Raw genomic sequence first — 57671 nt, 5'->3', positions numbered from 1 at the left:
CGCCAAAATACCAATGAAAACGCTAGTCACAAGAGAGACATTTAAAAGATATAACAAACGAACAGCTGCAAGCGCTGTACTGTGGGCCTCTGAACGCGCAACAGAGTCAGACACACAAAAGGTGCGACAACAAATAGGAAAACTCGTGCAACCAGCACTCGAGCGATTGAGCGAGTTTCTAAATGACGAAATTATGGAATTAACAAGTGATGACGACGTGGAGAAGGCCAGAGATTTGATCCCTGTGAGCGCCTTGGTTCATAAAGCAGCGAAAAATCCCGTCGATGACTATACGTTTGGAGTGATAAGAAAGGCAAGACTGGTGATGGGTAAATACTACAACGAAAAGGACTCACCGAAGGACCTGCTAATAACAGCCACGGCGCTGAAACCCACAAGAGCCGCGTTAATCGCGAAAGAATGTGGGCTTAGAGTGTTTAGCTCGAAAAAAGCAGAAGACGACCACGTACCAATTCCAAAAGCGGCAGCAGCGAGCGGTGCATTCCCAGGGGTTTTCTCTCCAGTGTGGATAGACCACGTGCCCTACATCGATGGTGGAGTGATGAATAATGACCCTTCAGATGAAGTATTGAAGGTTACGACGGGTACAGTAACCTCGCTTAGACTAAATCGTATAAAAAAGCTAAAGAATAGGACAAACGCAGCCATAGGTATAGCAACGCGCCACTTAAAACATAAAGCATTGCGTTCGACCGAAGGGAGGTATACCCTCAGTAAAAAACTAATGAAAAAAACACATAAAAACAAAATAAGATCGACAAAGGCACAAAAGGAGAGGTTAATAGAGATGGACGTACAACCGCAAAAAATAGATACCCTATGGATGGATCCTGAAGATAACGAAGCGAAACAGGCAGATGTGTCAGTAATGAACAAAATGCGTAGATATCAACAAACTATAGTGGAACGCAAACTATGACCGACCGTGACTGATTAAGGCAATGGTTTGGTTGAAGAGGGCTATAGGATTAAAGCGCGGCAAACAAAATGAAAAAGGGAACGAAAATAGAAAAGTCGTGAAATACGTCAAGGCAAAAGAGAAATGGAACGTGGGGGAAAACGAAGAAACGACGTGTCTATACGAACAAACTCCGCTGGATTCTCAATTAATTAAAAGGAACGGAGTAACCAGAAAATGTGAGAGTGCAAAAGGGTTATATAGGTGAGGGATGTGGTAAATGAAGTGGATGAAAGGAAAGGAAGGGGGGGAAACAGACAATAGGAATAATAGGCTGAGATGAAAAGACCTGAAATAAAAACTTTGAAAACGCTGATATAAAATGAAAAAAATAGACGGAAATAGCAGATGACTTAACATGGAAACAAGAGGGATAATAATACTTGAGGAGGCTGGTAAAACCATCCCTCGTGAGGAAAAAACGCATAAGATAATGTTAAGTCTTTAAAGTGCATCCTTCAGATAGTTAATTTACATCCGATGGTAGGTTCTCGATTTTATAGATAAAGGTTGCACCTAATGCGGATAAAAATCCGAGTAATCCACCTAATACGATATGAAATGCCTGAGTTGCTGTGGCTAACCGTGCTTGATGGTTCGCTACCTCTTCTTTAATCATTGAACGAAATAACACCAGAGTTTCCTGATTTTGGGCGTTGGCTAATAATGATTGTTGGCTTTGCAATAAAACATCCGTTGGGCGATGAATAAATGCAAAATAACCAGTCGAAAAAAATAAAAATAGGTAAACGAGTAATAAAAAATACGTGAGAATTGATCGCTTGTTTTTAAAAGGTTTTGCCTGATAATTTGCTATGCAATGTGCGTGAGACGCCCGTGATTCAGTTGAGTGGTTTGGTTCATCGTGATTATTATTACGGGTATCCGACATAATGTTGCTCCCTAAAAAAATGTGATCAAACAGACATAGACTAAATGGTGAAAGTGATTTTTGGCCACAAAACTCCCGAAACTAAAAAACAGGATGACCTACGCGTGAGATTATGAACATGATCCAACTGTAAATGCCCTTAAATGCTTCACCACATGCCAAAAGACGTCTAAATAATACAATGTAAACGATAACATTCTAATAATCCAAATGGATGAATAGTGAGTGTGACTTCGAAAACTATCGAGTTTAACCCAAAATAAAAAAGAAACATGGCAAAAGCAACGAAAATGATGGTGAATGAACGTACGTAAAGATAAGGAAGTGCATAGAAAAAACCACTTAAAGGTTTGTTATACCTGCTAGATTATAAAGACATACAAAACAAAGAAAGACGACCTATGATTAATGCAGCTATAACCCTATTAGCCGATCAATTAAACAGTTTTTTACGAAGAAAAAATAGTTTGCATAATGACTTGGTCGTTGTTTCTAATTTATATGACATGGAAAAAGAAAAGCAGGATGTTATTAAAAATAAGCTGGTGGTGAACTTAGTGAATATTCAACGGATTACCACACCGCAGTTACAGGCACAGGGAATTCATCAAGGCAATAGTGTTGTAGAGCATGAGCCTCCTTTATTTCTCAACCTGTATTTATTATTTGCGGCCCATTTTGATTGTAAAAACTACAGTGAATCGTTGGCAACGTTATCCGATACACTCGGTTTTTTCCAACGCAAACCTACTTTTGATCATTATAATTCGCCTTGCCTTGATGCAGGCATTGAAAAATTAGCGATGCGAATAGAAAATTTAACATTACATGAGTTAAGTAATTTGTGGAGTATGATGGGAAGTAAATATTGCCCATCACTACTGTATCAGGTGCAACTGATAACCTACTATGCCGATGATATAAAAACGACGCACTCTGCGATAGCAAGCCCCACGACAGAAGAGCATCATTAATGGATCAACTATCATGAGTTATGAACCACTACTACAAATAAGCTTAAAAGGAGAATATTTCGCAGATAATAGTGTGCCTGATCCAACTTTTAAATTAACCAAGGATTCACAGAAGTTTATACAGAATGCGGGTTTAATCTGTAAGCCTATGAGCAGTGGTATCAATGTACTATACGATACGGTTCGATTTGCTAACTATGTAAAGAGCAACACGATAATAAATACTCAAAAAAACAATTACCTAGAGTGGAAGGTTGATCTAAAAACTGATTTAGTCTATAGGGTTATAGACTGGTGCTATCCAGCAAATAACAAGGTTTTTTATTTTGTAAGTGATTATTTTACAGAAACGGTTAAACATGCCAATGACTACAGGCTATACCCAGAAGCGAAGCATTTAATTGAAATCGACAATGTGTGTGTGCGAGAGGTCTTAACAAGCCGAGAAAAAATACAGAAACCATTATGCATTATTAAAATAAAACTAACAAATGACGTGTTGAATAATATAGTAAGAAAAAATCAAATACGTGGTGTGCAGAACTATACTATAATATTTAAAACGGCGAGCGTATACTGGAGTTATCTGTTAAATGAAACAGTATTTAAAGGGAATTATGTTATTAAAGACAAGTTTAATGAACTGGCCTTTAATGATTTAGGAAAAACGCGGTTAGCCAATGGCAAAACAGCAACGTGTTTGAGGAGTAATAGGCTTATACCTTTATACGAAAGGAGTCGCTACTGGTTTCAGTTATTAGATAGTAACCAACAGGTATTGATAAAACGTTTACCCGTAGCGTCACCTCATCAAATAGTTCAAAGTACTATTGAAAATTCAAACCAAAAAATAGCCAATATATATGTTAATTATTGAGACAAGGAGCATACAATGGCACAAATGAAGACCCCTGGTGTCTATATTCAAGAGAAAAATGCATTTGGAAATTCGATAGTCGAAGTGGCTACTGCGGTACCTGTTTTTATTGGTTACACTGAAATAGCAATGAGTAATGGGAAATCAATTCTCAATCAGCCTTGGCCAATTAGTTCACTTTCTGAATTTGAAACCTATTTTGGTGGGGCTCCCGTACCTTCGTTTGAATTTCAAGAGGTATCAGATAAAAGCGATGGCAGTTCAGCTGATACTCCTTTCGATATTTTGGGTGAACATACTTATAGTGTAAAAACTGAGTCAACAACAAAATATAAAATTGTGCAATCCTCAAATCAATATTTCTTATATTATTGCATGCAGTTATTTTTCCAAAATGGTGGTGGTAATTGTTATATTATGTCTGTTGGAGATTACAGCAGTACAATAAGTCAAACAGATTTTACAAACGCTTTTGGACCTTTAGAAAAAGAAGAAGAGCCGACCATTGTGGTGATGCCTGATGCCGTTTTATTAGATCAGGAAGATTGTTATGCTGTAGAACAGCAAGCATTGCTACATTGTGGCACAATGCAAAATCGTGTTGCTATTGTAGATATTTGGAATGGTTATCAAGATTTAAATCAACCATCAGCTACAACAAACCAAATCGATAATTTTCGAAATAGCATAGGAACAAACTTCTTAGAGTATTCAATGGCCTATTACCCTTGGCTGAATACATCTAATGTGTCTGAAGGGGCACTGTTGTACTCTTCATTATCAAGTGATTCATTGACAACCCTACAAAACTTAATAATGAATGAGTTTACACCAGTGCCTGATTCAACATCAGCGCTTGCGAAAGCGATTGCAAATCTAACAAAAACAGATGAGGAGTTAGTACCAGGTACTCCAGCAAAACCAGAAGTAAAGAAAGGTGATAAAGTTGTTACTCCTGCAACTGATGCTAAACCTGCAACCCCAGCACAAATTAATGCTGCTAAAAAACGTTTAAGCCAAACATTGTTGAGTGTCAGCACCGTTTATAAAAATGTGTTATCTGATATGGCCACTATTCTTAATACATTGCCGCCCTCTGCAGCAATGGCTGGGGTTTATACTATGGTGGATAACACGCAAGGAGTATGGAAAGCCCCTGCAAATGTGAGTTTAAATAGCGTGATAGCACCAACAGTGACTATTTCAAACCAGGAACAACAAAACTTAAATATGCCATTAGATGGTAAAGCCGTGAATGCGATTCGGGTATTTAAAGGAGAGGGCACTATGGTATGGGGTGCTCGAACGTTGGATGGCAATAGCCAAGATTGGCGCTATATTAACGTGCGTCGCACCATGATTATGCTGGAACAATCCATTAAAGATGCATGTAAAGTCTTTGTGTTTGATGCCAATGATGCTCATACCTGGTTAAGTGTTGAAACTATGATCACAGCATTTTTAACCACTATTTGGAGCCAAGGTGGTCTTGCCGGCTCTAGTGCTGCAGAGGCTTTCTCTGTCGCAGTGGGTCTTGGCAAAACAATGAATGCGGATGATATATTAAATGGCATAATGAAAGTAGTGGTATTAGTTGCGATCACGCATCCAGCTGAGTTTATTCAAATTACTTTTGAGCAGGAAATGCAAAAAGGTTGAAACCATTAGCGAGCGCCTGTTAACAAGCCCTAGCTAATCATTCGATTTGTAATCAAAAATACGTATAGGCAATTACTTGGGAGAAAAAAATGGCAGATAATGGATCCGTTGAATCAAAAACCATTTGGCCAATGCCAAAATTTCACTTTAATGTTAAATGGGGTACTAACACAATATCATTTCAAGAAGTATCAGGGCTAGATGCGGAACATCAAGTTATCGAATATCGAGCAGGAGATAGTGCAACTTACTCAACAGTAAAAATGCCGGGAATTGCCAAATACAGCAATGTCACGATGAAAAAAGGAATTTATGTTTCCGATAATAGCTTTTGGGATTGGATGGCTAAAATAAAAATGAATACGATTGAACGCATTCCTGTCGTTATTTCTTTGTTAAATGAATTACAGAAACCTACCATGGTATGGACACTAAAAAATGCATGGCCAACAAAAATAACTGCAACAGATTTAAAATCGGATGGTAATGAAGTCGCTATTGATAGTATTGAAATTGCCCATGAAGGACTCACGATCAAAAATGCATAGATTGGTAAGCTTTAAAAATACTTTATAGATTGAGCAATGAAATGATATGAGTATTTTAAACTGGTTAGAAGATGAGTTCAAACAACCCGTTAGTTTTAGCTTTAAGGTGGCTTTTGTGGGCTCGTTATTACCCGTTCCAGATACAGGGTTTCAATCTGTGACAGGTATCAGCAGTGAAATGCAAACAGAAGAGATACGTGAAGGTGGGGAAAACCGATATGTGCATCAATTGCCTAATGGTGTTAAAGCCAATCGTTTAGTATTAAAAAGGGGGGTAGCGTCTCTGGTTTCACCATTAGTCATTTGGTGTAAAGCAGTTTTTGAATCTGATTTATCAATACCTATTGTACCCATGCCTATCATGGTTTATTTATTGGATGAGCAAAAGCTACCTTCGCGGGTATGGAGTTTTTCCGGGGCATGGCCGATTAAGTGGGAGGTAGATGAATTTAACTCAACAAAAAATGAAGTAGCAATTGAGGAGATTGAATTAAATTATAATTATTCAAAAAGAGTACTATAAAATGAGTGTGAATGTAAAAAATATGATGATACATGTAACTGGTAAGTCATCAAATAAATCTTTGATTGAAGATGAAATGACGCATCACCAGCAACCCTGCTATGAAGCAATGAAGGAAGATATCATAATACAATGTAAACATATGATAAAAAAATGTTTAGAAGAACAACGAGAACGATAAATGACATTATCACTTTCTTTAAAAAAAGAAAAGTTAAAAATAATAGCCTGTAACCTGAATAACGGTGAATTAAGCAAGAGTGAAACTTCATTTGAAGTGATGATTAATCCAGATAGTATTAATCATGAGTATAAAATAAACTATACATCCAATGACTCACATAAGCGAGTACAAGGCGCTATAGCACCTGAAGTAAAGTTTGCAGGATATGAAGCAGAAGAACTAAGTTTTGATCTTGTATTGGATGGAACAGGTGTAGTAACAAAAGGTTTGAGTGCTATTTTAACGTCGGGGTTAACTTCAAAAGTAACAAAACAGCTTATGGCGTTAAAAAAAATTCTATACGAATATAATGGTAAAGAGCATACACCCAATATAGTAGAAGTGAACTGGGGCGATATCGCTTTTATTGGCCGATTATCTAAGTTGTCAGTTAATTATACCCTTTTTAAACCAAATGGTGCTCCATTAAGAGCAAAAGTAGGGTTAGCATTTTCAGGGTATATTAGTAATGATGAAGCCGAAAAATTAGCCAATAAATCTTCTCCTGATTTAACGCATATGGTGGTAGTAAAAGCAGGAGATACACTGCCATTGCTTTGTCATCAGATATATAAAAATTGTAATTATTATCCGCAAGTCGCACGTTTTAATCAATTAAAAAGCTGCACACGCTTACAACCAGGAACTTCTTTGTATTTTCCACCCATAGATAATGAGTAATTTAATGAGATACATACATGGCAAATTCACCAGAGAAAGGTTCAAGTGAGTTTTTAGCATTAGAGGTTACGAGTGCTGGCAAGGTAATTAAGGATGATATCAACATCATTTCTGTTGAGGTAACTTCTTCACTTAATGCAATACCTACAGCAAGGTTAGTGATAGCTGATGGCAATATGCCAGAAAAAAAATTCCCTGTAAGTGACCAAAATACATTTAAGCCTGGAGCAGAAATAACAATTTCAGCGGGTTATGCATCTAAAACTACGCCAATTTTTTCAGGTGTTGTGATAAAACAAAGTGTTATTATTAGTGAAGATAATTTTTCTCGATTAGTCATTGAATGTCGGGATAAAGCCATTGCAATGACAGTTGCTCGTAAAAATGATAATTATATTAAACAAAAAGACAGTGATATTATCTCTACCGTGGTGAAAGAGTACTCTGGGTTATCCGCTGATGTAACCACGACTCAAACACAGTATCCTGAATTAGTAAAATATAATTGTACAGATTGGGATTTTATTATAACAAGAGCACAATTGAATGGTTTGCTCGTATCTATTGATAAAGGAAAACTAACCGTAGCCCCTCCCAAAGTGGATGGAGATGCAGAGCTTGTCGTGTCATGGGGAACTGATTTAATTGAGTTTAATGCTGACTTAGATGCGCGTTACCAGTTCAAATCGGTTATTGCATCTAGCTGGGATATCAAAACACAGAAAATGGTAGCGCAACAAGTACCTCCACAAACATTGAATAAACAGGGGAATATAACATCGGCTGAGCTTGCCAAAGTACTAGGGCTAGCAAATTATGGTTTGCAAACATCGAGTTCATTGGAAACCCCCGAACTAAAACAATGGGCAAAAAGTCGTCAAGTACAGTCGGGCTTGGCACGTATCCGTGGGGGTATGAAGTTTCAAGGAAATGCAAAAGCAAAAGTAGGAACGCTTATTGAAGTACAAGGCGTAGGTCAGCGATTTAATGGTTCGGTATTCGTCAGTACAGTTATACATAGACTAGAGGGTGGACAATGGATCACGGAGGTAGTATTTGGACTATCGCCTCATTTTTTTTCAGAAATGCATGATTTAAAAGCGCCACCGGCATCAGGAATATTACCAGCCATAGAAGGTTTGCAAATAGGTACGGTACTAAAATTAGAGGGAGACCCTGAAAAGCAAGAACGTATTCAAGTTTCTGTACCCGTTATACAAGCGAAAACAAAAGGCGTTTGGGCGAGACTCGCCAATTATTATGCTTCATCAGGTGTTGGAAACTTTTTTATTCCAGAGGTGGGTGATGAAGTCATACTAGGATATATAAATAATGACCCAAATAATCCCATTATTTTAGGTAGTTTGTATAGTAGTAGTAAAAAACCACCTTACGACATTAAAGCTAAAAACCCGGTTAAAGGAATTGTATCAAAAAGCAAGCTTAAAATTGAATTTGATGATGAAAACAAAGTAATGACAATCATTACCCCTGGTAATAATCAGTTAGTATTGAGTGATAAAGAGAAGTCAGTTGTTATTGAGGATCAAAATAATAATAAAATTACCCTTTCATCTGATGGTATAAGTTTAAATAGCAGTAAAAATATCGAATTGAGTGCAAAAAATGCAGTAAATATAAGTGCTACTGGTAAATTATCAATTAGCACTAAAGATGATCTGACATTGTCTGGAACCAATATCAATCAAACTGCTAATATGAATTTCGTTGCTAAAGGAAATGCTTCACTTGCATTATCTGCATCTGGAGAAGCTACCTTAAAAGGCGCAATGGTGATGATTAACTAATAATCTTTTTCCATAATGAAGAAGTTGTCGATGTTCTTGACACTGATTTTCACACTTAATTAATAAAGCGCCTTGACTTTGGGTGCATTAATTATATTGGATAACGTAAGGTGAATAAATGCCTCCAGCGGCTAGAGTAGGGGATTTACATGTTTGCCCCATGGTAACAGGAGTAGTTCCTCATGTGGGAGGGCCTGTAATAGGACCTCCAACAGGCACTGTACTTATTGGTGGTGAACCTGCTGCTGTCTTAGAGTATATGTGTGAATGTACTGGTCCTCCGGATCAAATTGTAATGGGCTCTACCACAGTAATGTTAAATGGAAAACCTGCTGCTCGAATGGGCGATACGACTGCGCATGGAGGGACAATCGCTATAGGTTGCCCTACGGTGTTAATCGGTGGGTAAGATATAGAAAACTATAGGCTTGATTTCACAGTATGCACTTTGATTTTCAAAGGTAAAAAAATGAATCCAGAGTTTATTGGAACAGGATGGAAGTTTCCTCCACAGTTTAATCAATATCATAGACAAGTCGAAATGTCTTCGTCAGATGAAAATATTCAACAAAGTCTTCATATTTTGTTATCTACTAAGCCAGGTGAAAGGGTTATGCAACCATCTTATGGATGCCATTTACAGTCTTTTATTTTTGATAGCTTGGATTTGGGTATACTTACACAAGTAAAAGAATCTGTAAGAAAATCAATATTATTATTTGAACCACGAATTACTGTTGTGAATATTGAAGTGCAACCAGAACGTAGTTGGATAAATATCATGATCGATTATGTTATTAGAGCTACAAATACAAGAAGTAATAAAGTTTATCCATATTATTATAAAGAAGGGACTAATATACATGACTGAACTAAGGGCTATTCAAATAATTCACTATTTATTTGAATAAGTCTAAAGTATATAGTGATGAATAGATACAGGTAGTAGTGGAAGATGAGTCATTCTGGAACAAGCCAGCAAAATAGATTAGAACGTATCATCCAGCAATCAAATTTTCTTGTCGATGAGAGAACATTTGATGATTTATTAATGTATGGAAAACGATTAGCGTCAGGGTTACGCTATTATTCGACAGATAATAAAGTAGTAGGATCTTGGGAAGCATTATTTGAAAATAATCCTGTTGTAATAATGGCCAGTATTTCTACTTTGAACATTAAAAAACTAAAGGAGGACTTTGCGCGTCAACTGGACAGGAATGTATATCGCCAATTATTATTTGTAATCAAAAAGTATATGGAGGTTAATAGTTGGTATAGTTGCTTGTCTCAGTCAAAGGATAAATGGGCTAATGATTTTAGTGATAAAATTCATTCAGTTATAAGTAAAAGCTTAAAGGCAGAAATGCATAAGCTAGGGACTATAATAAACCACTTAATGAATAGTGGAGAAATGACCATTCAATTGACATTTGAACAATTTCATGAAGTTTGGGAAATTAATATAAGCACCGACGGTCAGGCGATATTTAATCAAAAATACAACGAATTAATCATTGATGTTCGTGAGAATAATACCCAGATTTTTCGAAGGCAGATACAACATGCATTTATTATGTTAATAAATGGTTTGGTTTTTTTAAAGCAATCAGAGATAAACTATCCTGAAAGCCTATTGCATAGTCAAGAGCATGACCCTGCATTAGGACTGTTTATGGTATTTTTGAAACTGTATTCGATTGCACAAAATGCGATTAATCAATTTACAGATAGACACCGGGAATTTTATTATAAGAAAATATTAGCAACACTACCTGAAAATGAAACAGTAGAAAGTGCGTATTTGACATTCAATCTTTTACCTGATGCCAAAGAACCAGTTTCAATACCTAAAGGGACTTATATCATTCCTGGTTATAGTCCCCCACTAAATCAAGTTAGATTTCAAACTGAAAGTAGTCTTTTAGTAACTGATGCATCCGTTACAACCATTTTAAGTTTACTACTATTGCATGATAATAAGATATCGCCACAATGTGAATTTAACTATATTACTGGGTTACAGTGTAAAAAAGTATTTGGTGAAAATAAAAATAAGAATAAATCAGAAAACCCAGTGCTTGATTTCAGTCATTTAGGTATTGCTATTGAATCAAAAGACTTGTGGTTAGCAGAAGGGGAGCGACAGCTTGTTGTTAAATTTGAATTTGATATTGATAATAGCACTAAAACAGAGTTATTAAAACAGGTTGATAAGGCAAACACAGCAAAAGAACTAACCTTGGTGTTGGGAAAGTTATTTAGTTGTTGCCTCCTAAGTACTCAAGCAATAAATAATAATAGTACTAATCACTGGCTAAGTGAATCTGAGAATGAAGAAGTAAGAAAAAAAGTAAGTTTACTACTGGATAAAGTTCAGGCAGAGTATATATGTAATTTATTCAAGCAAAGTAAAAGTCATTTTTTCAAACTTGTTAAAGATATCTTTATTATAAAGCTGAGTACAGTTAATGGTTGGCAGACAACTAAAAAATATTTAATCAGTTCATGCACTATTGCTTGTGATAACAAGCGGATTGAAGATACTAATCAATATTATGGTTTTGAGTTAACTATTGACCTTCCTTGTCAATTTCCACCCATTATTGCATGTGATATGTTAACTCATGGTGATCATTGGCAAACAGATAATCCTGTTTTACAAATATTGTGTAACCCGAATGCTTATTTTTATCCTTATTCCCTGTTTTTGGGATGTGATATTACTAGTATCACTATTGAATCTAAAGTGCGAGGGTTGACTGAGTTAAAGGCTTATAATGAACAAGGCGTAGTTGATATAAATAAACCATTCAAACTCTTTGGGATAGAAGCTAATGTTAATGCCAATTTTATTTTTGGTAATTATGAGGCAGTGAATAAATCACTAATAGAAGTATCGTTGAATATCACTTGGGATAATTTGCCTGAAGAGGGGTTTAATGCTTATTATACTGGCTACCCTTCAGATTATGGTTATAATGTGTTTAAAACCACAATTGCCAAACTATCGCAAGGTAATTGGATTGATTTGAGCTCTAAAAAAATGCCACTATTTACTTTAGTTGATACGAAGAGTACAAATCCTGAGCAATTGCAAGATCTATCTGATAAAAAAAATAATATTAATATAGCTAATAACGTTAGCTTTTCTTTAATGAATGGGAGAGTGGATAAAAAAGTTACAGGTACAACTATATTAGCCGATGATCAGGTATCGAAAGAAAAGTATGTATATAATATAAATACGTCTTCAGGGTTTTTTAAGTTAACATTAACTAATCCAGTCTATGGGTTTGGATTCAGTGAGCACCAAATAACGTTGGCAAAAGTGTTAGCCTATAATAATATGTTGCTAAGTAATGAAGTACAAAAGACGGCTACGAATATAGTTGTAGGTGATAAAGAAAAATTAAAAAAACAAGAAGTAAAAATAGGTGGTAACAAGTTTCTGCCAATGCCTAACAAGCCATTTATACCAACTGTAAGTAAAATTACATTAGATTATCAATCAAAGGAAGGCTATGATTTTATTAATAAATTTGACAATAAAAATATTGTGCTTTATCACATATATCCTTTTGGTATAAAAAAACTTAAATATGAAAACGTTCCTCAAAATACTCCAAGTGATAGATCATTCATTCCCCATTTTGAAGAAGAGGGTAGTATATATATAGGTATTACATCTAAAAATCTGAATGCACTGACTCATCTTCACCTTTATTTTAATATGTCACATTCAAATCCAACTGAATTAACTCAGTTAGCCTGGTATTACTTAGTTAATAATACCTGGAAACCCATGATAGATGATCAGATTGTCTCCGATGGAACGGGTGGGCTACAGCAGTCAGGGATTATAGTACTTGATATTCCAAAAAATATTTTATCTACATCAACCATGATGCCAAATGGTCAGTATTGGCTAAAGATATCAAGCAAAACAGGACTACCAGCTAATGGTAAACTGGTATCTGTCGTTGCGCATGCACTAATGATATCTCGTGAATATATGAGAGTAGAAATTGAAACTAACAAATCACCAATATTAAATAGTAAGCTTAAACCACAAAAGCATTATGCTGAGTGGTATTTATTAAATAGTATTACTGGCCTTGATAAAATTACTCAACAGGGTAATACATTTGGTGGTTTGCATGCAGAAAATACAAACCAATATTTTTGCCGCATTAGTGAGAGACTAAGGCATAAGAAGCGTGCTGTGACATCATGGGATTATGAGCATCTCGTATTAGAGCAATTTCCTAAAGTTCAAAAAGTAATATGTATAAATACTAATCAACTTACTCCATTGCAAAGGAATGAAGTTAATATAGAAAATACTAATACGAATGTGCTAGTGATAACTGCGTCTCAGCCTTTAAAATGTTTTCATAAATTAGCATGTAATACTCCATTGATGAGTTTTATGGAGCTTATGGCGATTCAAAATTATCTGCAGGGTTTGTCATCACCATTTGCTAAGGTTACTGTATGTAATCCACAATATATAACTGTGCAAGTCCGTTGTATGGTGTCTTTTACTAAGCATGATCAACAGGGTAAGATGACTGATGACTTGAATAATGCAATATCTGACTATATTTGTCCTTGGTCATCAGTCGGCCCTGAAAAAAAATTTGGCTGGGAAATTAATATTCAAGCAATGACTACATTTATAAATGAGTTGCCTTATATTGATGAGGTATTCAATTTAGAGTTAAATTCTGTAGTGCAAGAAGTATCTCCAATTTGTTTACTCGTGCCATCGTCGCATCATATAATAAATTTTAATAAATTATCTTGCAAAAGCGCATATGGAGTTGGTCTTGATAAAGTTGGACATGATTTTCAAATAAAGCAGAAAAATAAAGATAAGAGAGAGGATAATGGCACAACGTAATCGATTAACATTAAAAAATTATTTTCAAGATGGTGCAATTCCAACTTCACAACAGTTTGAGGATCTAATTGACTCTTCTGTAAATATAATTGAAGAGGGAATTAACTCAGTTACTGATAAAGGATTAGAAATAATCGCTCAAGAAGGGCAGTATCTCATCAGTTTTTTTTCTCAGCACTCAAGGTCCCATAAACCAAATTGGTCAATTAATTATAATGGTTCTGAACAAGATTTAAAGCTATTACGATACAGTGATGATAAGCAAATCATACCTGCACTAATGACATTTTCTTCTTCAGGATGTGTAGGGATTAATAATCCAAAACCTATTCATGATTTAGATATTGCTGGAGTTTTGAAATCGTATGGAAGAGTAGGAAGTCATATGTTGCCTCCTTCAAGTAAAGCAATAGCTGATGGTAATTGGCATACAATAACACCGACCTTGTCGGGTTGTCATGCATTTGAAGTGATGGCAGGTACAGGTCATCATGAAAAACAACAATTTGCATTAATGCATGCAATTGCAATGAATACACCTCTTGAAACTAAAGCAAAAGCAAAATTGAAATTTTTTAATACTAAAGATGGATCTACGACGCATGTAGATGGTATAAAAATGTGTCAAACAGGTAATATAAGAACTGGTATCACAATCGAGTTACAATGGGCTAACAGGGAAGAAACTGAGTATGTGCTACAAATCCGTACTAATCAAGAAATAAGTAAAAAAACTATTATTAACTACCAGTTGACACAACTGTGGTTTGATCCGGATATGAATGAGTGTTTTGAAACATCCCCGCCGCAGGATATGAAGTATGAGTGAAAAGAATACTAATATTGAAAATAAAAATAGTATTTCTCATCAAAATTTTTCAGAAGAACCAAATAGTTTTGAGAGTATCAGGCAGTTAGGCATTGACTATGCTCAAAAAATTTCTGGTAAGCTTTGGAGCGATTATAATCTAAGTGACCCAGGAGTTACACTGTTAGAACTATTATGTTATGAAATAACTGATTTGATTTATAGGGCTGAAAGTACAGTCGAAAACATCTTAACAAATGAATCTATGCATGTAGATTATCATAAACATGCATTGTTTTCACCGGACGAAGTATTCAGTGCGCGGTCGACGACTTTAGAAGATTATAAATACTTGTTGTTAGATCAAGTTAATGAGATAAATAATATTTGGATTTATTCTTCTTCAGAAAAATTAAATGTTGATAATAAGCATAATGAAGATATTAAGGGCTTATATTATATATTAGTCGAAGTGTCTGATGTTGTATTACATCGGAGTGTTTGTAGGGATGTAATGGAACAAACGATCAAAGATCGTGTGTTATCTGTTTTTAACGCTAACAGAAATATAAGTGAAGACCTTGCTAAGGTTATAGTTGTAGAAAATAATTTTTGTGAATTGTACGGAAAGATAGAAATCAAAGCGAACTGTGATGTTGACTTACTAATAGCTGACATTTATTGTATGGCTGGATGGTATATTAATAATGCTACTTTACCAATGAGTTATTTTGAAGCATATGATGAAGGTGAAAGTATAGAAGAAATTTTTACTGGCCCACTATTAGATTATGGTGTTTATCATGATTTGTCGTTAAAGAATGAACAAAGCTTGATTACAGTTTCAAAGCTATTTCATGAAATAAACCAGATGGATGGTGTTAATTCTGTTAATGAGTTAGATTTAGTCGGTGTTGATTACAACTATTTAAGCCTGTCTAAAAGGAAGGAGGGTGTTGAGTGTTTAAAGCTTAAAATACCAAAAATTTGTAAAGATATAAACATAGTATTAGTCCGTGATAATGTAAATGTTGAAGTTGGTTTTGAAAGGGTTAAAAAGTTATTTAATGAAAAATATTTCTCCAGTGAATATAAAAAAAATAATAAACAAATAGTTTCTCAATTATATGCTTTGCCATCAGGTGTATGCCAAAATATTTATCGGTTTAATTCAATAAAAAATAGTTTTCCATCTGTGTATTGTGATCTTGCAAGAAACAATAAAGAACAAAGTAAAGTATTTGCTAAACAATTTGATGCATACTTACTTCTGTTTGATCAGATTCTGGCAAATACGCATGCCAGTTTTGAGAATATAAAGACATTATTCTCAGTTGATATGCATAATAAGAATAGTTATTTTTTTTACCCGTTTGATAATCAAACTTTTCCTGGAATAAGTAGTGTATATCCGGAAAATTTTGATAAATTCTTAAAAAAAATATTAGTTGAACATGATGATTATTTTGAACGTAAAGGAAGATTGATCGACTATTTGTTATCACTTTATGGTGAAGAGATTAGTCCAGCCATATTTAGTTATTTTAATAATCTGCTCGATGAAGATGAATTAGATGAATTGATTCTTACTCATAAGATTAACTATCTTAGATCTATAATTGAGATAAGTAAAAATAGAGCAGGCGGGTTTGACTACCAAAATGAAGATATATTGAAAGGAACTGCTGGAGGATTTCAATTAAAAATCAGTTTTAACTTGGGCATGAAAATTTCCACAGCATACTCTTTGACTGAAGCGATTCATCATCAAAGTCTTGAGATCGTATTTGAGACTGATGAGCAACAACAAACTGATACTCAAACATCAATATCATTAGTAAATCAAGTAGAAAATATTCAGCGTATACCAAGACTTAAACAAAAAAATGAGGTTACTCTAACAATACTTGAAAAAGAAATTTCCAGTATTATACCTATTCAATCGAAAAAAATAACAAAATCATTGTTAGTGAATGGTATAAATATAAATTATTATGGAGTTAGTAGAGTCGTTGGCGAAAATTCATATAATCTTATATTTAGTAGGCCTGGTTATAACGAAAGCATTTTTTTAGGTAAATTCAAAAATAAAAAGAAAGCTATATTGGCTGCAAATTACTTTCGTTCTTTTCTTTTGTATTTGCATCAGGCTAGTGATGGATTACATGTTGTTGAGCATATACTTTTACGTGATATAAATGAAAAATCATCTGATGCCGATTTCTATAATTATCGTATCAGTATACTTTTTCCTAATTGGACCTTGCGTTGTCAGCAATTAGGATTTAAAGAAATTACTAGAAAAATTGTTCAAATTCATTGTCCAGTACATATTAGAGCTGATTGTTACTGGTTAAATGTCGAGCAAATGAGTTATTTTGAACAGGTATTTAAGCGCTGGTTGGTACTAAGAAGCAATAAATACGCACAAATGAAAGATCATGATAACAGAGAGTATAATCAGGTAACTTGTAAACTTGTAAAATGGCTGCAAGAACTACGTCAGAACTAGAATTTCTTGTTTGTTATTGATCTTTTAGGTGTAATATGAATAAACATCACAATATTGATGAATTTCGATTTGTTGTCGTATTCAATGGTGCCATTTTAAGTACAGAATTTGATCGTAGATTTGAAATGCATGTTGTTAAAAAAATATTACCTATAATTGATAAAGTATTTAATGAAGTAAACGATTATTTATTTGGTGAAAGTATTAGTATTGATGAATTGCAACTAAATATTAGAGAGATATATCAGGATATCAATAGTGATGGTTTTATTTCAAATGTAGCTATTATATTTGAGAAGTTATTACGGTTGAAACTGTTTAAAATGATTGAGTACAAAAAAATACACAAGTATAACAGTAATCAATCATTTATTACGGAGAAAGAAGAAGATGCGATAATAAAACTACTTGAGTATGGTTTTTACATGGGTAATGATTCTCAGTTAATGCATGCTTGGCCCAAAATTATTAGTAAATATAGGTATCTTGTTTATTTAATGATAAATAAGTTAGGCAGTAATGCGCTGGTTAGAAAACGGATTTCTTCAGGTTTTTCAAATTTCATATTTATGAATATTATACGTATTTTAGAACCTTTTGAATATAATTTTATTAATGCAGTGCTTCAAGAGTCAAAGAACCTAGAAAAAACTACCTGGCATAAACACACTGCCCATCAGTTTGATGCTAAAAATGATAATTACAGTGAAAATTTTTTTATTAAATCAAATTATAGTGTACTGCATCAGATGCGTGAGTTTACATTGGGATATTTGATTATAGAACGAGGAAGTAAATTTAATAAGAAAAACTATTTTTGCTCGGTCATTCAGCAAATGGCATCCTATAACAATATTGATGTTGAGGATTTGGCTAAAGATATGCTGTTTTTATTAAGTCAAGTAAAATTAGCAAGTCTTTATTTAAATGAAATGAAAGTAATATTAATCGAGTTACTTTCTTCCTCTATATGTGATTTTACGCATGATGATTGGTTATTTAGAATGGAATCAAATATTGCATTTGATAATAAGTCTGAGTCGTTAACAAATAAAAGTAATAATTTTTATGATATTTGTAAATCACCAAAATCTTTAGAGATATGGCTTAAAAACGCATTCAAGTTTAATAAGTTTGAAACGTTGAGGTATCTCTGGCCAATGCTGATTAAAAAATACCCTTTACTTATGAGAAATGTAATTTATACCCAAGGTCAGTTTTCGTATGTAAGAAACTGGATTGTATCTGCTTTTACATATACTATGTTAGAAGACTTGGTCAAATTATTTGATCCTAGCAATAAAAAATTTATATTACACTTTGTTTTTCTTGTAAATCAAATATGTATTACTTATGAGAATCGTACAAGTATTTATAAATATGACTGTATAGATAATAATATTAAGAGTGACGTTCCATTTTTAAACGCTACCATGCCTGATATTGGAAAAAGTAAGCAGTTACTTTTGTTAAATTTTAGTATTAATTATATACTTGTTGAAAGAGGGAGTTGTTTTAATAAAAAAAGTTATATGATAAGCATTATTAAGCAATTATCAAATCATTATAATTTAAGTTTTAGAGAAGTGTTTACCTTGGTTTTCGATGCTTTTTGTGGTAATGAATATGATAGTGATTGTTTAAAAGGAGTAGATTTAATTGCAAATCTATCTGGTGAAATCACTGCTGCTGATGATGTTGACGATATACCCAAAGATAAATTCTGTGCAAAAAATAATACTTTTAAACAAACTAAACAAACTAAACAAACTAAACAAACTAAAGAAAATAATTGGATAAATTCATTAGGTAAATCAAAGTTGATATCGAGAGACATTAGTATTTATTTGGATTGTGGATATGAGAATTTAATAAATAGTATTATCTTTGATTGTGGTGGGGTTAAGGAGGAAGTGTTTAAGAAAAATCTATCTATTTTGTTATGCAAATATCCCATGATTTTACAAAGATTCTTTCTTGAATTACGTTCAAATCATAGTTTGTTTCAAACTGTAGTGTCTTCATTAAGTTGTCAGCAGTTAAAGCTGATTATTTTTTTTTATATTCAGTTAATGCAGTCAAGTTGTTGTTTGAAAAGTGATATCCATGAACAAGTAATATTTTATATTGCTACTGTTAAGAAATTCATCAGCAATACTAAAATGTTAAAGGCTTATTATATCAAAATAATACATTATTTACTTTTTGGTAAATTTATTGACTTGGTAACTTTGAATTTACAGTTGCAGTCAGCTAATGAGAGTGTAAAAAACTGTAATGATAGCTCTCTATCTGTTGTTAGAGAGAAGATAATAGAACCTATGCATACAATGAATCAACTTCCTCAAAATAAAATTGAAAAATTACTTATTGAAAATCCTGATTTTATTAGGCGGATGTTTGAATCTGATGCTCAATCTTTAAAAAATATTATGATGCTGATTAATAATTTGCCTGAATCGGCACTTATAAAGATTTTAATCAGTCTTGAAGGTGAAATATTCAAGGAGCTGCTGCCGTGGGCTGATATATTTGCTAATGCATGTTATGGCTTCGAGAACGAATTGTTTGAAAGTGATACCAGTTTTAAAAAAATATACATGGCCTTGAAAAGAGGTAAATATACTAAATCGGTTGTTCAGTCTCTTAAGTGGCAATTTATATTCCATTATTTGGTTAAACAAGCTCCCTCTTTTGTGGTAGAAATATTTATTCGTGGTTTTATTGAGCATTTAATGAGGGTGATAAATATTAATGAGCTAGATAGTTCTGAAGTTGCAAAGTTTTATTCTCGGTTGAGTGGTTATTTTGTCTTTAATTTATTGTCAAATAATTATAAATTTACCAACAGGATTCTGCAAATAATCAAAGAGTATAGTCAGCAAAAATTAAATAATTTCTTTTTTTTAAAGTCGTCCGTGCACGTTTTTAATGATAACCCTATGACTGATAACTCAAAGAAATACATTAAACGAGAATTTGGTGAAAAATCGTATAAAGCGGCTACTTTTTTTTCTGAAGAGTTAAATGATGTTAAATTTGTTCATGATATTATTATAGAGAATGCTGGAATTGTTTTATTATCACCTTATTTACCACTGCTTTTTGAGCGTCTTGAATTGATTATTGATGGTGTGTTTGTTGATAAGTTTTCTGTTAAAAGAGCTGTACACATATTGCAGTACTTAGCTGATGCTGAGTATTTATTAAATAATAGTAGTATGATTGATAAATCATTTGAATTAAATAATATTTTGTGTGGGGTGAATCCAAAGGAATTTATAGATTTAAATATTGTTATCGATGATAACGGTAAAGATATTGCTGAGAGCCTTTTGGCTGGTATTCTTGATAATTGGGGTAGCATAGGAAATGTATCTATCGATACATTAAGAGAAATTTTTTTGCAAAGAAATGGTGTTCTAACATTTAAGGATGATACTTGGCAGCTATTAATTGACGATAAACCATATGATATGCTATTAGACTCAGTTTCTTGGAATTATAAAGCAATAAAGTACTCTTGGATGCCTCATCTGCTCAATGTTATATGGCGTACTAAATGATGAATGATGATTACGATAAATCAACAGTTTTTACGTTAGAAATCAACTGGTTTCAAAAAGTTCTAGATCAAAAAATTAAGTTGTTCTTTAATCAAGGTGCAGAAGTAGATAATATTTATGAATTATCACCACCTGATTTATCTTCGTTTTCAACTTGTTATTCTGATTTTGTTAGAGATTATAAACTATCATTTAAAGAAAGAATTATATTTATTTTGACTCTACTACCTCATGTAAACGCTACGATACTTTCAGGTCTATACTCCATGCAGTATGACTCTTGCTATACTGATTTTGGTATAGTAGATTCTCAAGAGTTTGGTAAACTAATGCCAACGTGCCAAACAGTCCTTTTTTTACTAACAGCTAGTGATCTTGAAGAACGCTTAACGTTTATTAGGTGGCTTCAAAATGATATGGTTTTATTTAAAAATGGGATTGTGCGTATAAATTCGTCTGGTGTGAGTGGTTCGTTTGCCAATGGCATAGTAACGGTTAGTAATAAATATTTAAGTAAATTAATGAGTATTTCAAGTGCTAAACTACATTATTCATCTAATTTCCCTGCTCGACTAATATCTACTTCTTTAGATTGGTATGATACGGTACTTGAATTACAAACACTAAGTGAAATTGAAAAAATTATCGCGTGGCATCAATATTCGGAAGTAATTTCACAAAATTGGAATTTAGTAAAGGCTTTAAAACCCGGATATCGTTGTTTGTTTTATGGGCCTCCAGGTACAGGTAAAACATTAACTGTACAACTCATTGGCAAAGATCTTGATCTTGAAGTATATCGTGTTGATTTATCTATGCTGGTATCAAAGTATATTGGTGAAACAGAGAAAAATCTCGCTAATTTGTTTGATATTGCTATAGATAATAATTGGCTACTCTTTTTTGATGAGGCAGATGCTTTATTTTCTGCTCGGAATGGTGGTAATTCTGCTAATGATAAACATGCAAATCAAGAGATTGCCTATTTGTTACAGCGTATTGAAGACTTTCCTGGTTTAGTCATATTAGCTACAAATTTACGAACAAATATTGATGATGCATTTTATCGAAGGTTTCAGTCTTTAGTGTACTTTCCCATGCCTAGTTATGAAATACGTTTGATGATTTGGAAAAAATATTTGAATCATAATGTGGATAAAAATATTGATATCGAAAAAATAGCAGAAGAGTATGAGTTATCAGGGGGGGCAATTATTAATGTACTCCGCTATGCTGCAATTTGTGCATGGCAAGATAGAAATGAACTTATAACTCAAAAAAATCTTGAGGTAAGTATCAGACATGAGCTGCAAAAATCTGGTAAAGTGATATTAAATTAGCTTTGAAATATTAATTAACGAACCAAAAAATATACTACTTATATAATCTATTGCTTATTTTTTGTACACGTTACCAAATTAGAGAAGGATGGCATAAAAAATACTTAATCTTTATGCCATCCTTTACCATGTTGTAAATTTTAAAATTTAGTATGCAATTGCTCTATACGCTAAGTAGACTTCACCATAATGTTTCCAGTTTCTTTTAATTGCTGTTACAGAAACATCACTGTTTTTCGTATATGCTGAGCTTAAAATGAGTAGAATGCTTAAGTCAGCTTGGTCAATATAGCATGACTCACCATTGGCAAATGAAACGGCATAATAGCCATCAGTTCCGCCAGGGAAAGCTTGAATACTAGAGACTTTTGTATCCCAAATTGGATTGTTTGAAGTGCTTTTTGCTACTTTTTCATTACATTTTACTGGAAGTTCCATTTTCCTATCCTTTCAACATTGTATTGTTAGTAACCAGAACCACAAGTCCTTGTATATCAATAAGTTACTTATTGGATACAGGTTTTGATTAAACGTCTAATGTAACTTACGCGTTTTGTCGTTTTTGACGTCAAACTAAATGTAGCACTCATAATAAATTCTGCATGAAATTGTGACTTAACTTTTGGCGTGAAGCTTTACTTTGTGGAATCTTTTTTTCCACTAGAGGCTATAAATCCAGATTTTATGTAGAACCATGTAAAAACGCGAAAACATCCTCCATGAGAGGAGTTAATAGTGGATGTAGCAGAATTTGATGTGGACCTATTGAGTAAATAATTAACAAAAATTGATTGAGCGAATATGCCTTAAATAATGACCTGGTCGCGTAATGTTTGTGCTGCTTTCTCAAGTGCTTTAATAATTTTTTCTTTATCGTAACGTTCTACAGTGGCGGTGTCTAAATACATGGAAAAACCTTGGATTTCGTGCTCAATAAAGCTTTGTCTTGCCCCCAGGTCTCGCCTAAAGTCAACAACTTGATAAATAGGCACGGGGCGACTAAAACCTTTGACTGAAATTTTTCCTTTGTCACGACACATGATGACGTCTTTGATCATAGAGTAGGTTTCGTAAGCGATTAAAATTTCATTAGGCTCTGCACTGCTTTCCAGACGGCTGGCTAAGTTAACTTCTTTACCAATTAAGGTATAGTCCATTCGTGATTCGGCACCAAAGTTACCCACTGTACAGTATCCAGTATTTATCCCCATGCGGATTTCGAGTGGTTTACGCACGCCTTGGCTGCGCCACTGTTGGCGAAGTACTTTCATGTGCTTACGCATGGCAATGGCCATTGATACAGCAGCAATTGCGTCTTTTTTAGCTCCTTGGCTTTTGGGGTCACCAAAAAATACCATCATGCTATCGCCCACAAATTTATCAATGGTGCCGCCAAAACGCAGGGCGATTTTAGACATTTCGGTGAGATAGTTATTCAATAAATCGGTGAGTGCTTCTGCTTCCATCTCCTCTGATAATTCAGTAAATCCTTTAATATCAGAAAAGAATACAGAGAGTTTTTTGCGCTGGGTTTCCAGGCGAATATCACGTTTGCCTGAGAAAATTAGATGGTGTAACTGAGGAGAGATATACTTGCGAAGGTTGTTCGCAATGATCATGTTTTTTTCTTTAAGTAGTTTAACCTCTTCTTGAGCATGACTGAATTCAACGGCGAGGGCATAAAAATAGTAGGCTACATACAATATGTAAACGCCCCCACTAATGCCACTACTGATAATTACCAGTATAGGTGGGGCAGAAGCTAGCATACTGCCACCGAATAAATAGCCCACCATGGCACTGGCTATTAAGAAGAGATTGCTGGTTGCCAATAGCCGTGTTCCAGCAAAGATCAAGGTGCTGAACTCGAGCATGATGATGAAGATGACGGTTGAGGCAACCGAAAAGCCTATCAGACCAATTAACAGGCCACAGTGGATCGCATCAATGTAGTGTAAAACACGCCTTGTGGTGAAATTATGTTTTACAACGAAATGCCTGGAGATCAGATAGCTAATATGAGGGTATATTAGCGCATAGATAAGCAACCACAGGGTATTATGCGCCAGGTGGTTGGTATAGGAAGCTGCTGCGATCATCACTGCTGCGGCTAAATAAGCCAGTATGCGAATGTTATAGTCGCGAATAGCAGGACTTTGACTCAGAGTGGTACTACTGATCCTTTTCTGCATGGTAATTAAACTGCACTTATACTGCGAGCTGACTATAAATCACTAATTGATTTGCCTGACTTGCAAAATCATTGAATCACTATGGATTCAGATTAGCTCTTAAGTTGTTCCCTGCAACACCTTTACACTAACCTAATGATGGCAAATTGTAAGTTTAAAGCAGGAATATACAAGCTGGGTAGGCAAAAACCGGAAATTTTACGGGACTTTATCATAAAGTATTAATGCTCGCTCATTTTATTTTCCTGACTGGTGAGTTTTAGGCTGACTGTTGTATAGCTGTTGCTGCTGATGTATCAGAGGGTTGTTTGGTTAATACAAGGCCAAATGGCTGAGGACAATACAGTGCTGATAAGCGGGCATTATCAATCGAATCAGGGATACACAGTAGGGTGTACTTCAGTGCGGTCTTGAGATCAATACGATGACCAATAGAAATATAAACAGGGGGTAACGGACTACACACCCGAAGGAGTGCACTGTGGTACAGGTTATCTGTCTTTAAAGGAAACCATGCCCCACGTTTTTTGCCGAGTCGCTGGCTTAACTCGCTAGGAGGTGCTGAACGGATACCAAAGGTTGGTGTGTTAGTAAGTAAACCTATATGACTGGCAATGCCAAATCGGGTGGGGGGGATTAAACCTCGTCCATCACAGATGATGAGATCTGGTGTTCTCTGCAGCTGCTGCAATGCTTTAACGATCAAGGGTGCTTTGCAGAATGAAAAGACATTAGGTGCCAGAGGGTCTGACAGCTTTTCTGAAAGTACATATTGCTCAACAATTTTCAGGTCTGGCAATGACAACAGTGAGACTTTAGCACTACCACAACCATTATGCTGGTTGTAGGCAAACTGAGCCCGAGCGATAAAACGAACAGTACGAACTTGATTGTCCGTTACTATCCATTCCCGCAGATATTTTTGAATAGCCTCCGCTTGTGGTTGTGTCACTTGCCAGGGATGGAGTTGATGTATTTTCATGCAGTGCTTGCTTAATTCACACTATCAATATTATTTATGTCACAAAACTGACTAATCCTAGCTTGAGTCTAGAAGGAATGGAAGTCGATTTAAACTAAAAAAATCGATAGACTGTCATGCAAATGAAAATAAATCTCATTTAGTGGACGTTTATTTCAGTGATGAAGCCTAATGTTATTCCCATTAGGCAAATTGCTGTTGTTCTTAAGAACCGCTATGAAGCAATGTTGATTGGAAAAACTATGGATACACTGACAGCACTACATACTCGCGTTTCTTTTCCCCGCCTGAGTGAACCTGCACCCAGTGAAGCCCAGTTAGAGGCTATCTATCAGGCAGCTTTACGTGCACCAGATCACGCAATGCTGAGACCCTGGCGCTTTTTAACCATAACAGGAGAGCAACGGAATCAGTTGGGTCTGCTTTTAGTAGAAGCAGCTAAACAAACGAACCCTCAACTAACGGATGCCGAAGAAAATAAGCTGCTACAAGCCCCCTTACGTGCTCCCTTGTTAGTGGCTGTTATTTGTTCGCCTCGATTTCATGAAAAAGTACCTGAGTTAGAGCAACTGTTGTCTACTGCGGCAGCAGTACAAAATATGTTACTTGCAGCCCATGCACTTGGCGTAGGGGCAATGTGGCGAACAGGACTGATTAGCTACCATGAGCATGTGAAACAAGGTTTAGGGTTGCGTCACACCGAAAAGCTGTTGGGCTTTATCTACATGGGACAACCACTAGGACAACCCAAGCCAATACAACCCCTTGATACCAAGGACTATTTTAAGCCTTGGTTGGGTTAGTCTCATTTAGATTGAGCAGCAGGCTTTGTTGAGTACTTATTTATAAATAGAAAGTTTGCTGCTTGATCAACAAGGATTGGCTGATAGGAAGAGGTGATGTGATTAAGTAATTACTCACCCATCAGTGACGAATATCCTCAGTTTATTTGTATATCAATAATGAACTGTCAAAATAATATACAATCCACTTGAGAAAGCCCTCATTCCCGTCTATTAGTTTTTAAATGAACCTTCTTGATTGAATCTTTATGGTTGCTGTTTGAGCGATTGCAATAATATGTTTGGTTACTGAGTCAAATGCGTTTCGTGGGGTGTTTTAGCGATCATTAGTGTGATTAGTGTCTCATGAAAAGGCTCTATTCTTTCGACGTTATCTTATGGCCTTCACAGAAATAGCAAATGTGAATTGTTAAACTTGTCGTTATTACTAGGCCTAATAATGAAGTAGTAACCTAATTACTTTCATTAATGCTTTAACTAAGTGAAGTGTGAATGAAACTGTGTGTGGATTTAGGCCTGTAATCAGTGTCTTTTTCCCTGCCTTGGCATCGACATCAATAGCATTTATCAGATGAGGTGTATGTTCAACACCCTTTAAGCAGGAAGGTTCTTTTTTGCTTATAAGGTTGCAATGTGAGCTGAGCAGTGCACGACACAAGGTTGATTTAACATCAGCGCTTTACTTCAAACGTAACAAATAAATTTGGCTCCAGTGACGGATTATTACTGGGGCTTATAAAGGATGGCATAATCAGCTAGGTATCTTTGATGGATTATCTGGGTCTGTTTAGTTACAGCGTGACTGCACTGGCTTATTTTGTACTAAGCCTGTTGTTATGCACCAGTTTACGTGGACGATCATTAGGGGGCTTGTTACTTGTTGCCACAATTACAACAACCATCTGGGCAATGTCAGTTGTTTGGGTAAACTGGCATGAACGTTGGTTTTTAGTCGATAGTTTACCCATTGAACTACTGCGTAGCTTTGTTTGGTTGTGGTTTCTCAGTAGATTATTTGCGTTTACGGAATTACAAGGTCGAAAACTGTTTCGTTATGGCAAATCGGTTGTTCTTTGTGCTGGCTTGATACTGTTCTGTTATGAGCTAAGCCCTGAGTTACAGCTTTGGAGCCGAATGCGTAGCCAGGCTGACTGGCGAATTATTGGCCATCTTGGTATATCCATTGTTGGTTTGTTCTTACTTGAGCAGCTTTATCGTAACACCCAAGTATCTAAGCGCTGGGCTGTAAAGCATATTTATCTCGGCCTGGCAGCGACCTTTGCGTTTGATTTTATCCTGTATGCTGAAGCCCTTTTATATAGCCATATTAACTTAGCCTTATGGAATGCGAGAGGGTGGCTTCTGGCCTTTGTTGTGCCGTTGATTGGTTTATCTTCGGCACGTAATCCAAACTGGGCGTTGGAAGTATTTGTTTCTCGCCGGATTATTTATAGCACTTCCGTCTTGGTTATTACTGGGCTTTATTTACTGCTCATGGCCATCGCTGGATTTTATATTCGTGACTTTGGTGGGCAATGGAGTGAAGTCACACTGGCTGTATTTATCGCACTGGCTACGGTAAGTTTGTTAGTCCTGCTTTTATCCGCACAAGTACGTTCTAAATTTAAAGTCTTAGTGAATAAGCATTTCTTTCACTTTAAATATGACTACCGTGATGAGTGGTTACGGTTAAATAATGCACTTGTCTCCAATGAACCCGCAGAACCCTTACAACAACGTTGTATTCGGGTTATGGCTGATACGGTTGATAGCCCGGCAGGTGTATTGTGGCAAAAAAACCGTAAAGGTATTTATCGAGCTGTGTTTGCTTGGAATTTACCACTTCCCGAAGACTGTTATGAAACGCTACAAGGGGAGTTAATTCCTTTCTTATTACAAAAGCGCTGGGTAATTAATAAACAAGAATATGATGACAATAAGTCACTTTATGATGGCATTGTTTTACCTGACTGGTTTACTCAGCAAAGTGCACATTGGTTAATTGTGCCACTTATTAATCATGATGACCTTTATGGCTTTATTGTACTTTGCCAACCTCGGGCCCCTCGAACGGTTAACTGGGAAGATCATGATCTACTGAAGATGATTGGTTATCAATTAACCAATTATTTGGCTTTGGTAGATGCCAGTGAAGAGTTGGCTAGTGCACGACAGTTTGAGGCTTATAACCGGCTCTCGGCTTTTATAGTGCATGATTTGAAGAACCTTGTAGCACAACTGTCGTTAATTGTGACAAATGCAGATAAACACAAACGTAATCCTGAGTTTATTGATGATGCTATAGATACATTATCGAATGCGGTAGCCAAAATGAACCGTTTGTTGGAGCAATTACGCAAAGGCAAGGTGTCAGGTTCTGCAAAAGCGTTGGTTGATCTTAATGACCTTGCGGCAGCAGCTGTTAAACAGCAGTCTAAAAATCAACCCGCTATTACGCTTGAGCCTGCTAGTCAACCGCTTAAGACTGTTATTGATGGAGAAAAAATGGTCTCAGTATTGGGACATTTATTACAGAATGCGCAAGATGCTACAGAAAATACAGGGTGGATTAAGTTGCGACTGACGCAAGATCAACATGAAGCAGTCATTTCGATTGCAGATAATGGCTGTGGTATGGACCAGGCATTTATTCGAGATCGTCTTTTCAAGCCATTTGATACCACAAAGGGCAATGCAGGAATGGGTATTGGGGTATTTGATAGTAAAGCTTTTATTGAAGGTCTAAATGGTTCAATGAGTGTTACCAGTGTACCAGGAGAGGGTACAGAATTTACGTTGCGGCTACCCCTTCACCTTGATCAACGGGAAGTAGGTACAAAAAATATGGAGGATGAGCAAGCATGTCAGGTTTGAAAAAAACCTTACTTATTGTGGAAGATGACCCCGGCCTTCAGAAACAACTTAAATGGTGTTTTGAACAGTATGAAACCATTATTTGTGGTGATCGAAATGAAGCAATAAAGCATTTACGTAGAGCAGAGCCACAAGTGATCACAGTGGATTTGGGATTGCCTCCTGATCCTGCAAATGCCAGTGAAGGTTTAAAAACGGTTGAGGAAATTTTAGCCTTATCACCCACAACGAAGGTGATTGTTGTTACCGGTAATGATGATCGGGAAAATGCCATTAAATCCATTGCTCTAGGGGCTTATGACTTTTATCAAAAACCAATAGATACTGATGTATTGGGAATGATCATTGAGCGTGCTTTTCATCTACATGAGCTAGAAACTGAAAATCGTATTTTGGCAGCACGTGAAGGGCATGAAGCACTACAAGGTATTATTGCTTGTAGTCAAAGTATGCAAAAAATTGTTCGCAGTATTGAAAAAATTGCGCCAACAGATGTCACAGTGTTATTACTGGGAGAAAGTGGGACAGGTAAAGAGGTTTTAGCCAGAGCGCTGCATAATATGAGCGAGCGAAAGGATAAGCCTTTTGTGGCGGTTAACTGTGCAGCGATCCCCGAAAACTTACTCGAAAGTGAACTGTTTGGCTATGAAAAAGGTGCATTTACCGGCGCAGTTAAACAAACTAAAGGTAAAATAGAGTATGCCGTTGGTGGTACATTCTTTTTAGATGAAGTCGGTGATTTACCGATGGCCTTGCAAGCAAAGTTGCTTCGTTTTTTACAGGAACGGGTGATTGAGCGCGTGGGGGGCAGAGAGGAAATACCTGTTGATGTTCGCGTGATTTGTGCGACTCACCAGGATTTACCCATACTGATTGAAGAAGGGCGTTTTAGAGAAGACTTATACTATCGTATTAGTGAAATAACTCTGAAAATTCCACCGTTACGCGAGCGTGAAGGGGATGCCATTATCCTTGCGCGAATGTTATTGCAAAAATATTGTGAACAGCACAAGCGTAATTTGAAAGGGTTCACGAATGACGCACTTGATGCGCTTGCCAGTTATCGGTGGCCTGGCAATATACGAGAGTTAGAAAACAGGTTGAAACGTGCAGTGGTTATGGCTGATGGCAAACTGCTGACCCGTGAAGATTTGGAGTTAGAAGACATTGAAGTTGAAAACTTTCCATTTAACTTGAAAGAAGTCAGAGAAAAAGCAGAGAAAGAAGTGATTAATCGAGCCATTGGGTACACCAATAATAATATTTCTAAAGCTGCCGATTTATTAGGTGTTACTCGGCCAACACTTTACTCGCTGATGCACAAGTATGGAATTATGGAATAACTGTTGTACCTATAAAGAAGGATAGCTGTGTAATGCAAACATTCAATAGGATCAGATTATCACTTTGTTCACTTTGTTTAGGTGTTACGTTGCCCTTAAGTGGACTTGCTGCCGATTACTTGAAAGATGCGCAACAGTATTATGAGAAGGGTGAGTATAAATCAGCAGAAATACAGCTGAAAAACTTACTTAAAGAGAACCCTGAAGATGCAAAAGCGCGTGCATTACTCGGTCGCGCTTATTTGAAACAAGGCAATTTACCTTCTGCGGTAAAAGAATTTGAACGTGCAAAAAAATTAGGTGATCTTGAGTTAGAAGACAGGTTAAGCTTAGCGGAACTGTATCTACTACAACGACGTTTTACTGAAGCAATCACCTTAGTCGACCTTGAAGCAATTGATGCAGATCACCAACCTGATGGTTTGCTGATTCATGGTTATGCCTATATGGGGCAAGGAATGTATGCGGATGCGCGTGAAGCCTTTGAAAAAGCCCTTAAAAGTAAAGATTTACCTTCAGCACATTTAGGTCTGGCAAAAGTTGATTTCAGAGAAGGTAATATTGACGATTCGAGTCAACGTCTTGAAAAATTACTTAAGAAAGAGGCTGAAAACCCTGATGCCCTTATATTAAGAGCACAAATAGCTACACGGCAAGAGCGTTATGCTGATGCCATTACTGATTTGGATACTGTACTCAAACTAGCACCTGAAAATTATAATGCGCTCATCAAAAGAGCAGATGCTTATGCGCTTTCTAACAAGTTAGATAAAGCTAAAGCTGATCTGGATGTTGTGCTTGAAAAAGTGCCTGAGCACCCTGAGGCAAACTTTACACTCACTAAAGTTTATCTTAAGCAAGGGGAGTATGAAAAAGCACGGGAGGCAGGTGAAAAAGTACTCCGGCTTCGCCAGCAGTTTGTGCCTGTGATGTATTTATTAGGTATTGCCCATTATGGATTAGGTAACTATCAACAAGCGTTGGAACAACTTGAGCAATATACAAATTATGTTAAGGGTAATGATGGCGCTAATATTTTATTAGCACAGGTTTTGGTTAAACAGAAAAACTATCAAGGTGCCATTACATTACTCGAAAAATTAGCGGCTAAAGATGGTAAGCACCAAGCACGTGTTTATGCGTTGTTGGGCAATGCTTACATGAAAACTAAAGATTATGCGAAAGCTACGCATTATTTAGATAAAGCCCTGGAACTAGAGCCTAATATTGCACGATTACAGGCTCAGGTTGCAGTTGGTCACTTATTTTCGGGTGACACGAAAAGTGCGATTAAAGAGTTAAAAGAGTTGTCTGCAAAGGCTGAAGAACCAAATGATGCTGATTTGTTGTTGGTTCGCACCTATATTCAGGAGAAAAAATACAAAGAAGCAGAAACACTGGTAACCAAGCGTATAAAACAGTGGCCTGATAATCCGATGTACCATAACTTGCAGGGATTATTACATCAGGTACAGGGACGCTTTGATGACGCTAAAGCGGGTTTTGAACAGGCGCTGGAAAAAGATAAGAAATATATTCCTGCATTGATGGGCTTAGCAGGTCTTAGTTACACACAGGGTGATCAAGACGCAGCTAAAGACTACTATCAACAGGCAATCGCAGTTAACGAAAAATATTTGCCAGCTTATTTTGCATTGAGTGCGGTTGCATCATCAGCTAAAGATGATAAGGCGGCCCTTGAATGGTTAGAAAAAGCGCATAAGGCAAATGATAAGGATTTACGTACTCAAATCATGCTGGCGGATGCTTATCTAAATTATAAGCGATTGGATGATGCTCAACGAGTCACTCGTCGTCTGGCCGATGATCATGGTGATCAGCTTGCCGTAATTGAGCTACAAACACGTGTTGCTCGTGCGACGAAAGATGATACCAATACTCAGTTTTTATTGGAAAAATTAGTCACGCTATCTCCTGATAATAAAGGCTATATCAACCAATTGATGCAATATCACTTACAAAAAGGTGATAAGAAAGCAGCATTAGATGTATTAGATGCAGCGTTACGCCGTCAACCTACTGATAAGCAGTTAATACTCACTAAAATGCGCTTATTAAATCAGCAAAAGCGTTACGATGAAGCACTGGTAATTGCTAAAGAAATTGTTAAGCATGAAAAAGATAGTCCAACAGCTCAAATTTTATTAGCGAGTGCCTATTTAAATGCTAAGCAAGATGATAAAGCAAAAGAAATCTACCAGCCTATGCTAGCGGATTTAGCTGAAGTAGGAATGGTTTCTCGACTTTATGCTTTTTTTAATAGCCACGGAATGAAAAATGAGGTAGAGAAACTGTTTGCTGATAGCCTCAAAAAATGGCCAAATAATGGTGCTATTCGCCGTTTATATGCACAACACTTGCATAGTAATGGTATGGTTGATGAAGCTATAAAACAGTATGAAGAAATTTTGAAAACTGAACCTGATGACGTTACTTCGCTCAATAATTTGGCATGGTTTTATCTGGATAAAAAACAAGATAAAGCGCTGAAATATGCTGAGAAAGCACATAAAGCAATGCCTAAAAGCCCAGAAGTAGCCGATACTTATGGTTGGATTTTATTGAATAATGATCAGCATAAAAAGGCACTTGAAATTTTATCGGGAGCAGCAAAAGCCGCGCCTAATAATTTTGACATTCGCTATCATTATGCTGTCGCTTTGGCGAAAACAGGTAAAAAAGAACAAGCTAAAAAAGAACTAAAGCTTGTTCTGAGCTCAAAACGCTCCTTCTCTGAAAAGAAAGCGGCTGAGGAACTGTTTTCAGAGCTTTAACGTTTTCTAAAAATTAAGCTAATATTGAAAGCCACGTCGTCTAGGCGTGGCTTTTTTTATTGTTTTTGTAAATAATTTTGAAGGGTGAAATGATCTATTTTGCTAACAGCCGTTTAGCGAGTGAAAACATTAATTTTTGTAATGGGTTTTTATAACCACCAGGGCACCAGGTTTTACGTAATTTATTTAAATAAGCATCGAAATGTAAACCCCAAGGTGCGCAGTGTAGTGGTCCACGGTTAAGGAGTACTTTTAAAGCCTGTGTTGCCGCAAACCCTGCACAAAGTTCGCAAGCCATGACGGTTGAGGGGCCTTTTTGGCCTTGTAAGTCGACTCGGGTCGGATCTGCTAAATAGTGACGTTGTAACATAGCGGGAGATAAACCAATTAGAAAGCGCAGGGCCTGTTCATCTTCGGGGCATTCATGAAGTCCAAAATAATCGGCAAATGACATTTTGCCGGGTAAAAAAATAAGTAATGCCGTGCCCATACCAAGCGGTGCGGCAGTGATGGTTGGAATATTATGTTGATAGCAGTGAGCAAATACGTGCTGGCGAATATCAAAGGCAAAATAGTCCAGTGCATCGACATATAAATCAACATCAGCTAAGAAATTAATTAAATTACTTTCATTGATACCCTGGTTGAATACTTGAATATCAAGATCTGGATTAATACCCAGTGCCATACTCGCCAGGGTTTCGGCTTTGCCTTGTCCAATAGTACTCATACGAGCACCAGCCTGACGGTTAAAATTTTCCAAGCCAAATGAATCAAAATCAGCAATGTTAAATTTACCAATACCTAAACGTGTTAAGGTAAGTAAGTGAGAACCTCCTACACCTCCCATCCCAGCAATAGCGATTTTGGTTTGCTGGAGTTGTGCTTGTTCAGCAAGCGTAACCCAACCAATATTACGGGAAAATGCTGTGTAATAATCAAAGGTATTATTTTGATCCATATAAATGGTTATGTGTAATTTCTTCTTGGTGAGATAAATTATGTACTGAAAGTTCAGGACTGAATTGTTCCCGTAGTTCTTCGTAGATGGCCGTATAAAGGGTATGTAAAACAGGAGGTAGACTTTCAAATAATGCTTTATCGTTTATATAATAAGGGGCGCGTATACCGTGATAATCGACCGCAGGACCTATTTGTTGAAACATAATGCCTTGGTAATTCATGTGTTTGGCTAAACGAGGCTCCATCATCGCAAAAACATGGCGGATGTTATTGAGCATTGCAATGGCTGCCCCCGTTAAATATAACGCAACGGCTAATTGTGGGAAGTGGCGTCGTTCATTTTCTTGAAAGCTGCTTTTTGTTGGAGGAGCACCTGAAGGTGTCTTCGCATCTGTGTTACGTCGTCTGAACTGAGAACGTACTGCAAGACGGGAAATTTCGCCAAATGTGCCACGTTCCATCTTACTGATATCAATAATATCTTTATCAATTGCATTGCTACAGTGCTTTTCTATAGGCAGTTTGGCAAATCGGTTGGATAGGGGAGGGACAACCAGGCGAACGCATCCGCAAAAGCTTTGTGAGCCTTTGTGGGAGATCAGGCCATGTTGCGCATAATAATCAAACTCATCAATCTCCATGAAGTTACCAGGGTCATCCTCGAACTTCATTTCTTTACAGTAAACGTCGTAGCGAATTCGGTGGGCTTCAACCACTAAGCTATGTGTTGCCGCTAATACAGGGCGAAAATACTGCCGAAAGTGCTGACCTAACTCATCTGCTGACATCATAAACAGCTAACCTAAAACTACATTGGCTTATTTATAAGGTTTATTAAAAGTTCATGTTTCAGCAAACTATTGATGAAGATTCTTTGAATTATTTTGAAATAAAAAAATATTGTTTATTAAAAACTGATTTTGAATTTTTGAATGAGAGTTTTGTGGTCTTGACTTTATGATGGAATAACGGGTTATGAATAAGATACAAGCAGTATGTTAGGCAATTTTATTGAGTGATAATAATATTTTGAAAAAATTAAATAAGTAGCGTTAAAGATATAAGGTATATCATGCCTATTTGGCTACACATTATGAATAAAGAACCTATACTTTTTTTGTAGGCATAATTACCTGGATTTTGTTATGAAGTTCATAAGTTGTTTAGCATTACTAGTCTGTACGGTTACAACAAGTGTTGTTTATGGCGCATCAAGTAATGATGCTTTGCAATTGGCAAAACAGCTATATGATAGACCTGATGGTAAGGATCGCGCTAGCTTTGGTTATATGGTATTAACTGAGGCCGGTCATAAGCCTAGGGTCAGGGCACTCTATTCATATGGTAAAGATAAAAGCTACTATGATATTTGGTCTTTAATTCGTTTTACTTCACCAAAAGATATTGAAGGAACAGGGTTGCTAACGCGAGATGAAAAAAATACAGATAGTCAACAATGGGTATTTTTGCCTGCGTTAAAGCGTGTTCGAAAGATTGCTTCAAGTCGAAAAGGGGGGCGTTTTGTTGGTTCTGATTTGTTTTATGAGGATTTACAAAATCGTATTTATACCAAAGATAATCATAAAATATTGGGTGAAGAGGTTATTAATAAACTGCCAACCACTATTTTAGAAAGTACACCCAAAAATGCGAGTGATTCTGTATATAGCAAACGACTTAGCTGGATTCATCGACCCTCTCTTACCGCACTTCGAATTGATTATTATCAAGGCGGAAGTCAGCCAATCAAGCGGCTTACTGTCAATAAACTGGCAAAAAAACAAGGATATTGGACTATTATGGAGTCTGTCGTAAAAGACTTAAAATCTGGTCATAGCACGGTGATGCGTATAAAAAATATTGCCTATGACCAAAATTTACCTGATTCCTTATTTACCACTCAAACGTTGGAAGACCCAGCCAAGGAAGTTGCCTTTCGACCATCATCGATAACCAAAAAATAATGTTTTATGTTGTTGACCAAAACATGCCAAATTCTGTTAGGTTGTACTGTTTTTTTGGCTGGGGGATCGCTCTGGGCAGAAGCCACATTACCACCTTACCGCGTCTTTTCAAATGAGCAAGAGGCGCTGACTGAAGTTGAAAAGGTTCGTACACAAGGTGTGCGCGGGCATATCACAACTCAGCGTATGAAACGGGTGCAAACACAATTATTTATTGGGCCTTATTACAATAAACGTAGTGCTCGACGCCATGCTGAAAAATTACAACAACAGGGCATGCCCGCTATTGTGACATTTGATTTTTCATCAAGTCAGTTTTTAATTCGAGTCGGTGTTTATTCTGATCAGCAGCGTTTGGACGCTTACACTTCACAATTGCATCGTTTAGGTTATTCCAATCAAGTTCAGCAACAAAAGTCGTATTTTCAGACATTATATGTTGTTACATTGCATCGTCCTCAAACGAAACTATCAACACCGGTAATAGCTGATGCTAGTAAGTCGCCACCTATTGATGAAGTCATATTAACGCCTGCGGGCATGTCAGATGATATTTCAGAAGTAGCTACGCAACCCATTTCAGAAGAAAGAACCCAGGTAACGTCTTTGCAAGAGGAAGAAACTGAAATAGATGTTTCTCCTGAAGTATCTGATGTTGAGGAGGTTGGTGAAGAACAAATTATTATTGTGGAACAGGCGAGTGAATCAGCACTCACTGCCGATTATTCTGGTGAAGATGAAATTGTTATCGAAAGTGACGAGGCGTTAACGGTTAATAGTGATGGTGATACGAGCGAGTTAATAATCGTCAATGAAGACAGTCAGGAAATCATTGTCTCTGACGAATTTGATGCTACTGATGAAGGCGTAATTGATGTGGCTGATAGTGATATGGACATTGTACTTGATCAGGATACGTTAGCTGATTTAGAGATTGAAGCGCCGAGTGCTTTTGATCCAAGTTTAAAACTGGAGTTTTCTGGTGGGCGGCTGCCTCGGTCGAAGTCATTATCAGACTATTATTTTTACAGCTTAGCTTTGGCTAGCCTTCAATATCAATGGTCAAATCAATGGGAGTTTAAAACAGGCTTGCGAGCAGATGCAAGTAAGCAGGAAGATATTACGCGCTCTGATGTTACATTGGATTATGGTGAAAATTACATACGTTATAGAACCGATAATTATCGGTTTACTTTGGGTTCACAAATTGTGCTGTGGGGAATTGCAGATGAGGTAGCCCCTACGGACCAAGTGAGTGTGCAAGACTTAACTCAAGGTATCGTACCTCGTTGGCAGGATCGACATCGTGCTTACCCTATGTTGCGTTGGGAGTACTTTAAAGGTGATAGTAAGTGGGATCTATTGTGGATGCCTTGGTTTAGGCCTGCAGAGCTTCCGGATGATGAACACATTTGGGCCGTCATGAATAAGGCCAAAGGTACTGTCTTTGGTTTTGCTTCTGATCCTATACAGCAGGTACTCGTTCAAGAAGGACATATTCATCGAGAAAAGTCTGGCTCTGGTGGGGCGGGTGTACGCTTTAGCCAAAAAGCCGAAGGTTTTGATTATTCACTCACAGCCCAGCGTATTCGCCGTTCTTTTCCTTATTACCAACTGGCTGAACCCGTTCGACAGTCATTGTTATTGAACCCTTTTGATCCATATTCTGCTATTGCACAGAATGATGATACTTGGTTGGAAATACATCCTTATACCTGGGTTGTAGGGGGGGATATTGCGTTTATTTATAAAGACATCACTTGGCGCTTTGAAGGAGCCTATTCTTCTGATCGGCCTGCCACTGAACTTGATTTAAGGGTAAATAATTATCCTAGCTACGATTGGGTATTTAGTGGCGAATTCTACCCTGGAGATGGTGATGATCGGCTGAACTTACAGTTGGTCGGCAGCTATTTGGATACTGATGATAAGCTGATTGATCGTAAGCGGTTATATTATCTTAATGGACAGTATGAAGGTCTTTATGCCAACAACCGGTGGCGCTGGCGAATGCGCTTTAATCATGGACTCAATTTGCATGATGATTTTATTTCATCAGAGTTAGCCTTTTTAGGCTGGGAACCCCATGAGTTTTATTGGGCGGCCTATCTTTTTGAGGGTAGCCCTAGAAGTTATGGGGGGTACTATAAGGATAATACACTTGTTAACTTTGGTTGGCGGGGTGAATTCTGATGAGTACGCGTCGTTGGGCGCAGTTTAGTTTTCTATTGTTAGTATTTTTTAATCTTGTCCCCCCATTATTTCTGCTCAAGCTTTCTGTTAATAATGCCCCTGAGCAATACTTACCTGCGAGTCAACCTAGTGTTCAGTTCAGCCGTGCGCTACGAGAAAACTTTCCTGAAGATCAGGTGATGGTCGTGCTGTTTGAAGGAAAACAGCTTACCTCGGATGCTTTTATTAAAGCGTTAGAAGAGGTCGTAAAGGCGGTTAAAGCACACCCTTTGGTTGATAGGGTTATTTCTGTAACCTCTGTTGATCACATCGCAGGTACTGCTGATGGTTTTGAAGTACTGCCACTCATGGACTCACAACGTTTGTTGTCTGTTCCTCTGGAACAACGAATGACGTATATGTTATCAGACTCTTTTGCACGAGGTGCTTTGGTGGCAGAGTCGAAGGATGCTTTAGCGATGATTGTAAGACCAATCAAGCTGGAGGATACTCGACAGCGCATTGAGGTGATGGAGGTCGTCCAACAAACATTATCACATTACCCTGTCCTTATGTCAGCGAAGCAGTCCATTGCAGGACCCATTCCTCTTGAGGTTTATCAGTTACGTTCTATGGTGCGGGACACTATGTTATTTGTGCCCATTACCATGGGGATAGGCTTATTACTCATTTACCTACTGTTTCGGCGTTGGCTTGCCGTTGTTATTTCTGCACTGGTTATGGGGGCCGTTGTAAACTTCACGCTGCTTCTATTTTTAATCTTTCAATATCCTTATACGCTGATTGCAAGTATGGTTCCTTCACTGCTTTCTGCATTAATAATTGCAGTGTTGATGCACTTTTTTAATGGATTACGTATTGCGGCAGGCTATGGCAATTCTGGACAACAAAGAGTACGACAAGCATTGCATGAAATTCGAAAACCTGCATTATTTACGGTGATTACCACCGCTGCGGGTTTGTCTTCCCTTGGCTTAAGTCCTATACCTCCCATTACCTTTTTTGGAATCTTTGCGGCGATGGGACTAGTTTGGGGATTCATTATTGTTATTTTTATGTTACCCCCTATTTTCATAGAATATGATACGCATGGATGGCCTTCTCAACATGGCTTAATGCGTTTTTTACGTCAACTGGTGATGGCTTCTGCGCGCCTTTCCATTCGAAGAGCGGGATGGGTAATAGCAACATTTATTATCATTATGGCGCTAGGTTTTCCATTTTTGTGGGATGTTAAGGTTGAAACCAATTTATTAAAATTTTTTGCGGAAGATCATCCTATCACTATTGCAACGGAGCAAGTTGAAAATAAATTGTCGGGGGTGACACCTTTAGAAGTGGTTTTTGATGGTGACCAACGAGATGCAATAAAAAAAGTTGAGTTTCTACAACAATTAGCAAGCGTTCAAAAGATCATTGAAGCGTTACCTGAAGTGGATAAAGTACAGTCAGTTGTTGACTTTATTCAACAGATGCACTGGGGCTTTAATGAAGAAAAGCCTGAGTTTTTGGTGATTCCGGATTCGCAGGCACTGATTAATCAGTACTTGCTTCTATATGATGGTAATGATTTATATGAAATTGTTAACCGGGAGTTTGATCGTACGCGAGTGCTGCTTAATTTAAATGTTCATAGTTCGGGCAATATTCGTCGTGTAGTCAATAAGGTAGCAGAGATTATGCGACAGAATATGCCTGATGACTATCAATGGACAATCAGTGGTTATGGAAAACTGTTTGAAGACCAGGAAGTGTTACTTATAGATGGACAACTCTATAGCTTAATGGGTGCACTGCTACTGATTATGCTGATGATGGCTATGTTGTGGAAAACCTGGTATGCGACAGGTCTGACCTTACTCTTGAATGCTTCTCCTGCAATTGTCATGTTTATTGTCATGGGGCTGACGCAGTTATGGTTGGATATGGCTACGGCAATGATTGCCAGTGTCGTGGTAGGGATTGCGGTGGATGATACCATACACCTTTATTATGGTTATCAGCGACGTCGTCAGTTAGGGATAGGTAAGGTTTTAGCAATTTATCGTAGCTATCAATATTCTGGTAGTGCTGTTTTGGTCACTACAGTTATTTTGAGCTTTCAATTTTTAGTACTAACGTTTTCTTATTTCCAGCCAACCGTTCATTTTGGTTTTTTGACGGCTGTGGGTCTAATTACTGCGTTATTTTTTGACCTACTGCTCATGCCTGCATTTCTTATTATGACAGAATACACTAAACACTGGCATTGAAGTTGTTTACGACTATAGTTATTTAGTGTTCCTTCTTAGCTAATGTGTTATACCGCATGAAATTTTAGTGAATATGCATTAATTCACGGATTTTGGCGTGCATAATAATGAGTTTTGAATACAATGTGTTCACCTTGTCCCACTGGTATGGAGCTTAACTAAATGGTCAAGGATGTAAAAGCAGCGGTTTTTTTATCTATGCTGGCGATGGCTGGCTGCGCATCCCATGATTATCCACCGTTACCGACATCAGCCGTACAAATTCCTGTAACGACTGATCCGGCCAGTTACAACTATCGTATTGGCCCTGGCGACCAACTGGATATTTTTGTTTGGCGTAATCCTGACTTGTCTACTGAGGTTCAAGTCAGACCTGATGGAAAAATAACAACACCCCTGGTAGAAGATATATCGGTAAGTGGTAAAACACCTGCTTCTGTTGCTCGTGAGCTGGAACAGGAATTATCAAAGTACATACGTGATCCTATAGTCACTATTCTGGTTAAGGGATTTGTTGGTCCTTATAGCGAGCAAGTGCGTATTGTTGGCGAAGCATCTTCTCCTCAAGCCATTGCTTACCGCGAAAATATGACACTGCTGGATGTTATGATTGCGGTTGGAGGTCTTACTGAGTTTGCTGATGGTAATAAAGCAACATTAATTCGTGTTGTTGCAGGTAAGCATAAGCAATATAACATTAAGCTAGAAAAGTTGATTAAAGATGGAGAGATTACGGCCAATGCAGATGTTTTACCTGGTGACGTTATCATCATCCCTGAAGCAATCTTTTGATAAAGCGTAAGACAGGAAGTCAGCTATGCAAGACATTATTGGTTTGGTTATCTTTTATCTCAGGGAAGTATGGTTACGACGATGGATTGTTTTGCTTATAGCTGCCGTAATTTGCGTTATAGGCTGGGCAGCTGTGTTTATGTTGCCAGATCAGTATCGGGCAACAGCAAGGTTTTATGTGGATACACAAACCTTGTTAAAACCTTTACTACGAGGTTTGACTGTTCAAACGAATATGGATAACCAGGTCAACTTGATGGTTAGGACGTTGTTAAGTCGTCCAAACATCAAAAAAATTGCTGAGATGGCTGACCTGGACTTTGATCTGGATGAGACAAACCCCGAAGCACTGGACTCATTAGTCGATCGCTTGCGTAAAGAAATTGAAATTAAAGGATCGCAACGAGAGAATGTTTACTCCATAGAGTATCAGAGTTCAGACCATGCATCTGCTAAGCGAGTTGTTCAGGCTGTGCTTGATGTGCTCAAAGAAGGCTCATTAGGTGAGACGCGCGAAGAGTCTATAAAAGCGCAAAAGTTCATTGATCAGCAGATCCGTGAATATGAGCAACGCTTGGTTCAGGGGGAAAATCGTCTAAAAGAGTTTAAGCGAAAGTATGCTGGGATGATGCCTTCATCTGAAGGTGACTACTTTCAGCGTTTGGAAACGGCGAAATCGCAATATGAGTCCGCTAAGCTTGAACTGGAAGAATTGAAAAATAAGCTGGATTCTTTACAAAAGCAGTTAAAAGGTGAAGAGCCTGGGTTTGGCATGGGTAGTAACAGTCGTGCGCTTGGGTTTGCGTCAAGTTACGATGCGCGTATTGATAACTTGGAAGCACAGCTTGATAACCTGTTGTTAAAATATACAGCTCAGCATCCAGATGTCGTTGCAGCTCGTGAACAATTAGCCATGCTGAAAAGTAAACGAGCAAGTGAGATTGCAGCGCTTAAGCAAAAGAGTGCAGGTTCTGATAGTAGCCCCTTAGAGGGTAATCGTGTTTACCAACAGTTAAAAATTCAGGTGTCTGAATTAGAAGCCGATGTATCTGCTAAGCAAGTTCGCGTTGACTCTTATAAAGAAAAGGTTGATGAGTTGAACAAGCTGGTAAATACCATACCTGAAATTGAAGCTGAGTTAATTGCGCTTAACAGAGACTATCAAGTAACAAAACGTAAGTATGAAGATTTGTTATCGCGTCGTGAATCTGCTCAGATATCACGCAGAGCATCTCAGTCTACAGATGATGTCCAGTTTAAAGAAATAGATCCTCCTCATGTTCCTGCTGAACCATCAGGGCCTAACAGACCTCTGTTATCTTCAGCGATATTTGTTCTGGCATTGGGACTGAGTGCAGGATTTACTATTTTTATTGCCATGCTTGGGCCAACATTCACCAATAAAAAAATATTGGCTGATGTAACTGGGTTACCAGTACTGGGTAGTGTGACCTACTTGGTAAGTGAAGGTGAGCAACGTGTTTATCGCAATCACACCATGGTTTATATGGGGTTGTGGGCAGCACTTGTTGTAAGCTTTGTGCTTGTACTGGTTATACAAATGAACATCTTGTCTAGTTAAGGGCGGATGGTATGGACACCATACAGAAAGCGTTAGAAAAACATCAGCAAAAGTTTCAAGAAGAGTATAGTGAAACGTTAAAGAAGCAAGAGGGTGACGCTGACGATCAGCAGCGTGACCCTTTTGATAATTCACCTGAAGGTGATCCTTCGGTTAAAAAAACGACATATAAAGAAATTGAAATTTCTTTTGATCACTTGGCATTGCAAGGTTATATCTTACCTAATGAAGATCGTTCATTAATTAAAGAGCAATTTCGGCAAATTAAGCGTCCATTGCTTAATAAAGCATTTGGTCGGGAAGATGAACAAATTAAAAATGGTAATCTAATTATGGTTACCAGTAGTACTCCGGCTGAAGGCAAAACGTTTAATGCAATTAATCTGGCATTAAGTATTGCATTGGAGCGGGACCGAAATGTCGTGCTGGTTGATGCCGATGTGATAAATCCATCATTAAATCAAGCATTGAGTGTGACAACAGATGTTGGACTGTTGGATTATCTGAATAATGAAGTTAATGATGTTGCAGATATTCTTTATAAAACAAATATTGAAAACTTGAATATCATTCCTGCAGGGACTGCTCACCATCTAACAAATGAATTACTGGCTAGTGACAGTATGTCAAATTTGATGTCTGAAATGGCCAGCCGCTATTCTGATCGAGTGATTATTCTCGATGCGCCTCCTTTGCTTCATACAACAGAAGCTCCTATCTTAGCTACTTTGGCTGGTCAAATTGTGATGGTAGTTAAAGAAGGAGTAACTAAACAGCAGACTGTGAAGGATGCACTTTCACTTTTAGATCCATCAATGAATATAGGGCTAGTTCTTAATAAAAGTAGGCAGAAACAAGATGGGAATTATTATGGGTACTATGGAACATAAGTCCCATAACCTAGTCCGTTATAGATGTGTTTTTACAGTTTCTCTGGTTGTTACGCTCTCTACTTCAATGTCTGTATTTGGGGCACAGTGGACTATTCAGCCTACTGTTACTGTTCAGGATACTTATTCAGACAATATTGATTTATCAAATGATAACGAGGAGAGTGATCAAGTCCTGGAAATAAGGCCATCTGTACGGGTTGTTGGTGATGGCAGTCGATTAAAGCTTAATTTTGATTATGCATTGCAAAGTTTGCATTATTTAGAAAATACAAACTCAGATGACACACGACATCAAATGTCTGGTTTTTTGCAGTCTGAGCTGTTAGAAAATCACTTATTTTTTGATGCGCGTAGTTCTATTTCTCAACAGCTTAAAAATGAAAGTCGTGGTGGCTCAAGTGACAATATCAGCGGCTCCAGTAATATTGATGATGTTTATACATACGAGTTGAGCCCTTATTGGGTTCAACGAATCGGTGATGTGGCACAAGCTCAGCTTCGCTATACGTTTAACTCTGTTGAATATGATGAGTCAGGGGATACAAGTAACTCTAGTGACAGTACTCAGAGTGGTGTTTCCGCAGTTATTGCTAGTCAGCCTTCACAGAAAAAAGTCTTTTGGTCTTTAAATTACGATTATTCAAGCACTGACTACAAAACTGAGAATGATACAGAGCTAATGAGTTACTCAGGCACACTAGGGTATCGGTGGACACGAAAGATTAGTAGTTATTTAACCCTGGGCTATGAAAGCCAAGATAATGATATTGAGAGTGTTCGTCATGATACAGATGGAACATTTTGGATATTAGGTGGTGACTGGCAACCAAGTTCATTAACGTCCATATCTGCTTCATTTGGAGAGCGTTATTATGGAAATACCTATGGATTTAGAGCGAGTCATCGGCGCAAGCGCTCCCTTTTTGTGCTCAGCTACAATGAGTCTCAACAAAGTACACGAGACCAGGTTTTACTAGATGAAGGGGTTTTCATCTGTAAACAGGGAACGCGCGATGCCAGTGAATGTCGTGAGCGTAATCCAGGTGAGCAGCCGGGACCTGATGAAGAAGTGAGAGATCTTGCACAAAATCCAGTATCTTCACTGACAGATGATTACTTTATTAATAAGGTTGGGCGACTGGACTGGATTTATACACGAGGTAAAAGTCAGTTCACACTTGGTGGTTATCAACAGCGACGTCAATATCAGAGCCGTGATATTGATGAAGACACTAAAGGTGTGAACTTTGATTGGCAGTGGACATTAAATAGGCGGACAACAGCCAATTTTGGTGTTGACTGGTCTGAGTCTCATTTTGACACAGATGACTCAGATAATGATACCATTGGCGCATCCATAGGATTACATAGGCGATTAAGCCGTGATCTTGATGGTTCAATTCGATTTTCTTCAACTCGTCGGTCAAGTAATGTTGATGAAAATGAGTATACAGAAAATCGTATAAGCGTGAGTGTTAGGAAAACATTCTAAATTGGCAGCACGATGTACGAATCATTTTATAACCTATCAGGGAAGCCTTTCCAATTAAGCCCAGATCCTCGGTTCTTTTTTAGTAGCCGAGGACACAGCCGGGCGATGTCTTATTTGCGTTATGGATTAGGTCAAGGAGAAGGCTTCATTATTATTACTGGGGATATTGGTACGGGTAAAACCACACTAATTCGCAATTTATTTTCGGAATTAGATCAAAGCCGAATAATTGCTGCCAATATTGTCACAACAACACTTGAAGCAGATGACTTATTAAAGATGATCTCATCAGCCTTTAATTTACCTTATGAGGGTATGAGTAAGGCTGCATTATTACGACAGTTTGAAGACTTTTTACGGGAGTGTGGACGCTTAGGCAAACGCGTTTTGCTTGTTGTTGATGAAGCACAGAATTTACCCAAATCTTCAGTTGAAGAACTACGAATGCTCTCCAACTTTCAAGTTAACAATCAGCCACTCTTACAAAGCTTTTTGTTAGGGCAGCAGGAGTTTCGTAAAACTATTCAGTCACCAGGTATGGAGCAATTACGGCAACGCGTTATTGCTTCCTGTCATTTAAGTGGCTTAGATGAAAAAGAAACAGAAGCTTATATTCTTCATCGATTGAAATATGTGGGTTGGGATAATGATCCTGTTCTTCCTGAAGAAAGCTTCCATGAAATTTTTCAAGCAACAAATGGTGTTCCGCGAAGAATCAATGTGTTTTGTGATCGGCTTTTGTTGTTTGGATATCTTGAAGAGTTACATGAGTTATCTCCTGATATTGTTAAATCGGTTGCAGCGGAAATGCAGCAGGATATTACTCCTGATGAACCAGACCAGGAGACGGTGAAGCAAATACAACAGGAAGCGCATGGTTTATTGCAAGCAACAGGGCAAATATTACAGTCTGCACCTTCAGAGTTACAGGCAGGACGTCCTATGCGGATGCCAACAATTTCTGATAATAATATTCAAAATATTCGTTATACCATTGAGTCATTGGAAATTGCGATAGCCAGCCGGTTAAATACGTTAAAACAATTAGTTAATAATCTCGAAAAATAAACTTATGGTAACTCAGCAGCCAGTCAAAACCCTTATCTGTGTGGTCGGGGCAAGACCCAACTTTATGAAAATTGCACCTGTTATTCGTGCAATGCGGGAACATAGCCACTCACTCAATGTTGTGCTGATTCATACAGGCCAGCACTATGATGAGGCGATGAAAACGCAGTTTTTTGAACAGCTCGGTATTCCAGAGCCTGATAAAGATTTGGAAGTGGGGGCTGGCAGCCAAACAGAGCAAACAGCAGAAATCATGAAACGCTTTGAGCGTGAAGTTGATGAATATCATCCTGTTGCAGTGCTGGTGGTTGGAGACGTTACTTCAACATTGGCTACCGCGCTGGTAGCAGCCAAAAAGCATATTCCCGTCATTCATGTTGAAGCGGGATTACGCAGCCGTGACCGACAAATGCCAGAAGAAATTAATCGAGTGTTAACTGATCAGTTATCTGACCGGCTTTATATTACAGAACGTAGTGCAGAACAAAACTTACAGGCAGAAGGTATTTCATCTGATCGGGTAGTGTTTGTGGGTAATGTGATGATAGATACCTTACACCATAATCTTCCCCATGCGGTGAAGCCTCAGCAGACAGTTCCTAATAATAAATGGTCTGTCATCGAACAAGCGGATCAGTTTTGTTTATTGACCTTACATAGGCCTTCAAATGTAGATCATTCAGAAATACTGGGTAAACTGTTAGATGCCGTTGGTGTAATTGCACAACAAATTCCCGTAGTATTTCCTGTGCATCCAAGGACCAAAGGAAAAATTGAGGCATTTGGCTTTGCAGAAAAGTTACAACACCCTGGTATTATTTGTTTAGAGCCTTTGGGCTATTTGCAAATGTTAGGCATGATGGCTCATGCAAAACTAGTGATGACTGACTCAGGTGGAGTACAGGAAGAAACCACGGCGTTAGGTGTACCGTGTATAACATTAAGAGAAAATACTGAGCGTCCAATTACTATCACAGAAGGGACTAATACCATTGTGGGTAGGGATACTGAAAAATTGAAGCAGTTGGTGAGTGAAATACTTGATTCAGGTGGTAAACAAGGAAGAATTCCTGAATATTGGGATGGTAAAGCTGCTGAGCGTATTGCAGCAGACTTAATTGATTGGTTGATCTGATCATTAAACTCACTGACAGGTAGTAACGAATTATGAGCCAACCAACAGATGTTGATGACGCAAAGCCGAGTATGCTTATTACAAACGCGATGTCGGTTGATGTTGAGGATTATTTTCAGGTTGCAGCCTTTGAGAATAATATTAAGCCGGAAGATTGGGATTCGTTACCTGTCAGGGTTGAACATAATACACAACGTATTTTAGCGTTGTTTGCCGAATATAATATTAAAGCAACATTTTTTACGTTGGGCTGGGTGGCTGAGCGTTATCCTGGTTTGGTGAAGGATATCGTTGCACAGGGACATGAATTGGCAAGTCATGGGTATGGGCATCAACGGGCCACGACTCAGACACCAGAGACGTTTAAAGCAGACATTTGTAGAGCTAAACATCTGTTAGAAGATATTTCAGGGGTAGAAATTAAAGGCTATCGAGCACCAAGCTACTCAATTGACCGTAGTAATCCCTGGGCACATGATGAGTTGCTGGCTGCGGGACATAGTTATAGCTCGAGTGTTTATCCTGTTAAACATGATCTGTATGGTGTCCCTGATGCTCCGCGTTTTCCCTATCACTGTGAAAATGGGTTATTAGAAATTCCCATTACGACAGTAAGAATTAGAAATAAAAATATTCCATTTGGTGGTGGTGGTTATTTTCGTTTTTTTCCCTACTGGATATCGAAGTGGGGGATTAACCGTGTAAACCAACAAGATAAAGCACCTGCCATTTTTTATTTTCACCCTTGGGAAATAGACCCTGATCAGCCAAGGCAAGAAGGTATTAGTTTTAAAAGTCGATTTCGTCATTATTTAAATCTTGAAACTATGGAAAAAAGATTACGTTCACTGATTCAGGACTTTAAATGGCATACGATGGAATCCGTATTTCTTCATCACTCAGCAAACTTAAACCAATAGGGAAAGACTGTGAGTCAGGTTGTTGTTAAACCGCTTACCGATGCATCCGTTAATGCATGGAACCATTATGTTGATCATGCAGAAAATTCAACATTTTTTCATCGTGCTGAATGGCGAGATGTATTAAAGCAAGCTTTTGGACATGATTCGCATTATTTGTATGCAGAACGAGACGATAAGCTAACAGGTGTTTTACCTTTGGGTCAGGTAAAGAGTTGGTTGTTTGGCAATGCACTTATTTCAGTGCCTTTTAGTGTGTATGGTGGTGTGGTCGCGGATGATGACGACAGTAGACAGGCATTACTCAATGCAGCCTGCTCATTGGCTCAAGAGTTACAAGTTGATTATCTAGAGCTGAGAAATCTAAATCAAGAAACGCTGCCAGAAAAATGGCAGCGTAAAGAGTTATATGTCACTTTTCGTAAGCCATTATGTGCCACAGATGACGAAAATATGAAAGCCATTCCTCGAAAGCAACGAGCTATGGTGAGGAAGGGCATTAAAGCGGGGTTATCAACAGTTATCGAAAATGACACAAGTAATTTTTTCTATGCTTATTCCAGCAGTGTGAGGAATTTAGGAACCCCCGTATTTAATCAGCATTATTTTGATATTTTATTACAAGCTTTCCCAGAACATGCGGATATTTTAACCGTTAAAAATAATGACGAAGTTGTTGCCAGTGTTTTGAGTTTTTATTTTAAAGATCAGGTTCTACCTTATTATGGAGGTGGGACAGAAAATGCCAGGCAATGTGCTGGTAATGATTTTATGTACTGGGAATTAATGCGTCATGCATTAAAGAAAGGCGCAGCATTTTTTGACTTTGGCCGAAGCAAACAAAACACGGGCGCGTTTAGTTTTAAAAAGAATTGGGGGTTTTCACCAGAACCACTTTATTACGATTATTTCTTAGTTAAAGCTGACCATTTACCAAATATAAGTCCCAATAATCCAAAATATAAACTGTTTATTCAGATTTGGTCTAAGTTACCTTTGAAGTTAAGTCAACTGATTGGGCCTATGGTTTCTAAATATCTAGGATGATGTATGAAAAACCTGTTGTATTTGGTTCATCGTATACCTTTCCCACCGAACAAAGGTGATAAGATTCGTTCTTATCACTTACTACGTTTTTTATCTGAACACTATAATGTTTACTTGGGAACATTTATTGATGACCCAAATGACAAACAGTATATCGATACGGTTAAGCAGTGGTGTACTGAGTTAAATGTAGAAATACTGAATCCATCGTTAGCTAAGTTGAAATCATTAGTGGGTATCGCGAAGGGGCAACCTTTGACATTACCTTATTATACTAATACAAGCATGCATCAATGGGTGAGGCGTGTAACACAAGCTCATGAATTTGCAGGTTGCGTTATTTTTTCTTCTTCTATGGCGCAATATCTTGAGGGACATTTTCAGACGTTACCAACCGTTATTGATTTTGTTGATGTCGACTCTGACAAGTGGCGACAATATAGTCAGTCTAAGTCAGGTATTATGGGATGGGTGTACCGTCGGGAAGCCTGTTATCTGGAAAAGTATGAATGTTCAGTGGCAAACCAAGTCAATGCTTCAGTGTTTGTTTCTGATAAGGAAGCCAGTTTATTTAAAACATTGGCACCCAATGCTGCGAATGTGGTTGGTATTCCAAATGGTGTTGATTTTGACTTCTTTAATCCGTCGTTAACGATGCCATCACCGTATGGACATAATGGTCCCGTAATCGCATTTACCGGTGCGATGGACTATTGGGCAAATGTTGATGCTGTACGCTGGTTTTCTGAAGAAGTATTCCCTCATTGTCGTGCTGCTCAGCCAGATGTGCAGTTTTATATTGTTGGGGGAAACCCTACACAGGAAGTACAAGAGCTTGCTAAACAGGAAGGGATCACGGTGACGGGGCGAGTAGAGGATATACGGCCCTACATTTTACATGCGGATGTCATTGTTGCTCCATTACGCATAGCCAGGGGAATACAAAATAAAGTACTGGAAGCTATGGCGTTAGGTAAATGGGTGATTGCTACTGAGCAAGCAATGGAAGGTATAGATGCACCTGCTGAACTGGCCACAACAACACCTTTAGATTCCAACTTATTTTATGAAGCCATACAAGCTCGCTTAGCAATGTCGGCAATGGCTCCAGCGGATGGTATACGTCAATGGACTCAGCAAAATTTTAGCTGGCAGACCAGTTTGATGCGCTTTCAAACATTATTATCGGGTAGTCCCTAAAGGAGTAATGTATGACGTCAAGGATTGCTAATAACACAATGTCATTACCCTATCTGTTGATTCCTTTATTGGTTATCTGGCTATTGGCGTTTTTTCCTACACATCAAGCGATGGTTCATGTATGGATTAATTCCGTGACATTTGCTCATGGGTTTTTGATTGTACCTATGGCGCTTTATTTGTTTTGGCAACGACGACAATTCGTTAGTCTGAAGGATGCTCAACCAAGCTGGTTAGCGTCTCTGATCTTATTGGGGTTAGCAATCGTTTGGTTTGTGGCTAATGCGGCGGGGGTGAATGTTGTTCAGCAACTTGCTGTAGTACTGATGATTCCAATGATTATTTGGGGGCTTCTAGGCTTTCAGGTACTAAAACAGGTGGCATTTCCTGTTGGCTATCTACTGTTTGCTGTACCGATGGGAGAAAACTTAGTACCGCTATTGCAGGAGATCACAGCTTGGTTTTCGGTGAAGGGACTGCAACTGGTAGGTATACCGGTTTACTGGGAAGGGTATTATATTTCGATTCCTTCAGGCGACTTTTTGGTTGCAGAGGCCTGCAGTGGCATTCGTTATTTAATTGCTTCAGCAGCACTTGGTGCATTTTACGCTTACATTACCTTTAATAGCCTGAAAAAACGTATTTTATTTATTGGGATTAGTTTGGTTTTACCAATTGTCGCCAATGGTATTAGAGCATGGGGAATCATCATGATTGCCTATTACTCTAATATGAAGTATGCCGTTGGCGTTGATCATATTCTTTATGGCTGGGTGTTTTTTGGCATTGTTATGCTGCTTTTGTTTTGGATTGGCGGTAAGTTTGCCGATAATCCTATTACCCTGCAAAGTACAACAAACACAACAGAAGCTGATCAAACTTTACCGAAAGGTGATAGCCGCTTTTCAGTGAGTCAAGATGTTGTGCAGCCTATCGAGAAGCAGCACTGGCGGATGCTCGTCTGGCTGACCGTGATTATTATTTGTATTCCTATACTTACGTTGTTAAATCAACCTTCAGCTGTTAGTCAGGTTGCTTTTACGTTACCCGAAAAAGTAGCTAACTGGCAGTTAACAAAAAAACAGCCTATTAATTGGAAGCCAACTTTTTCGACACCCCATACAACACATGTAACGTATCAAAATGATGTAACTGATCAATCTCTATTTCTTTTTTCTGCACATTATACAGGAGGAGAGCGTGATATTGAGTTAGTCAGTTACGCAAACCAACTGTTCGATGATGATAATTGGAAGATATTATCGCAACAAGTGCGCAGCATTGAAATTGCCGAAAAGACTTACTCTTTTTATGAGTATGTCGTTGAGCATGATGGTCAACGAAGACTTTTATGGTCGTGGTATGTGTTAAATAACAAAGTGATGACAAATATATATTTAATTAAATTATACCAGGCTTACGGCAAGTTAACTGGGCAATTCTATGGTGGGAGCTTTTTGGCAATGGCCACCGATTTTGATATTAAACCAAGTGAAGCGCGAGAAAAATTACAGCGCTTTTTAACTGAGGCAATGCCTTTATTGACAGAGTCTTTGGTGAGTTATAAGCCTTAAGCCTGTTGTGAAAAATACCCACAGTGAGCGATCTATGTACGGGCTATCATTCGTGTTAGCCCTAATAACATATCGAGAATTATTGGGTATAAAAGGCTGTTTTATTAAGTATTTATATGATGACGTTAACCCATGCTGAACATATACCACTCATTGCCCATTTAGTTTTTCGCTTGGATGTAGGTGGTTTAGAGAATGGTTTAGTCAATTTGATTAACCGTATTCCTGTGTCACGCTATCGTCATGCCATTATTTGCATGACGGATTACTCTGATTTTGCTCAACGTATAAAACGGTCTGATGTAGAAATTATTGCGTTACATAAAAAAGAAGGTCAAGACTGGAAACTTTATTACCGTCTTTGGAAAGCTTTACGACAGTTAAAACCTGATTATGTACACACCCGTAATATTGCAACACTTGAGGGACAGTTTATTGCCTGGTTAGCAGGTGTTCGCTATCGTATTCATGGTGAGCATGGTTGGGATGTTTATGATGTAGCGGGCAGTAATAAAAAATACCAATGGTTACGTCGACTAATGAATCCTTTTGTGAAGCATTACATCGCATTATCTTCTGAAAGTCGCGATTATCTAATTAACAGTGTAGGGGTTGCAGCAAATAAAGTAGCGCATATTTATAATGGTGTTGATACTGATAAGTTTTCACCCCAAACCCCATTAGCGTCCGATGTGCCTGAGTCATTTACTCAACCCGGACAGCTTATTATTGGCACAGTGGGCCGTTTGGCCAAAATAAAGCACCAACAAAGTTTATTATCAGCATTTATTGAGTTGAAAAAAGATAGCACAGTTGCCGATACGATAAAGCTAGTGTTGGTGGGGGATGGCCCTGAAAAAGCGCATTTGCAATCGATGGCTGAAAAGGCGGGTGTTGCTTCATCTGTTTGGTTTGCAGGCGTAAGGCAGGATATTCCTCAACTTATGCGTCGATTTGCTATTTTTGTATTACCCTCATTAGCGGAAGGTATTTCTAACACAATATTGGAAGCAATGGCATCTGGTTTACCTGTGGTGGCGACAGATGTCGGTGGTAACAGTGAACTTATTCAACATCAACAAAACGGCATGATTGTACCTGTAGATAATGTGGCAGCTTTAGCAGAAGCAATTCATCAGTATCTTAAGGATACTGAGCGTCGAAAGCAGCATGGTCTTGCCGCGCGGCAACATGTTGTAGAAACATTCAGTATGGACGCTATGGTTAATCGTTACACGTCAATTTACGATCAGTTGCAACCGAATTAATCCCCCTTCAGTAAAGGTATCTATTTATATGTGTGGCATTGCAGGGATTTTTCATATTAAAGAGTCGGCAGGGGTGGTTGATCGCGCATTATTGACAGCGATGAATAATACCCAGTTTCACCGTGGGCCTGATGAAGGTGGGGTGCATATAGAGCCAGGTGTAGGCTTAGCACACCGCAGGTTGTCTATCATTGATATTTCTACGGGGCAGCAGCCTTTATTTAATGATGATGGTTCTGTGGCCATTGTGTTTAATGGTGAAATTTATAATTTTCAGGATTTACGCCAGGAGCTTATTGCTAAAGGTTATCAGTTTAAAACCCACTCAGATACAGAAACCATAGTGTATGCCTGGATTGAATGGGGAGAGGAATGCGTTAAGCATTTACGGGGCATGTTTGCTTTTGCTATTTGGGATCGCAATCGCCAACAATTATTTATTGCCCGTGACCGACTAGGCATTAAACCCCTATTTTTTGCGACGCTGGCTACAGGCGAGTTTATGTTCGCCTCGGAATTAAAAGTATTATTAGCCCATCCACAGTTAAAGCGAGATATTTATTTACCGGCTATCGAAGACTATTTTACCTTTGGTTATATTCCTGAACCCAATACGATTTTTAAAGATGTTTTTAAATTATCACCTGGCCATACGTTAACACTGACACGGGGTATGGCTGAGCCTGCAATCAAAGCATACTGGGATGTACCTTTCACTCAGCACCCTGATTTTATTAAAGAAAACACAGAAGCTCAGCTTATTGAACAGCTCCGCAAAGCAATTGATATTAGGATGGTATCAGAAGTGCCTTTGGGTGCTTTTTTATCGGGAGGGGTCGACTCCAGCGCAGTAGTAGCGATGATGGCAGGATTACAGAACGATCCCGTCAATACATGTTCCATCGCCTTTAATGAAGCTGATTTTAATGAGTCCGAGTTTGCCAAAGAAGTAGCTCAGCAGTATCACACCAATCATTGGGAGAAAACAGTTGCTGTAGATGACTTCGAGCTTCTTGATAAGTTAGCACTCCTTTATGATGAACCCTATGCTGATAGTTCAGCTATGCCGACGTATCGTGTGTGTGAACTTGCTAAGCAGCGGGTTACGGTGGTGCTTTCTGGCGATGGTGGAGATGAGATTTTTGCGGGTTACCGACGCTATCGCTGGCACATGAATGAAGAGCGTGTTCGCAGTAAAATTCCTCTAGGCTTTCGAAAACCAGTATTTGGTTTACTGGGAGAGCTCTATCCAAAAGCAGATTGGGCTCCTAGAATTTTCCGGGCAAAGACAACATTCCAGTCTTTAGCACGAACATCGGTTGAAGCCTATTTGCATTCGGTTTCCATTTTAAATGATCAGCAGCGCAGTGATTTATTTAGTGATCGGTTGAAAGGTGATCTACAAGGTTATCATTCAATAGAAGTTTTTAAACGGCATGCAGCTAATTGCCAAACGGATGATCCTCTGTCGCTGATTCAGTATTTGGATATGAAAACCTATTTAGTTGGCGATATTTTGACCAAAGTTGATCGAGCCAGTATGGCTCACTCTTTAGAGGTCCGGGTACCTTTTCTTGACCATAAGTTGATTGAGTGGTCTATGAATGTCCCTCCTTCTCAGAAGTTACATGGCCAAGAAGGTAAATATGTGCTGAAGAAGGCACTGGAACCGCATCTTTCCAATAATATTTTGTACCGTGACAAAATGGGCTTTGCTGTCCCAGTGGCTAAATGGTTCCGGGGGCCGCTAAAAGAGCGTCTTCAACAGTCGGTATTAAGTGAGCAAATGCTTGATAGTGGTTATTTTAATGCAGACTATTTACGTCAGTTGGTGACTCAGCACCAGAGTGGTTTACGTGATCACAGTGCTGCGTTATGGACATTATCAATGTTTGAAGCATTTCTACGTCAAGTGTTGTCTGCCGATAGTGCTGTTTCTCAGGTGGCTTAATGTATGAAAGTGTTACATATTCTGGATCATTCTATTCCATTACACAGTGGTTACACATTTCGTACTCGCGCTATTTTACAGCAGCAGCAGAAATTAGGCTGGCAAACATATCAGCTCACGGGTCCTAAGCAGGGGACTACCCAGCAGTTATGTGAGACAGTTGATGACTTGGTGTTTTATCGCACATCACCTTTACCGGGTTGGCTGCAAGCAATACCCGTTGTTAATCAGTTAGCAATTATTCCTGTATTGGCCAAACGTATTGAGCAAGTTGCCAGAGAAATTAAACCCGATTTGATTCATGCACACTCACCAGCACTTAATGGTATGGCGGCTTATCTGGCAGCCAAAAAATTAAAACTCCCCTTGGTTTATGAGGTACGGGCATTTTGGGAGGATGCGGCTGTTGACCATGGCACGGCACAACAGGGTGATCTTCGCTATCGATTAACGCGTAAGCTGGAAACAATGGTTCTGAAACGTGCTCATGCCATCACGACGATTTGTGAAGGACTTAAGTCGGAGATGTTAACCCGTGATACAGCGATTCAGGATGTCACAGTGATTCCCAATGCGGTTGATATAGAGCGTTTCCAGCCCCAGGAGCAAAAGGATACTGAATTAGTTTCCTCGTTGGGCTTAGAAGGGCGACTTGTTATTGGTTTTATTGGCTCTTTTTACGCTTATGAAGGGCTAGACTTGCTTATTGAAGCGATGCCTGGATTGTTAGAGAAAATCCCTAATGCCTGTTTGCTGCTGATTGGGGGTGGACCTGAGAATGAGCGGTTGCAACGTTTAGCTAAACAAAGCTCTGCAGCAGAACAGATTATTATGACAGGACGAGTGCCCCATGATCAGGTGCATCGTTACTATAGTGTTGTTGATATTTTAGCCTATCCTCGTAAGCCCATGCGCTTAACAGATTTGGTTACGCCGTTAAAACCGTTAGAAGCAATGGCACAGCATAAGCTTGTAGTGGCATCAGATGTTGGAGGCCATAAGGAGCTTATTCAACATTGTGAAAATGGTTTGCTGTTTAGGCAGGGAGAGGTGTCTGACTTAATTGTTCAGATTGAACAACTGGCAGGGGATAAAAAACTTCAGCAACAGTTGTTGCATAGTGGACGTGAATATGTCGAGCATGAGCGTAACTGGAAAAATAGCGTTAACCGCTATCAGGATGTTTATCAGCGAGCGATTGCCAAAGCGTCTAACCGAGGTGCAACAGTAAGTTAAACCATGAATATTTTGGTCTTTTCTACGTTATACCCTAACTGTATTCAATACCGTCATGGTATTTTTGTCGCTACGCGAATGCATAAATTTGCTGAGTTAACAGGGCATAAAGTAATCGTTGTAGCGCCTGTTCCATGGTTCCCTTCCAGTAATCCGCGCTTTGGTCGTTATAGTGAGTTTAACCAGGTTCCAGAGGAAGAAGATGTTAATGGTATTAAGGTTTATCATCCTCGTTACCCGGTGTTGCCAAAAGTAGGCATGAGTATCGCTCCAAAACTGATGTACTGGAGTTTGCGCAAGTTTATGGTAAACCTCCTAAAAGAGCAGCCATTTGATTTAATTGATGCACACTATTTTTACCCTGATGGCGTTGCTGCCGTTGAGTTTGGCCGCTATTTAAACCGACCTGTGGTTGTCTCAGCACGTGGGCAGGATATTAGCCTGATTCCAAACTATACATTGCCTCGCTATCAAATCGTACGAGCAGCCAATCAAGCCAGTCAACTGGTGAGTGTTGCAAAGCCTTTGAAACAGCGTATGGAAGAGATGGGTATTACAACACCTGTCCATTTACTACAAAATGGTGTTGATCTTGAGCTATTTAAACCCGCTGCTGACCGAGAGCGCTTACGTCAAGCTTTAGGGTTAAATGGCTTAACGCTGTTATCGGTTGGCAACGCTATAGAATTAAAAGGACACCATTTAGTTATTGAGGCTTTAACAGAACTACCAGAGGCTCAATTAGTGGTCATTGGAGAAGGGAGTGAGCGGGTAAAATATCAGCAGTTAGCTGAACAGTTAGGTGTTGCTGATAGAGTGGTCTTTACGGGCAATATTCAGCAGGGTGACTTGGTGC

42 protein-coding genes (2 of these 42 running past the window's edge) are annotated in these 57671 nt (G+C 38.0%); 36 read left to right on the top strand and 6 right to left on the bottom strand.

From position 1 onward, the window contains the following. On the top strand, positions 1–940 hold the 3' portion of the coding sequence (locus ACQ96U_RS08110) for a patatin-like phospholipase family protein (RefSeq protein WP_431720741.1). 179 nt of this gene lie to the left of the window's left edge; the window shows 940 of its 1119 coding nt (coding positions 180–1119); the start codon falls outside the window, past its left edge; its stop codon occupies positions 938–940. Between the two features lie 505 nt (positions 941–1445). Here the strand turns inward: ACQ96U_RS08110 and ACQ96U_RS08105 are convergent. After that, positions 1446–1871 (bottom strand): hypothetical protein, encoded by a 426-nt coding sequence (locus ACQ96U_RS08105; protein ID WP_431720740.1) that lies wholly within the window; start codon positions 1869–1871, stop codon positions 1446–1448. Between the two features lie 401 nt (positions 1872–2272). Between ACQ96U_RS08105 and ACQ96U_RS08100 the strand changes: the two genes are divergently transcribed. From ACQ96U_RS08100 to ACQ96U_RS08035, 14 genes are all read left to right on the top strand, one after another. Further along, entirely contained in the window at positions 2273–2845 is a 573-nt protein-coding gene (locus ACQ96U_RS08100) for a DUF4255 domain-containing protein (protein WP_431720739.1), read from the top strand. A 13-nt stretch (positions 2846–2858) separates the two neighbouring features. After that, on the top strand, positions 2859–3722 hold the full coding sequence (locus ACQ96U_RS08095; protein ID WP_431720738.1) for a hypothetical protein: 864 nt from the start codon (positions 2859–2861) through the stop codon (positions 3720–3722). Between the two features lie 15 nt (positions 3723–3737). After that, positions 3738–5381 (top strand): phage tail sheath family protein, encoded by a 1644-nt coding sequence (locus ACQ96U_RS08090; RefSeq protein WP_431720737.1) that lies wholly within the window; start codon positions 3738–3740, stop codon positions 5379–5381. 89 nt (positions 5382–5470) lie between these two features. After that, complete coding sequence (locus ACQ96U_RS08085; RefSeq protein WP_431720736.1) at positions 5471–5929, top strand: phage tail protein; 459 nt, start codon at positions 5471–5473, stop codon at positions 5927–5929. 46 nt (positions 5930–5975) lie between these two features. Next, complete coding sequence (locus tag ACQ96U_RS08080) at positions 5976–6452, top strand: phage tail protein (protein WP_431720735.1); 477 nt, start codon at positions 5976–5978, stop codon at positions 6450–6452. Between the two features lie 181 nt (positions 6453–6633). Next, a complete protein-coding gene (locus tag ACQ96U_RS08075; protein WP_431720734.1) occupies positions 6634–7356 on the top strand; it encodes a CIS tube protein in 723 nt (240 codons plus the stop codon). Positions 7357–7373: 17 nt separating this feature from the next. Next, on the top strand, positions 7374–9164 hold the full coding sequence (vgrG, locus tag ACQ96U_RS08070) for a type VI secretion system tip protein VgrG (RefSeq protein WP_431720733.1): 1791 nt from the start codon (positions 7374–7376) through the stop codon (positions 9162–9164). 118 nt (positions 9165–9282) lie between these two features. After that, complete coding sequence (locus ACQ96U_RS08065; protein WP_431720732.1) at positions 9283–9573, top strand: PAAR domain-containing protein; 291 nt, start codon at positions 9283–9285, stop codon at positions 9571–9573. Between the two features lie 60 nt (positions 9574–9633). Further along, positions 9634–10035: a GPW/gp25 family protein gene (locus tag ACQ96U_RS08060; protein WP_431720731.1), complete on the top strand. Its 402-nt coding sequence runs from the start codon at positions 9634–9636 to the stop codon at positions 10033–10035. A gap of 84 nt (positions 10036–10119) precedes the next feature. After that, entirely contained in the window at positions 10120–14070 is a 3951-nt protein-coding gene (locus ACQ96U_RS08055; protein ID WP_431720730.1) for a baseplate J/gp47 family protein, read from the top strand. Further along, positions 14057–14899 carry a hypothetical protein gene (locus ACQ96U_RS08050; RefSeq protein WP_431720729.1) on the top strand — a complete coding sequence of 281 codons (843 nt, stop codon included), beginning with the start codon at positions 14057–14059 and terminating at the stop codon, positions 14897–14899. The genes ACQ96U_RS08055 and ACQ96U_RS08050 overlap by 14 nt, the downstream gene beginning before the upstream one ends. Further along, entirely contained in the window at positions 14892–17390 is a 2499-nt protein-coding gene (locus tag ACQ96U_RS08045; RefSeq protein WP_431720728.1) for a hypothetical protein, read from the top strand. The genes ACQ96U_RS08050 and ACQ96U_RS08045 overlap by 8 nt, the downstream gene beginning before the upstream one ends. 35 nt (positions 17391–17425) lie before the next feature. Next, entirely contained in the window at positions 17426–20956 is a 3531-nt protein-coding gene (locus tag ACQ96U_RS08040; protein ID WP_431720727.1) for a contractile injection system tape measure protein, read from the top strand. Further along, the gene (locus ACQ96U_RS08035; protein ID WP_431720726.1) at positions 20953–22296 is read left to right on the top strand and encodes an ATP-binding protein; all 1344 of its coding nucleotides are present in this window, start codon (positions 20953–20955) and stop codon (positions 22294–22296) included. The genes ACQ96U_RS08040 and ACQ96U_RS08035 overlap by 4 nt, the downstream gene beginning before the upstream one ends. Before the next feature lie 147 nt (positions 22297–22443). Here ACQ96U_RS08035 and ACQ96U_RS08030 read toward each other — a convergent pair whose 3' ends face one another. The 3 genes from ACQ96U_RS08030 to ACQ96U_RS08020 all read right to left on the bottom strand — a co-directional run bounded on the left by ACQ96U_RS08030 (position 22444) and on the right by ACQ96U_RS08020 (position 25470). Next, positions 22444–22734 carry a hypothetical protein gene (locus ACQ96U_RS08030; protein ID WP_431720725.1) on the bottom strand — a complete coding sequence of 97 codons (291 nt, stop codon included), beginning with the start codon at positions 22732–22734 and terminating at the stop codon, positions 22444–22446. A gap of 368 nt (positions 22735–23102) precedes the next feature. Beyond that, positions 23103–24488, bottom strand: coding sequence for an adenylate/guanylate cyclase domain-containing protein (locus ACQ96U_RS08025; protein ID WP_431720724.1), 1386 nt, complete (start codon positions 24486–24488; stop codon positions 23103–23105). A gap of 259 nt (positions 24489–24747) precedes the next feature. Continuing rightward, positions 24748–25470 (bottom strand): endonuclease V, encoded by a 723-nt coding sequence (locus tag ACQ96U_RS08020; protein ID WP_431720723.1) that lies wholly within the window; start codon positions 25468–25470, stop codon positions 24748–24750. A gap of 161 nt (positions 25471–25631) precedes the next feature. Between ACQ96U_RS08020 and ACQ96U_RS08015 the strand changes: the two genes are divergently transcribed. The 4 genes from ACQ96U_RS08015 (at position 25632) to prsT (ending at position 33285) form a co-directional block, all read left to right on the top strand. Beyond that, on the top strand, positions 25632–26273 hold the full coding sequence (locus tag ACQ96U_RS08015) for a nitroreductase family protein (RefSeq protein ID WP_431721058.1): 642 nt from the start codon (positions 25632–25634) through the stop codon (positions 26271–26273). 768 nt (positions 26274–27041) lie between these two features. Next, entirely contained in the window at positions 27042–29147 is a 2106-nt protein-coding gene (gene prsK / locus ACQ96U_RS08010; protein WP_431720722.1) for an XrtA/PEP-CTERM system histidine kinase PrsK, read from the top strand. Further along, the gene (gene prsR, locus ACQ96U_RS08005; RefSeq protein WP_431720721.1) at positions 29135–30490 is read left to right on the top strand and encodes a PEP-CTERM-box response regulator transcription factor; all 1356 of its coding nucleotides are present in this window, start codon (positions 29135–29137) and stop codon (positions 30488–30490) included. Before prsK ends, prsR begins: the two co-directional genes overlap by 13 nt. A gap of 32 nt (positions 30491–30522) precedes the next feature. Then, positions 30523–33285, top strand: a complete 2763-nt coding sequence (gene prsT, locus ACQ96U_RS08000) for an XrtA/PEP-CTERM system TPR-repeat protein PrsT (RefSeq protein WP_431720720.1) — start codon at positions 30523–30525, stop codon at positions 33283–33285. A 94-nt stretch (positions 33286–33379) separates the two neighbouring features. Here the strand turns inward: prsT and ACQ96U_RS07995 are convergent, their stop codons facing one another. Then, positions 33380–34246, bottom strand: a complete 867-nt coding sequence (locus tag ACQ96U_RS07995; protein ID WP_431720719.1) for a ThiF family adenylyltransferase — start codon at positions 34244–34246, stop codon at positions 33380–33382. Then, on the bottom strand, positions 34233–35039 hold the full coding sequence (locus tag ACQ96U_RS07990; RefSeq protein ID WP_431720718.1) for a PEP-CTERM/exosortase system-associated acyltransferase: 807 nt from the start codon (positions 35037–35039) through the stop codon (positions 34233–34235). The genes ACQ96U_RS07995 and ACQ96U_RS07990 overlap by 14 nt, the downstream gene beginning before the upstream one ends. 354 nt (positions 35040–35393) lie before the next feature. Between ACQ96U_RS07990 and ACQ96U_RS07985 the strand changes: the two genes are divergently transcribed. The 17 genes from ACQ96U_RS07985 to ACQ96U_RS07905 all read left to right on the top strand — a co-directional run. Next, complete coding sequence (locus ACQ96U_RS07985; RefSeq protein ID WP_431720717.1) at positions 35394–36212, top strand: outer membrane lipoprotein-sorting protein; 819 nt, start codon at positions 35394–35396, stop codon at positions 36210–36212. Positions 36213–36218: 6 nt separating this feature from the next. Beyond that, a complete protein-coding gene (locus tag ACQ96U_RS07980) occupies positions 36219–38405 on the top strand; it encodes an SPOR domain-containing protein (protein ID WP_431720716.1) in 2187 nt (728 codons plus the stop codon). Further along, a complete protein-coding gene (locus ACQ96U_RS07975) occupies positions 38405–40657 on the top strand; it encodes an efflux RND transporter permease subunit (protein ID WP_431720715.1) in 2253 nt (750 codons plus the stop codon). Before ACQ96U_RS07980 ends, ACQ96U_RS07975 begins: the two co-directional genes overlap by 1 nt. Before the next feature lie 162 nt (positions 40658–40819). After that, a complete protein-coding gene (locus tag ACQ96U_RS07970) occupies positions 40820–41449 on the top strand; it encodes an XrtA/PEP-CTERM system exopolysaccharide export protein (protein ID WP_431720714.1) in 630 nt (209 codons plus the stop codon). A 25-nt stretch (positions 41450–41474) separates the two neighbouring features. After that, positions 41475–43031, top strand: a complete 1557-nt coding sequence (locus tag ACQ96U_RS07965; protein ID WP_431720713.1) for an XrtA system polysaccharide chain length determinant — start codon at positions 41475–41477, stop codon at positions 43029–43031. An 11-nt stretch (positions 43032–43042) separates the two neighbouring features. Beyond that, a complete protein-coding gene (locus tag ACQ96U_RS07960; protein WP_431720712.1) occupies positions 43043–43921 on the top strand; it encodes an XrtA-associated tyrosine autokinase in 879 nt (292 codons plus the stop codon). After that, complete coding sequence (locus ACQ96U_RS07955) at positions 43902–45416, top strand: TIGR03016 family PEP-CTERM system-associated outer membrane protein (RefSeq protein ID WP_431720711.1); 1515 nt, start codon at positions 43902–43904, stop codon at positions 45414–45416. The genes ACQ96U_RS07960 and ACQ96U_RS07955 overlap by 20 nt, the downstream gene beginning before the upstream one ends. 12 nt (positions 45417–45428) lie before the next feature. Next, positions 45429–46484, top strand: coding sequence for an XrtA/PEP-CTERM system-associated ATPase (locus tag ACQ96U_RS07950; protein WP_215818070.1), 1056 nt, complete (start codon positions 45429–45431; stop codon positions 46482–46484). Positions 46485–46488: 4 nt separating this feature from the next. Then, entirely contained in the window at positions 46489–47619 is a 1131-nt protein-coding gene (gene wecB, locus ACQ96U_RS07945; RefSeq protein ID WP_431720710.1) for a non-hydrolyzing UDP-N-acetylglucosamine 2-epimerase, read from the top strand. Between the two features lie 32 nt (positions 47620–47651). Continuing rightward, complete coding sequence (locus ACQ96U_RS07940) at positions 47652–48539, top strand: XrtA system polysaccharide deacetylase (RefSeq protein ID WP_431720709.1); 888 nt, start codon at positions 47652–47654, stop codon at positions 48537–48539. A gap of 9 nt (positions 48540–48548) precedes the next feature. Next, positions 48549–49586, top strand: coding sequence for a FemAB family XrtA/PEP-CTERM system-associated protein (locus ACQ96U_RS07935; RefSeq protein ID WP_431720708.1), 1038 nt, complete (start codon positions 48549–48551; stop codon positions 49584–49586). A 3-nt stretch (positions 49587–49589) separates the two neighbouring features. Further along, entirely contained in the window at positions 49590–50786 is a 1197-nt protein-coding gene (locus tag ACQ96U_RS07930; RefSeq protein WP_431720707.1) for a TIGR03087 family PEP-CTERM/XrtA system glycosyltransferase, read from the top strand. A gap of 11 nt (positions 50787–50797) precedes the next feature. After that, positions 50798–52360, top strand: coding sequence for an exosortase A (gene xrtA / locus ACQ96U_RS07925; protein ID WP_431720706.1), 1563 nt, complete (start codon positions 50798–50800; stop codon positions 52358–52360). 116 nt (positions 52361–52476) lie between these two features. Next, positions 52477–53628, top strand: coding sequence for a TIGR03088 family PEP-CTERM/XrtA system glycosyltransferase (locus ACQ96U_RS07920; protein WP_431720705.1), 1152 nt, complete (start codon positions 52477–52479; stop codon positions 53626–53628). A gap of 28 nt (positions 53629–53656) precedes the next feature. Further along, positions 53657–55579 carry an XrtA/PEP-CTERM system amidotransferase gene (locus ACQ96U_RS07915; RefSeq protein ID WP_431720704.1) on the top strand — a complete coding sequence of 641 codons (1923 nt, stop codon included), beginning with the start codon at positions 53657–53659 and terminating at the stop codon, positions 55577–55579. Between the two features lie 3 nt (positions 55580–55582). Continuing rightward, positions 55583–56815: a TIGR04063 family PEP-CTERM/XrtA system glycosyltransferase gene (locus ACQ96U_RS07910; RefSeq protein ID WP_431720703.1), complete on the top strand. Its 1233-nt coding sequence runs from the start codon at positions 55583–55585 to the stop codon at positions 56813–56815. Positions 56816–56818: 3 nt separating this feature from the next. Further along, on the top strand, positions 56819–57671 hold the 5' portion of the coding sequence (locus tag ACQ96U_RS07905; protein WP_431720702.1) for a glycosyltransferase family 4 protein. Its footprint extends 344 nt past the window's final position; 853 of the gene's 1197 nt are visible here — the first part of the coding sequence; the start codon lies at positions 56819–56821; its stop codon lies beyond the right edge, outside the window.

Origin of the sequence: Zooshikella sp. RANM57 (genome assembly GCF_050749885.1) — a bacterium.
Lineage (GTDB): Bacteria > Pseudomonadota > Gammaproteobacteria > Pseudomonadales > Zooshikellaceae > Zooshikella.
Note: the sequence above shows the minus strand (reverse complement) of the source record. Positions and strands in the feature narration are given on the sequence as shown.

Coding starts and splice junctions, on each gene's coding strand:
- ACQ96U_RS08105 (WP_431720740.1), bottom strand. CDS start 1,871: ATGTCGGATACCCGTAATAATAATCACGATGAACCAAACCACTCAACT.
- ACQ96U_RS08100 (WP_431720739.1), top strand. CDS start 2,273: ATGATTAATGCAGCTATAACCCTATTAGCCGATCAATTAAACAGTTTT.
- ACQ96U_RS08095 (WP_431720738.1), top strand. CDS start 2,859: ATGAGTTATGAACCACTACTACAAATAAGCTTAAAAGGAGAATATTTC.
- ACQ96U_RS08090 (WP_431720737.1), top strand. CDS start 3,738: ATGGCACAAATGAAGACCCCTGGTGTCTATATTCAAGAGAAAAATGCA.
- ACQ96U_RS08085 (WP_431720736.1), top strand. CDS start 5,471: ATGGCAGATAATGGATCCGTTGAATCAAAAACCATTTGGCCAATGCCA.
- ACQ96U_RS08080 (WP_431720735.1), top strand. CDS start 5,976: ATGAGTATTTTAAACTGGTTAGAAGATGAGTTCAAACAACCCGTTAGT.
- ACQ96U_RS08075 (WP_431720734.1), top strand. CDS start 6,634: ATGACATTATCACTTTCTTTAAAAAAAGAAAAGTTAAAAATAATAGCC.
- vgrG (WP_431720733.1), top strand. CDS start 7,374: ATGGCAAATTCACCAGAGAAAGGTTCAAGTGAGTTTTTAGCATTAGAG.
- ACQ96U_RS08065 (WP_431720732.1), top strand. CDS start 9,283: ATGCCTCCAGCGGCTAGAGTAGGGGATTTACATGTTTGCCCCATGGTA.
- ACQ96U_RS08060 (WP_431720731.1), top strand. CDS start 9,634: ATGAATCCAGAGTTTATTGGAACAGGATGGAAGTTTCCTCCACAGTTT.
- ACQ96U_RS08055 (WP_431720730.1), top strand. CDS start 10,120: ATGAGTCATTCTGGAACAAGCCAGCAAAATAGATTAGAACGTATCATC.
- ACQ96U_RS08050 (WP_431720729.1), top strand. CDS start 14,057: ATGGCACAACGTAATCGATTAACATTAAAAAATTATTTTCAAGATGGT.
- ACQ96U_RS08045 (WP_431720728.1), top strand. CDS start 14,892: ATGAGTGAAAAGAATACTAATATTGAAAATAAAAATAGTATTTCTCAT.
- ACQ96U_RS08040 (WP_431720727.1), top strand. CDS start 17,426: ATGAATAAACATCACAATATTGATGAATTTCGATTTGTTGTCGTATTC.
- ACQ96U_RS08035 (WP_431720726.1), top strand. CDS start 20,953: ATGATGAATGATGATTACGATAAATCAACAGTTTTTACGTTAGAAATC.
- ACQ96U_RS08030 (WP_431720725.1), bottom strand. CDS start 22,734: ATGGAACTTCCAGTAAAATGTAATGAAAAAGTAGCAAAAAGCACTTCA.
- ACQ96U_RS08025 (WP_431720724.1), bottom strand. CDS start 24,488: ATGCAGAAAAGGATCAGTAGTACCACTCTGAGTCAAAGTCCTGCTATT.
- ACQ96U_RS08020 (WP_431720723.1), bottom strand. CDS start 25,470: ATGAAAATACATCAACTCCATCCCTGGCAAGTGACACAACCACAAGCG.
- ACQ96U_RS08015 (WP_431721058.1), top strand. CDS start 25,632: ATGAAGCCTAATGTTATTCCCATTAGGCAAATTGCTGTTGTTCTTAAG.
- prsK (WP_431720722.1), top strand. CDS start 27,042: ATGGATTATCTGGGTCTGTTTAGTTACAGCGTGACTGCACTGGCTTAT.
- prsR (WP_431720721.1), top strand. CDS start 29,135: ATGTCAGGTTTGAAAAAAACCTTACTTATTGTGGAAGATGACCCCGGC.
- prsT (WP_431720720.1), top strand. CDS start 30,523: ATGCAAACATTCAATAGGATCAGATTATCACTTTGTTCACTTTGTTTA.
- ACQ96U_RS07995 (WP_431720719.1), bottom strand. CDS start 34,246: ATGGATCAAAATAATACCTTTGATTATTACACAGCATTTTCCCGTAAT.
- ACQ96U_RS07990 (WP_431720718.1), bottom strand. CDS start 35,039: ATGATGTCAGCAGATGAGTTAGGTCAGCACTTTCGGCAGTATTTTCGC.
- ACQ96U_RS07985 (WP_431720717.1), top strand. CDS start 35,394: ATGAAGTTCATAAGTTGTTTAGCATTACTAGTCTGTACGGTTACAACA.
- ACQ96U_RS07980 (WP_431720716.1), top strand. CDS start 36,219: ATGTTGTTGACCAAAACATGCCAAATTCTGTTAGGTTGTACTGTTTTT.
- ACQ96U_RS07975 (WP_431720715.1), top strand. CDS start 38,405: ATGAGTACGCGTCGTTGGGCGCAGTTTAGTTTTCTATTGTTAGTATTT.
- ACQ96U_RS07970 (WP_431720714.1), top strand. CDS start 40,820: ATGGTCAAGGATGTAAAAGCAGCGGTTTTTTTATCTATGCTGGCGATG.
- ACQ96U_RS07965 (WP_431720713.1), top strand. CDS start 41,475: ATGCAAGACATTATTGGTTTGGTTATCTTTTATCTCAGGGAAGTATGG.
- ACQ96U_RS07960 (WP_431720712.1), top strand. CDS start 43,043: ATGGACACCATACAGAAAGCGTTAGAAAAACATCAGCAAAAGTTTCAA.
- ACQ96U_RS07955 (WP_431720711.1), top strand. CDS start 43,902: ATGGGTACTATGGAACATAAGTCCCATAACCTAGTCCGTTATAGATGT.
- ACQ96U_RS07950 (WP_215818070.1), top strand. CDS start 45,429: ATGTACGAATCATTTTATAACCTATCAGGGAAGCCTTTCCAATTAAGC.
- wecB (WP_431720710.1), top strand. CDS start 46,489: ATGGTAACTCAGCAGCCAGTCAAAACCCTTATCTGTGTGGTCGGGGCA.
- ACQ96U_RS07940 (WP_431720709.1), top strand. CDS start 47,652: ATGAGCCAACCAACAGATGTTGATGACGCAAAGCCGAGTATGCTTATT.
- ACQ96U_RS07930 (WP_431720707.1), top strand. CDS start 49,590: ATGAAAAACCTGTTGTATTTGGTTCATCGTATACCTTTCCCACCGAAC.
- xrtA (WP_431720706.1), top strand. CDS start 50,798: ATGACGTCAAGGATTGCTAATAACACAATGTCATTACCCTATCTGTTG.
- ACQ96U_RS07920 (WP_431720705.1), top strand. CDS start 52,477: ATGATGACGTTAACCCATGCTGAACATATACCACTCATTGCCCATTTA.
- ACQ96U_RS07915 (WP_431720704.1), top strand. CDS start 53,657: ATGTGTGGCATTGCAGGGATTTTTCATATTAAAGAGTCGGCAGGGGTG.
- ACQ96U_RS07910 (WP_431720703.1), top strand. CDS start 55,583: ATGAAAGTGTTACATATTCTGGATCATTCTATTCCATTACACAGTGGT.